This window comes from Streptomyces sp. NPDC006207, assembly GCF_040613835.1.
In the GTDB taxonomy this organism is placed as follows: Bacteria; Actinomycetota; Actinomycetes; order Streptomycetales; family Streptomycetaceae; genus Actinacidiphila.
In genome coordinates, this window is the sequence record NZ_JBEXSX010000007.1 from 55614 (window position 1) to 109924 (window position 54311).

56 protein-coding genes (2 of these 56 cut by a window edge) are annotated in these 54311 nt (G+C 73.0%); 25 read left to right on the plus strand and 31 right to left on the minus strand.

Going from position 1 to position 54311, the window contains the following annotated elements:
- The 6 genes from ABZ312_RS07335 to ABZ312_RS07360 form a co-directional block, all read right to left on the minus strand.
- Positions 1–825, minus strand: the 5' portion of a protein-coding gene (locus ABZ312_RS07335; protein ID WP_500324814.1) for a LysR family transcriptional regulator. The gene continues 93 nt to the left of window position 1, outside the view; only the first 825 of its 918 coding nucleotides appear in the window; its start codon is at positions 823–825; its stop codon lies off the left edge, out of view.
- Positions 826–1081: 256 nt separating this feature from the next.
- Positions 1082–1921: a formate dehydrogenase accessory sulfurtransferase FdhD gene (fdhD, locus tag ABZ312_RS07340; RefSeq protein ID WP_500436738.1), complete on the minus strand. Its 840-nt coding sequence runs from the start codon at positions 1919–1921 to the stop codon at positions 1082–1084.
- Positions 1909–4203 (minus strand): FdhF/YdeP family oxidoreductase, encoded by a 2295-nt coding sequence (locus ABZ312_RS07345; protein WP_500436740.1) that lies wholly within the window; start codon positions 4201–4203, stop codon positions 1909–1911. The genes fdhD and ABZ312_RS07345 overlap by 13 nt, the downstream gene beginning before the upstream one ends.
- Before the next feature lie 287 nt (positions 4204–4490).
- A complete protein-coding gene (locus tag ABZ312_RS07350; RefSeq protein ID WP_500436742.1) occupies positions 4491–6878 on the minus strand; it encodes a SpoIIE family protein phosphatase in 2388 nt (795 codons plus the stop codon).
- Positions 6879–6952: 74 nt separating this feature from the next.
- Positions 6953–7930, minus strand: coding sequence for a WGR domain-containing protein (locus tag ABZ312_RS07355; RefSeq protein WP_500324808.1), 978 nt, complete (start codon positions 7928–7930; stop codon positions 6953–6955).
- Positions 7931–7994: 64 nt separating this feature from the next.
- On the minus strand, positions 7995–8543 hold the full coding sequence (locus tag ABZ312_RS07360) for a GNAT family N-acetyltransferase (RefSeq protein ID WP_500324806.1): 549 nt from the start codon (positions 8541–8543) through the stop codon (positions 7995–7997).
- A gap of 122 nt (positions 8544–8665) precedes the next feature.
- On the opposite strand from ABZ312_RS07360, the gene ABZ312_RS07365 reads away from it, so the two are divergent.
- Positions 8666–9385, plus strand: a complete 720-nt coding sequence (locus ABZ312_RS07365) for an SDR family oxidoreductase (RefSeq protein WP_500436744.1) — start codon at positions 8666–8668, stop codon at positions 9383–9385.
- Positions 9386–9445: 60 nt separating this feature from the next.
- A complete protein-coding gene (locus ABZ312_RS07370) occupies positions 9446–9928 on the plus strand; it encodes a winged helix-turn-helix transcriptional regulator (RefSeq protein ID WP_500324802.1) in 483 nt (160 codons plus the stop codon).
- A gap of 15 nt (positions 9929–9943) precedes the next feature.
- Here ABZ312_RS07370 and ABZ312_RS07375 read toward each other — a convergent pair whose 3' ends face one another.
- Entirely contained in the window at positions 9944–10354 is a 411-nt protein-coding gene (locus ABZ312_RS07375) for a DUF3662 domain-containing protein (RefSeq protein ID WP_500436746.1), read from the minus strand.
- 229 nt (positions 10355–10583) lie between these two features.
- Between ABZ312_RS07375 and ABZ312_RS07380 the strand changes: the two genes are divergently transcribed.
- Positions 10584–11747, plus strand: a complete 1164-nt coding sequence (locus ABZ312_RS07380; RefSeq protein WP_500356615.1) for a right-handed parallel beta-helix repeat-containing protein — start codon at positions 10584–10586, stop codon at positions 11745–11747.
- A 3-nt stretch (positions 11748–11750) separates the two neighbouring features.
- On the opposite strand, the gene ABZ312_RS07385 is transcribed toward ABZ312_RS07380, so the two are convergent.
- Positions 11751–12791, minus strand: a complete 1041-nt coding sequence (locus ABZ312_RS07385; RefSeq protein ID WP_500324797.1) for a serine/threonine-protein kinase — start codon at positions 12789–12791, stop codon at positions 11751–11753.
- Between the two features lie 377 nt (positions 12792–13168).
- Between ABZ312_RS07385 and ABZ312_RS07390 the strand changes: the two genes are divergently transcribed.
- Positions 13169–14836, plus strand: coding sequence for an ABC-F family ATP-binding cassette domain-containing protein (locus tag ABZ312_RS07390; RefSeq protein WP_500436748.1), 1668 nt, complete (start codon positions 13169–13171; stop codon positions 14834–14836).
- Positions 14837–14890: 54 nt separating this feature from the next.
- Here ABZ312_RS07390 and ABZ312_RS07395 read toward each other — a convergent pair whose 3' ends face one another.
- The 4 genes from ABZ312_RS07395 to ABZ312_RS07410 form a co-directional block, all read right to left on the minus strand.
- Complete coding sequence (locus ABZ312_RS07395) at positions 14891–16354, minus strand: amidase family protein (protein WP_500324794.1); 1464 nt, start codon at positions 16352–16354, stop codon at positions 14891–14893.
- 211 nt (positions 16355–16565) lie between these two features.
- Positions 16566–17783 carry a phospholipase D-like domain-containing protein gene (locus tag ABZ312_RS07400; RefSeq protein WP_500324792.1) on the minus strand — a complete coding sequence of 406 codons (1218 nt, stop codon included), beginning with the start codon at positions 17781–17783 and terminating at the stop codon, positions 16566–16568.
- A 106-nt stretch (positions 17784–17889) separates the two neighbouring features.
- A complete protein-coding gene (locus tag ABZ312_RS07405) occupies positions 17890–18417 on the minus strand; it encodes a DoxX family protein (protein WP_500324790.1) in 528 nt (175 codons plus the stop codon).
- Positions 18418–18472: 55 nt separating this feature from the next.
- Entirely contained in the window at positions 18473–19921 is a 1449-nt protein-coding gene (locus tag ABZ312_RS07410; protein ID WP_500324788.1) for an amidohydrolase family protein, read from the minus strand.
- A gap of 259 nt (positions 19922–20180) precedes the next feature.
- Here ABZ312_RS07410 and ABZ312_RS07415 point away from each other — a divergent pair, with 259 nt between their 5' ends.
- From ABZ312_RS07415 to ABZ312_RS07425, 3 genes are read left to right on the plus strand one after another with little or no spacing between them, the layout of a single operon-like run.
- Positions 20181–21371 (plus strand): CaiB/BaiF CoA transferase family protein, encoded by a 1191-nt coding sequence (locus ABZ312_RS07415; RefSeq protein WP_500436750.1) that lies wholly within the window; start codon positions 20181–20183, stop codon positions 21369–21371.
- Positions 21364–22194 carry a citryl-CoA lyase gene (locus ABZ312_RS07420; protein ID WP_500324784.1) on the plus strand — a complete coding sequence of 277 codons (831 nt, stop codon included), beginning with the start codon at positions 21364–21366 and terminating at the stop codon, positions 22192–22194. The genes ABZ312_RS07415 and ABZ312_RS07420 overlap by 8 nt, the downstream gene beginning before the upstream one ends.
- A 2-nt stretch (positions 22195–22196) precedes the next feature.
- A complete protein-coding gene (locus ABZ312_RS07425; RefSeq protein WP_500324782.1) occupies positions 22197–23054 on the plus strand; it encodes a dioxygenase family protein in 858 nt (285 codons plus the stop codon).
- Positions 23055–23125: 71 nt separating this feature from the next.
- On the opposite strand, the gene ABZ312_RS07430 is transcribed toward ABZ312_RS07425, so the two are convergent.
- Positions 23126–23938, minus strand: a complete 813-nt coding sequence (locus ABZ312_RS07430; protein ID WP_500324780.1) for an IclR family transcriptional regulator domain-containing protein — start codon at positions 23936–23938, stop codon at positions 23126–23128.
- 530 nt (positions 23939–24468) lie between these two features.
- Here ABZ312_RS07430 and ABZ312_RS07435 point away from each other — a divergent pair.
- Complete coding sequence (locus ABZ312_RS07435; protein WP_500324778.1) at positions 24469–25320, plus strand: formate/nitrite transporter family protein; 852 nt, start codon at positions 24469–24471, stop codon at positions 25318–25320.
- Positions 25321–25374: 54 nt separating this feature from the next.
- Here the strand turns inward: ABZ312_RS07435 and ABZ312_RS07440 are convergent, their stop codons facing one another.
- Positions 25375–26301, minus strand: a complete 927-nt coding sequence (locus tag ABZ312_RS07440) for a pirin family protein (protein ID WP_500324776.1) — start codon at positions 26299–26301, stop codon at positions 25375–25377.
- 125 nt (positions 26302–26426) lie between these two features.
- Here ABZ312_RS07440 and ABZ312_RS07445 point away from each other — a divergent pair, with 125 nt between their 5' ends.
- Positions 26427–26915 carry a carboxymuconolactone decarboxylase family protein gene (locus ABZ312_RS07445; protein ID WP_500324774.1) on the plus strand — a complete coding sequence of 163 codons (489 nt, stop codon included), beginning with the start codon at positions 26427–26429 and terminating at the stop codon, positions 26913–26915.
- A 94-nt stretch (positions 26916–27009) separates the two neighbouring features.
- On the opposite strand, the gene ABZ312_RS07450 is transcribed toward ABZ312_RS07445, so the two are convergent.
- On the minus strand, positions 27010–28032 hold the full coding sequence (locus ABZ312_RS07450) for an aldo/keto reductase (RefSeq protein ID WP_500436753.1): 1023 nt from the start codon (positions 28030–28032) through the stop codon (positions 27010–27012).
- A gap of 175 nt (positions 28033–28207) precedes the next feature.
- On the opposite strand from ABZ312_RS07450, the gene ABZ312_RS07455 reads away from it, so the two are divergent.
- The 4 genes from ABZ312_RS07455 (at position 28208) to ABZ312_RS07470 (ending at position 30334) form a co-directional block, all read left to right on the plus strand.
- Positions 28208–28834 (plus strand): TetR/AcrR family transcriptional regulator, encoded by a 627-nt coding sequence (locus tag ABZ312_RS07455; RefSeq protein ID WP_500324770.1) that lies wholly within the window; start codon positions 28208–28210, stop codon positions 28832–28834.
- A gap of 120 nt (positions 28835–28954) precedes the next feature.
- Positions 28955–29164, plus strand: a complete 210-nt coding sequence (locus ABZ312_RS07460; protein WP_500436755.1) for a DUF2180 family protein — start codon at positions 28955–28957, stop codon at positions 29162–29164.
- A gap of 72 nt (positions 29165–29236) precedes the next feature.
- A complete protein-coding gene (locus ABZ312_RS07465) occupies positions 29237–29674 on the plus strand; it encodes a Fur family transcriptional regulator (RefSeq protein ID WP_500436757.1) in 438 nt (145 codons plus the stop codon).
- 150 nt (positions 29675–29824) lie between these two features.
- Positions 29825–30334, plus strand: a complete 510-nt coding sequence (locus ABZ312_RS07470) for a Dps family protein (RefSeq protein WP_500324765.1) — start codon at positions 29825–29827, stop codon at positions 30332–30334.
- A 60-nt stretch (positions 30335–30394) separates the two neighbouring features.
- Here the strand turns inward: ABZ312_RS07470 and ABZ312_RS07475 are convergent, their stop codons facing one another.
- Positions 30395–31153 carry a DeoR/GlpR family DNA-binding transcription regulator gene (locus tag ABZ312_RS07475; RefSeq protein WP_500356621.1) on the minus strand — a complete coding sequence of 253 codons (759 nt, stop codon included), beginning with the start codon at positions 31151–31153 and terminating at the stop codon, positions 30395–30397.
- 99 nt (positions 31154–31252) lie between these two features.
- On the opposite strand from ABZ312_RS07475, the gene ABZ312_RS07480 reads away from it, so the two are divergent.
- Positions 31253–32413 (plus strand): MFS transporter, encoded by a 1161-nt coding sequence (locus ABZ312_RS07480; RefSeq protein WP_500436836.1) that lies wholly within the window; start codon positions 31253–31255, stop codon positions 32411–32413.
- Complete coding sequence (locus ABZ312_RS07485) at positions 32410–33171, plus strand: alpha/beta hydrolase (RefSeq protein WP_500324762.1); 762 nt, start codon at positions 32410–32412, stop codon at positions 33169–33171. The genes ABZ312_RS07480 and ABZ312_RS07485 overlap by 4 nt, the downstream gene beginning before the upstream one ends.
- 13 nt (positions 33172–33184) lie before the next feature.
- Here ABZ312_RS07485 and ABZ312_RS07490 read toward each other — a convergent pair whose 3' ends face one another.
- On the minus strand, positions 33185–34165 hold the full coding sequence (locus ABZ312_RS07490) for a D-cysteine desulfhydrase family protein (RefSeq protein ID WP_500356623.1): 981 nt from the start codon (positions 34163–34165) through the stop codon (positions 33185–33187).
- Between the two features lie 174 nt (positions 34166–34339).
- On the opposite strand from ABZ312_RS07490, the gene ABZ312_RS07495 reads away from it, so the two are divergent.
- Both ABZ312_RS07495 and ABZ312_RS07500 read left to right on the plus strand, forming a co-directional pair.
- Complete coding sequence (locus ABZ312_RS07495; protein ID WP_500324758.1) at positions 34340–34732, plus strand: SRPBCC family protein; 393 nt, start codon at positions 34340–34342, stop codon at positions 34730–34732.
- Positions 34733–34986: 254 nt separating this feature from the next.
- Positions 34987–35826 carry a helix-turn-helix transcriptional regulator gene (locus tag ABZ312_RS07500; protein ID WP_500324756.1) on the plus strand — a complete coding sequence of 280 codons (840 nt, stop codon included), beginning with the start codon at positions 34987–34989 and terminating at the stop codon, positions 35824–35826.
- On the opposite strand, the gene ABZ312_RS07505 is transcribed toward ABZ312_RS07500, so the two are convergent.
- The 4 genes from ABZ312_RS07505 to ABZ312_RS07520 all read right to left on the minus strand — a co-directional run bounded on the left by ABZ312_RS07505 (position 35816) and on the right by ABZ312_RS07520 (position 37857).
- Entirely contained in the window at positions 35816–36412 is a 597-nt protein-coding gene (locus ABZ312_RS07505) for a chloramphenicol phosphotransferase CPT family protein (RefSeq protein WP_500436759.1), read from the minus strand. The two genes, ABZ312_RS07500 and ABZ312_RS07505, sit on opposite strands and share 11 nt — an antisense overlap.
- Before the next feature lie 50 nt (positions 36413–36462).
- Positions 36463–36606 (minus strand): hypothetical protein, encoded by a 144-nt coding sequence (locus ABZ312_RS07510; RefSeq protein ID WP_500324752.1) that lies wholly within the window; start codon positions 36604–36606, stop codon positions 36463–36465.
- 218 nt (positions 36607–36824) lie between these two features.
- A complete protein-coding gene (locus tag ABZ312_RS07515; protein ID WP_500356626.1) occupies positions 36825–37094 on the minus strand; it encodes a hypothetical protein in 270 nt (89 codons plus the stop codon).
- Between the two features lie 148 nt (positions 37095–37242).
- Positions 37243–37857, minus strand: coding sequence for a TetR/AcrR family transcriptional regulator (locus ABZ312_RS07520; protein ID WP_500356628.1), 615 nt, complete (start codon positions 37855–37857; stop codon positions 37243–37245).
- A 127-nt stretch (positions 37858–37984) separates the two neighbouring features.
- Here ABZ312_RS07520 and ABZ312_RS07525 point away from each other — a divergent pair, with 127 nt between their 5' ends.
- Positions 37985–38545: an ester cyclase gene (locus tag ABZ312_RS07525; RefSeq protein WP_500436761.1), complete on the plus strand. Its 561-nt coding sequence runs from the start codon at positions 37985–37987 to the stop codon at positions 38543–38545.
- Positions 38546–38560: 15 nt separating this feature from the next.
- On the opposite strand, the gene ABZ312_RS07530 is transcribed toward ABZ312_RS07525, so the two are convergent.
- Positions 38561–39130 carry a TetR/AcrR family transcriptional regulator gene (locus ABZ312_RS07530; RefSeq protein ID WP_500324745.1) on the minus strand — a complete coding sequence of 190 codons (570 nt, stop codon included), beginning with the start codon at positions 39128–39130 and terminating at the stop codon, positions 38561–38563.
- Positions 39131–39135: 5 nt separating this feature from the next.
- Positions 39136–40542: an amidase gene (locus ABZ312_RS07535; protein WP_500436763.1), complete on the minus strand. Its 1407-nt coding sequence runs from the start codon at positions 40540–40542 to the stop codon at positions 39136–39138.
- 55 nt (positions 40543–40597) lie between these two features.
- Here ABZ312_RS07535 and ABZ312_RS07540 point away from each other — a divergent pair, with 55 nt between their 5' ends.
- Positions 40598–41392: an SDR family NAD(P)-dependent oxidoreductase gene (locus ABZ312_RS07540; RefSeq protein ID WP_500436765.1), complete on the plus strand. Its 795-nt coding sequence runs from the start codon at positions 40598–40600 to the stop codon at positions 41390–41392.
- A gap of 46 nt (positions 41393–41438) precedes the next feature.
- Here the strand turns inward: ABZ312_RS07540 and ABZ312_RS07545 are convergent, their stop codons facing one another.
- The 5 genes from ABZ312_RS07545 to ABZ312_RS07565 all read right to left on the minus strand — a co-directional run bounded on the left by ABZ312_RS07545 (position 41439) and on the right by ABZ312_RS07565 (position 46489).
- On the minus strand, positions 41439–42416 hold the full coding sequence (locus ABZ312_RS07545) for an ABC transporter permease (protein WP_500356632.1): 978 nt from the start codon (positions 42414–42416) through the stop codon (positions 41439–41441).
- Positions 42417–42590: 174 nt separating this feature from the next.
- A complete protein-coding gene (locus tag ABZ312_RS07550) occupies positions 42591–43535 on the minus strand; it encodes a MerR family transcriptional regulator (protein WP_500436767.1) in 945 nt (314 codons plus the stop codon).
- Positions 43536–43568: 33 nt separating this feature from the next.
- Positions 43569–45218 (minus strand): FAD-dependent oxidoreductase, encoded by a 1650-nt coding sequence (locus ABZ312_RS07555; protein WP_500324735.1) that lies wholly within the window; start codon positions 45216–45218, stop codon positions 43569–43571.
- The gene (locus ABZ312_RS07560; protein WP_500436769.1) at positions 45215–45904 is read right to left on the minus strand and encodes a DUF5987 family protein; all 690 of its coding nucleotides are present in this window, start codon (positions 45902–45904) and stop codon (positions 45215–45217) included. Before ABZ312_RS07560 ends, ABZ312_RS07555 begins: the two co-directional genes overlap by 4 nt.
- Positions 45905–45907: 3 nt before the next feature.
- The gene (locus ABZ312_RS07565) at positions 45908–46489 is read right to left on the minus strand and encodes a hypothetical protein (RefSeq protein ID WP_500436771.1); all 582 of its coding nucleotides are present in this window, start codon (positions 46487–46489) and stop codon (positions 45908–45910) included.
- A 194-nt stretch (positions 46490–46683) separates the two neighbouring features.
- Between ABZ312_RS07565 and ABZ312_RS07570 the strand changes: the two genes are divergently transcribed.
- Positions 46684–47376, plus strand: a complete 693-nt coding sequence (locus tag ABZ312_RS07570) for a FadR/GntR family transcriptional regulator (RefSeq protein ID WP_500324731.1) — start codon at positions 46684–46686, stop codon at positions 47374–47376.
- 51 nt (positions 47377–47427) lie between these two features.
- On the opposite strand, the gene ABZ312_RS07575 is transcribed toward ABZ312_RS07570, so the two are convergent.
- Positions 47428–48165 (minus strand): SDR family NAD(P)-dependent oxidoreductase, encoded by a 738-nt coding sequence (locus ABZ312_RS07575; protein ID WP_500324729.1) that lies wholly within the window; start codon positions 48163–48165, stop codon positions 47428–47430.
- Positions 48166–48300: 135 nt separating this feature from the next.
- On the opposite strand from ABZ312_RS07575, the gene ABZ312_RS07580 reads away from it, so the two are divergent.
- The 5 genes from ABZ312_RS07580 to ABZ312_RS07600 all read left to right on the plus strand — a co-directional run bounded on the left by ABZ312_RS07580 (position 48301) and on the right by ABZ312_RS07600 (position 53524).
- Positions 48301–48942 (plus strand): TetR/AcrR family transcriptional regulator, encoded by a 642-nt coding sequence (locus ABZ312_RS07580; protein WP_500324727.1) that lies wholly within the window; start codon positions 48301–48303, stop codon positions 48940–48942.
- 139 nt (positions 48943–49081) lie between these two features.
- A complete protein-coding gene (locus ABZ312_RS07585; protein ID WP_500436773.1) occupies positions 49082–49609 on the plus strand; it encodes an SRPBCC family protein in 528 nt (175 codons plus the stop codon).
- A gap of 49 nt (positions 49610–49658) precedes the next feature.
- On the plus strand, positions 49659–50210 hold the full coding sequence (locus ABZ312_RS07590) for a YrhB domain-containing protein (RefSeq protein ID WP_500436775.1): 552 nt from the start codon (positions 49659–49661) through the stop codon (positions 50208–50210).
- 234 nt (positions 50211–50444) lie between these two features.
- Positions 50445–51188, plus strand: a complete 744-nt coding sequence (locus tag ABZ312_RS07595) for an HAD family hydrolase (protein ID WP_500436777.1) — start codon at positions 50445–50447, stop codon at positions 51186–51188.
- The gene (locus ABZ312_RS07600; protein WP_500324720.1) at positions 51185–53524 is read left to right on the plus strand and encodes a glycoside hydrolase family 65 protein; all 2340 of its coding nucleotides are present in this window, start codon (positions 51185–51187) and stop codon (positions 53522–53524) included. The genes ABZ312_RS07595 and ABZ312_RS07600 overlap by 4 nt, the downstream gene beginning before the upstream one ends.
- Before the next feature lie 58 nt (positions 53525–53582).
- Here the strand turns inward: ABZ312_RS07600 and ABZ312_RS07605 are convergent, their stop codons facing one another.
- Both ABZ312_RS07605 and ABZ312_RS07610 read right to left on the minus strand, forming a co-directional pair.
- Entirely contained in the window at positions 53583–53951 is a 369-nt protein-coding gene (locus ABZ312_RS07605; RefSeq protein ID WP_500436779.1) for a hypothetical protein, read from the minus strand.
- Positions 53952–54019: 68 nt separating this feature from the next.
- Positions 54020–54311: the 3' end of an MFS transporter gene (locus ABZ312_RS07610; protein ID WP_499515882.1), read on the minus strand. Its footprint extends 923 nt past the window's final position; only the last 292 of its 1215 coding nucleotides appear in the window; the start codon falls outside the window, past its right edge — the gene reads right to left on this strand; the stop codon is at positions 54020–54022.

Genomic DNA, 54311 nt, shown 5'->3' on the forward strand with positions numbered 1-54311 from the left:
GCGGAAGGCGACCAGCCCTATCTCGGCAGCCCGGGCGGGCTCCACCATCGGGACCGCCCGCACCCCGGGCGGCACTCCCAGGGCATGGATCCACGCCAGAGGGGCGATCCCGGCCCATCGCCCGGGCACGACGTGGGCGATCAGCGAGGCGAACGAGTCGGTCTCCACCCTCGCCGTCGGTTCGGCCCCGGCCGCGGCGAAGAGGGCGTCCATGGTGCGCCGTCCCCGCATGGTCGAGGTGAGCAGGCACAGTGGCAGGGCCGCCGCCTCCGCCCAGGTCGCCGTGGCGCCGCCGGCCGGGGCCCACGAGGCGTCGGTGAGCAGTGCGTACTTCTCCCGGTACAGCGGCACGGTGCGAAAGGCGGCACGCACCTCGTCGTCCAGGTAGGTGACGGCGGCGTCGAGGGTGAAGTCCCTGAGCATCGTGAGGATGTCACTCGACGTCAGGTCGTTCACGATGTGCGCGGTGAGCAGCGGGTGCCGCGTGCACAACGGGTCGACCAGGCGCGGCACGGCGGTGGCCGCGCTGGGCACGACGCCGATGCGGATGCGGCCGCTCAGTCCGGTGCGCATGGCGGCGACCTCGCCCTCCATGGCATCCCGGTCGGCCAGGATCTGCCGCGCCCACACCACGACGCGCTCGCCCTCGGCGGTGAGGCCGTCGAACCGCCGGTCCCGCTGGATCAGCGGGACCCGCATCTCCTCCTCCAGCTTGCGGATGCCCTCGGACAACGAGGGCTGGGACACCCCGCAGCTCTGCGCGGCACGGGCGAAATGCCCCTCCTGCGCCAGGGCCACCAGGTATTCGAGCTGCCGGAAGAGCACGGCTGAGCACCTCTCAGGATTCCACCGGCCGGGAGACGCGTCGGACCTGTTCCCGGGTTCCGAGCTGTATACCAAGTCGCTCCCGGCGGGCCGACGGCGCCCGCCTCCGCGAAGTGCCCGGAGCGCCCGTGTTCCCAGTGAACCGGTGAGTGCCGTGCGCGGCGAGTCGAGGATGCGGTCACGCCGGCACCGGGCGCGGAACGGGTGCCGCCCGGACGGGCGGCACCCCTCGCGCACGGCCGGGCGACGCTCCGCGTCAGGCGACGGGCTGGGCCACGCGCAGCCGCTCGGCGCCGGTGTACACGTTCGCCGAGCGGCCGCGCAGGAAGCCCACCAGGGTCATCCCCGTCTCTTCGGCCAGGTCCACAGCGAGGGAGGACGGCGCGGACACCGCGGCCAGCACCGGGATGCCCGCCATGGCCGCCTTCTGCACGAGTTCGAAGGACGCCCGCCCGCTGACCATGAGCACGGTGCCCCGCAGCGGCAGCAGCCCCTCCTGCAGCGCGTGGCCGACCACCTTGTCGACGGCGTTGTGACGGCCCACGTCCTCACGCAGGCACAGCATCTCGCCGTCCGTCGTGAACAGCCCGGCGGCGTGCAGCCCGCCCGTGCTGTCGAAGACCCGCTGCGCCGCCCGCAGCCGGTCGGGGAGGGTGAAGAGCACCTCGGAGTCGATCTCCGCGTCGTCGCCCGCCACGCTCCAGCGCTGCGTGGTCCGCACCGCGTCCAGGCTCGCCTTGCCGCACAGACCGCAGGAGGAGGTGGTGTAGAAGTTGCGCTCCAGGGAGAGGTCGGGCAGGCGCACGCCAGGGGCCAGGACGACGTCGACGACGTTGTAGGTGTTGCCGCCGTCGTCCGTGGCACCTGCGCAGTAGCGGATGCCCAGCACGTCGTCCGGACCGTGGATGACGCCCTCGCTGACGAGGAAGCCCACCGCGAGGTCGAAGTCGCTGCCGGGGGTGCGCATGGTGACCGTCAGCGCGCGGCCGCCGACCCGGATCTCCATCGGCTCCTCGGCGGCCAGCGTGTCCGAGCGGTGCCCGGGCACCCCGTCCCTGATCCGCAGCACCCGCCGCCGCGCGGTCACCCGGCCCATGCCGCCGCCTCCAGTCGTACGACGACGGCCTTGGAGGTGGGGCAGTTGCTGACGTCCGCGACGCTGTCCAGCGGGACCAGGACGTTGGTCTCCGGGTAGTAGGCGGCGGCCGACCCCCGGGAGGTGGGGTAGGGCACCAGGCGGAAGGACTCGGCCCGGCGCTCGCTGCCGTCGGTCCAGATGCTCACCAGGTCCACCATCTGCATCTCGGTGAGCCCCAGCGCCGCGATGTCCTCGGGGTTGACCATGACGACCCGGCGTCCGCCCTGGATGCCGCGGTAGCGGTCGTCCATGGCGTACGGGATGGTGTTCCACTGGTCGTGCGACCGCAGGGACTGCAGGATGAGGTGGCCCTTCGGCGCCCGCGGCATCTCGAAGTCGTTGCGGGTGAAGACGGCCTTGCCGCTCGGCGTCCTGAAGGTCATCGCGTTCACCGGGTTCGGCAGCTGGAAGCCGCCCGGTTCGGCGACGCGCCGGTTGAAGTCCGCGAACCCCGGGACGACCCGGGAGATCCGGTCCCGGACGGTGCCGTAGTCGGCCTCGAACTCCTCCCAGCCGATCGCCGGGGAATCGTCGAGGGTGGCCCGGGCCAGCCGGGAGATGATCGCCACCTCGCTCAGCAGGTCGGGGGAGGCGGGCGCCAGCTTGCCGCGGGAGGCGTGCACCATGCTCATGGAGTCCTCGACGGTGACGAACTGCTCGCCGCCCGCCTGGACGTCCCGGTCGCTGCGGCCCAGGGTGGGCAGGATCAGTGCGGTGTCACCGCACACGGTGTGCGAGCGGTTGAGCTTGGTGGAGATGTGCGCCGTCAGCCGGCAGCGGCGCATCGCCCGCTCCGTGACGTCGCTGTCGGGGGTCGCCCGGACGAAGTTCCCCGCCACCCCGAGGAAGAACTTCGCCTCGCCGTCGCGCATGGCACGGATGGCGTCGACGGAGTCGTGGCCGTGCTTGACGGGGGGTGTGAAGCCGAACTCCCGTCCCAGGGAGTCGAGGAAGCTCTGCGGCATCTTCTCCCAGATGCCCATGGTGCGGTCGCCCTGGACGTTGCTGTGGCCACGCACCGGGCACGCCCCGGCGCCGGGCTTGCCCAGGTTGCCGCGCAGCATCAGGAAGTTGACGATCTCGCGGATGGTCGGCACACCGTGCTTCTGCTGCGTGACACCCATGGCCCAGCAGACGATGACGCTCTTGGCGGCCAGGACGCGCTCGTGGACCTGCTCGATCTCCTCACGCGTCAGGCCGGTGGCCGTCAGCACGTCGTCCCACGACGTCTTGCGCGCGTGCTCGGCGAACTCCTGGAAGCCCGTGCTGTGCTCGCGGATGAAGTCGTGGTCCAGGACCGTACCGGGAGCGGCGTCCTCGGCCTCCAGGAGCAGGAGGTTCAGCGCCTGGAAGAGGGCGAGGTCGCCACCCGCGCGGATGTGGAGGAACTGGTCGGCGATGACCGTGCCGCGCCCGATGACGCCGCGCGCCTTCTGCGGGTGCTTGAACCGCATCAGCCCGGCCTCGGGGAGGGTGTTGACGGCGACGACGCTTCCGCCGCCCCGCTTGGTCTCCTCCAGTGCGGACAGCATGCGCGGGTGGTTGGTGCCGGGGTTCTGTCCGACGACGAAGATCAGGTCGGCCTCGTGGATGTCGTCGAGGCTGACGGTGCCCTTGCCGACGCCGAGCGTCTCGTTCATGGCGGCGCCGCTGGACTCGTGGCACATGTTGCTGCAGTCCGGCAGGTTGTTGGTGCCGTAGGCGCGGGCGAAGAGCTGGAGGAGGAAGGCGGCCTCGTTGCCCACCCGCCCGGAGGTGTAGAACAGGGCCTCGTCCGGGGAGTCCAGGGCGCGCAGCTCCTCGGCCATCAGGGCGATGGCCTCGTCCCAGGCGATGGGCTCGTAGTGCTCCGACCCGGGCCGCTTGACCATCGGTTCGGTCAGTCTGCCCTGCTGGTTGAGCCAGTAGTCGGACTTACGTCCCAACTCCTCGACGGTGTACTGCTCGAAGAACTCCCGCCGCACGCGGTGCGACGTCGCCTCGTCGTTGATGTGCTTGGCGCCGTTCTCGCAGTACTCGTTCATGTGCCGCTTGCCGGGCGCCGCCTCGGGCCAGGCACAGCCGGGGCAGTCGATGCCCTTGGCCTGGTTGACGTTCAGCAGGGTCAGCATGGTCCGGCGGGGCGAGGTCTGGCTCAGTGAGTACCGCAGTGCGTGCGTGACCGCGGGGAGACCGGTCGCCCAGGTCTTGGGCGAGGTGATCTCCAGGTGCTCGTCCGTTGGGTCCTCCAGAGCGCTCATGCCTGCCCTGCCTTCCCGGCTTCCGACACCGCGGAAACCGCCGCGAATACCGATCCGCAGAAAAGCTAGACCCGCTTCACCGGCCCGTCAAAGAGGCCGTTCCTTTTGCTTGATAGGCGGCGCCGATCAAGGAAGAGCAGGGCGAACGCCCAGCTCGTCGCGGCACTGTACGTATCCGGGGGAACGCGGCGAAAAAGCGGGCGCAAAAAACGTCTCGCCATCCGGGGATTTCACCGGGGACGTCCGTTCCGCCGCCCACGAGAATTCAGGACCGGCTCCGCACGAGGCTAGACGGCGAGGGTCTGCTCGGTCCAGATGGTCTTGCCGCGCTCCCGGTAGCGGGTGCCCCAGCGCTCGGCGAACTGGGAGACCAGCAGCAGGCCGCGGCCGCCCTCGTCGGTGGTGCGGGCGTGGCGCAGGAAGGGTGCGGCGCTGCTGGTGTCGGAGACCTCGCAGGTCAGCGCCCGGTCGCGGATGAGCCGGAGCTGGATGGGCGGTGTCGCGTACCGGATGGCGTTGGTGACCAGTTCACTGACGATGAGTTCGGTGGCGAAGCACTTCTCGTGCAGGGCCCACGCCGCGAGCTGACGCGTCGTCAGCGTCCGTGCGGTGGCCACGGCGGCGGGGTCGCACGGCAGGTCCCAGGTGGCGACGGAATCGGGGCCGAGCGGCCGGGGGCGGGCCACGAGCACAGAGGCGTCGTGGTCCGGGTCCGCGGGGACCAGGGCGTCCGTGAGCAGCAGGCTCATGTCCTGGGGGGAGTCGCAGGGCGTGGCCAGCAGCCGCTCGAACTCCGCCCGACCGGTCCCCGCCGGGTGGCTCTGCAGGAGCCCGGGGGTGCGGAGCACCAGCATGCATCCCTCGGGCAGTTCCAGGGTGGCCATCTCGAAGGACGGCCCGGGGCGGCCGAGCGGTTCGCCCGCGGGGGCGTCCGGGATCCGAACGGTGTGGTCGGGGTGGACGACCGCCGGCGGCGGATGGCCCGCCGAGGCCATGGTGCTCTGCCGGGTCACGGGGTCGTAGACCATGTACAGGCAGGTGGCCCCGACCGGGGAGGCCGAGCCCGCGCCCTCGTGCTCCTGGGCGAGGTTGCGCACCAGGTCGTCCAGGCGGGCCAGGACCTCGTCGGGGGCCTGGTCCAGGTTGGCAAGGGTGTGCACGGCCGCCCGGAGCCGGCCCATGGTGGCGGCGGTGCGCATGCCACGGCCGGGGGTGCTGCCGCTGACGAGGGCCACGCGTGCGCCGGGCAGCGGGATGACCTCCGTCCAGTCGCCGCCGGCACCGGAACGCACCAGGTGGTGGGCCCACTCCACGGCGCTGGGCGCGGGCAGCCGCTGGGGCAGCATGCCGCGCTGCAGGGCGAGGACGGCGTTGCGTTCGCGCACGTAGCGGTGGGCGTTGTCCAGCGCCATCGCGCCGCGGCCGGCGAGGTCGACGGCGAGCGTGAGGTCGTCGTCGTCGAAGGGGCCCAGCTCCGGGTCCCACCGGTGGAAGGTGACGAGGCCCAGCACGCAGTCGCGGACCAGCAGCGGCACCACCATCAGGGAGTGCACCCGCTCCTCCAGCATCCTGCCGCCCCGTACGGGGTCGTCACCGATCCACGTGCTGTCCTGGCTGAGCCGGGGAACGAGGCGCGGCTCGTGGTCGGCGAGCACCTGCAGGGCGGGCGAGCCCACCAGGTGGGTGCTGACCGCACCCGTGGTGTACGCCCCGGTCTGGCCGCAGCGGGCGGAGGTGGCGGCGCGCCGCAGCCCGGTGTCGTCCGCGACCGGCCCCGCCGCCATCTCCTCGCCGCCGAGGAGGGGGGCCAGCAGGTCGACGTTCACGCAGTCGGCGAGTACCGGGACACCCACCTCGGCCAGTTCCTGCGCCGTGCGGATCGGGTCCAGGGTGGTGCCGATCCTCCGTCCCGCCTCGGCCATCAGGGCCAGGCGCGCCTCGGCGAGGTGGCGTTCCGTGACGTCGACGACGGCGTCGGCCACGCCGAGGATGCGGCCGTCCTCCGACTCGAGCCGGAAGGCGGACGCCGAGTAGACGTGCTCCCTGGCGGGATCGCCGGGCGGACGGCCGCGCTTCTCGAACGAGATCGCGGCCTCTCCGGTCCTGAGCACCCTGTTCATCACGCGCTCGGCGAGCTCCGCGCTGAAGTCGGGCCACGCCTCGGTGGGCCGCCGCCCCAGGGCGAGCTGCGAGCGGTGGTCCTGCATCCCCTCCGCCGCCGGGTTGAACCGCATCAGCCTGAGCTGCGGGTCCAGCACGAACAGCCCGATGGGCGAGCGGGTGAACAGTGCCTCCAGGAGGGCGCGGTCGACGTCCGGGGAGAGGCCCGACACCCCGGTCAGCAGGTCGAAGGTCAGGCGCGGGCCCGTCCCGTCGTCGCGCACGGCCCGCAGGCTCGGCCGGCAGGCCACCGTCCGCCCGTCACGGTGCCGGAGGAGGACGCATCCGGGCCCGGCGCACGCGCCGGATCCGGCGTCGGCGGTGCCGGGGGCGGGGGCGAGCAGGTCCAGCGCGGGCCGGCCGAGCACGTCGCCCGCCGGGCGGCCGAGGAGGCGTTCCGCCTCCGGGCTCCATGCAACGACCGTGCCATGGGCGTCGATCACCATCCGCGCCGCCGTGCGCCCCGCCGGCTCCTCGCGCTCTTCGCCGCGTTCCCGCGATGCCCAAGTGCCCATGACCGTCCCATCACGTTCCGGTCCTCAGGTTCCCAGTCTTGCGCAGGCGGGCGAGGTCACCACTCGGGGCCGCCTCAGCCGTGCAGGAAGGCCGTCACCTCCGCGAGGGACGGGACCTCGGCGGGTGTGAAGCGCCGGATCTCGCCGCGGAAGGAGCGCACTTCCAGCCAGCTGCCGGGGTCCGCACCCGGCAGTGCCGCCAGGAGGGCCTCGAGATCGGCGGCGCCGAACACCTTGAACGTCCGTGTCCGCCGGTAGTGGGACGGCTGGACGTCGAAGCGGAGGTCCACGACCGGTTGTGGCCGGCGGGCCCAGTCGGCGTACGGCAGCGAGCCGTGCCCGTGGATCCGCGCGTCGACCAGGACCTCGGGATCCGCGTCACCGATCTCGCAGTCGAAGACCGGGAAGGCCGCGGCGACGCGGTCGGCGATGGCGGGGTAGGCGACGCAGCCCCGTCCGAGGGCCGGTGCGCACAACAGCGCGTGGCTGAACGCCCCGACCGGCTCCGGCAGCGGCACCTTGTGGTGGGAGCGCCCGTCGAAGGGCAGGTCGCGACGGGTACGGACGAAGTCCAGGAAGGCGGACACGGCTGCGGCGTCACTCCGGTCGGACCGCACGGCGAAGCGGACGGCGCTGCGTCCGTCGTCGCGCAGGACCACGTACTCGTGGAAACCCGCCGGCCGCCCCGGCGCGAGCACATGGCGGTACACCTGCTCGAAGCCCTCGACCGGCAGGTACTCCAGGGCCGGGGCGTGCGGCCGGGCGTGCGGGCGGGCGCCCGCCCTCAGCACGTCGAGGACCTTCGCCTCCGGGTCGGGTCCGGCGTCGTCCTCCGGCGGGTCGACCTCCACGAAACCCTTCCGCAGCCACTCGCCGGCCTTGCGCGCGGCGTGGCGCCGGGCGTGCTCCTCGTCGTCGAGCGTCGAGGTGCTCCCCTTGCCGTTCGCACCGACGGAGCCCCAGCGCAGGAAGCAGCGGATCCCCTCCTGACGGATCTCCCGGTACTCGGTCCTCCCGGCCCCCGGGGCCTCGAACCGCCGCCACCTCGTCATCCGTATCCGTCCTCCGGCGTCCGCGGCGCCGCCCGTGCGCTGCGCGCCGCCTCCGGCGGTCATGTCAGGGCGCCTGGACCGGGGCGCCCGCCGTGATCCGGTACAGCACGTTGGGGCGCAGCGGCCCTTCGGGGGCGGTGGGGTCCTCGAAGTCGCCGGCGGGGTCGCGGGTCATGCCGATGCGGCGCATGACGGCCTGGGAGCGGAGGTTCCCGGCCGTCGTCACCGCGAGGATCTCATCGAGCCCGAGGGTGCCGAAGCCGAAGGCCAGGACGGCCAGGGCGGCCTCGGTGGCGTAGCCCTTGCCCCAGGCCGCACGCGCGAGGCGCCAGCCGATCTCCACTCCCGTGAACGGCAGGCCGTCGTCCACCCGGTCCAGGCCCGCGAAGCCGGCGAACCCGCCGGTCGCCCGGATCTCGACCGCCCACCAGCCGTAGCCGCGCTCGTCGAATTCGGCCAGGAACCGGGCCACGGACGCGTCGCTCTGCTCCCGGGTCAGCGGCTCCCCCAGATGCTCCCGCACCTCGGGGTCGGCGTTCATCGCCGCCCAGGGCGCGAGGTCGCGGTCCTGCCAGCGGCGGAGGATCAGGCGTTCGGTGCTCAGTTCGGTCACACCGCCCAGCCAACGGCAACCGCGGCTCCGGGGCAAGGCCATTTCCCATCTGAGTTGCTTTTCAGAATCCAGCTGACCTAGATTGGATATACCTACTCAGCCCAACGGAACGAGCGCTCCTCATGGACATCAAGAACTCCGTCGCCGTCGTGACCGGCGCCAACCGCGGCCTCGGCCGTCACCTGGCGACCCAGCTGCTCGACCGGGGCGCCGCCAAGGTCTACGCCGGCGTCCGCAACCCCGACGCCCTCGACCTGCCGGGCGTGGAGCCGCTCCGGCTGGACATCACCGACCCCGAGTCGGTCGCCCGGGCGGCCCGGACCGCCTCCGACGCCACTCTCGTGATCAACAACGCGGGCGTCAGCACCCACGTGGGGCTCGCCGAGGGGAACATGGCCGACATCCGCCTGGAGATGGAGACCCACTTCTTCGGCTCCCTGGGCGTCACGCGGGCCTTCGCGCCGGTGATCGCCGCGAACGGCGGCGGAGCCGTCCTCAACGTCCTGTCCATCCTGTCCTGGATCCACCTCCCGGCATACGGCGGCTACAGCGCGGCCAAGGCCGCCGAACTGGCGATGACCAACGTCCTCCGGCAGGAGCTCGCCCCGTCCGGCATCGACGTCACCGCGCTCCACGTGGGCTACATGGACACCGAGATGGCCGCCTACGTCGACCCCTCCGACAAGGTGGACCCCGCATGGGTGGCGGGCCTGGCTCTGGACGGCATCGAGCAGCGGGCGCTGGAGGTCGTCGTCGACGACCGGAGCCGCGGCGTCCGGGCCGCCCTGTCCGGCGGACTCGAACTGCTCTACCCGGGCCTGCCCGCACCGGCTGCCCGCTGACCGGCACACGCCGCACCAGCAGCTGAATTGGAAATGTCAATCCAGAGGTACATTGGTGGCATGTCCAGCGCCAAGGCCACCGGCAACGCCACCGGCAAGGAGGAGACCGTCTGCTCGATCGCCCGGACCCTCGAGGTCGTCGGCGACAAGTGGACGCTGCTCGTCCTGCGTGAGGCGGCGATCCGGGGCGTGACGCGCTTCGCGGACTTCCGCCGGGAGCTCGGCATCGCGCCCGATCTGCTGACCGGGCGCCTGGGCTCGCTCGTGGACGAGGGGATCATGGAGAAGCGGCCGTACCGGGAGCCGGGCAGCCGGACCCGGTACAGCTACCACCTGACACCGGCGGGCGAGGAGCTGCGGCTGATCCTCGCGGCGCTCCAGCAGTGGGGCGACACGCACCGGACCCCCGCGCGGGGGCCGAGCCACCTGCGGCGCTCGGCGGACGAGGGCCGCCCGGTCAGCGTCGCCTTCGTCGACGACGCCGGCACCGTGCTCCCGCCGGAGGGCGTGGAGTTCACCCCCTCGGAGGGCGTCGCCCGCTGACCGCGCCACCGTGGCTCACGACCACCGGGGCGCGATCCGGGCGAGCGCGTCCGCGCGGATCCGGTTCATGGGCCTGCTGCTCACCCGGTAGCGCCCGTTGGGCACCTCGGCGGACCGGACGATGCGCACGGTGACCGGGCCGGCCCACTCGTAGCCGCGCCGGTCGGCGTGGCGCAGCAGCGAATCCGTCAGGGCCTCCCCCACGCGGGCCCGATGCGGGATCAGCTCCCGGTGCGGAGCGTCGGCCAGCTCCACCGTGTACACGTTCGGCACCACCACGCGGCTCGAACTGCACACCACCGCCCGTTCGTCGCACTCCCGGCGCAGGGCGTCCACCAGTTCCACCGGCTCACGGTGGATCAGCTTCGCCACCAGCACCTGTTCCCAGCGCTCGATCACCCGTTCCCATCGTTTCAGTGTTCCCATGACGATGCGCCTGCCCGGGGCCCGGGCCCTGATGCGGCCGCGGCCACCCCATCAGCCGTACCGGGTCGATTCCGGCCACCGGACCCGGCACCCCCGTGAGCCCGGGGGCCACCGGCCGATCAGGGCCCCGTCGCCCGCATGCCGCAGGCTCTGGAGTGGCGAGGTGTCAGATCCGTCCATAGCGTCTGTTTTCGGCTGATCACATGTCACGGAAAGCAGGTGCACACACATGAAGCTCTGTCGGTCCCGCAGGGCCGTCGTCGCGGCGGCCGCCACGGCGACCATCGTGGGGGGCGCGGTCGCGTGCGGCGGCGAGTCGCAGCCCACGGCCTCGCAGTCCGCGGACGCGCAGAAGAAGATCTCCGTCCGCGCGGGGGAGTCCATCCAGTCGGCGGTGGACCGCGCCAAGCCCGGCCAGGTCATCGACATCGCGGCCGGTACCTACCACGAGAGCGTCCAGATCAGCACGCCGCGGCTGACGCTGCGCGGAGCGGGCACGGGCACCGTCATCTCCCCGAGCACGAAGGGCAAGGAGAACGCCTGCGCCAAGGCGGGCGAGGGCATCTGCGTCACCGGTACGGCGCAGAAGAAGGCGTCCGACGTGACGCTGGAGTCGCTGACGGTCGCCGGGTTCAAGAAGGCCGGCATCCACGCGACGCAGGCCGACGGCCTGCAGGTCGTCCGCGTCACGGCACGGGACAACAAGGTGCAGGGCATCCTCGCGGAGAAGTCCGTCCGCACCGTCTTCCGCGACAACACCGCCCGCAACAACGGCGATTCCGGCATCTTCCTCGCCAACTCCATGGACACCGAGGGCGGTGCGCTCGACACCCAGGGCGCCGTCATCGACGGCAACGAACTGACGGAGAACCGGATCGGCATCGGACTGCGCCGCGTGCGGGGCGTCACGGTCGAGAGCAACCAGGTCACCGGCAACTGCGGCGGTGTCTTCGTCGTCGGCGACGAGGGCGTCCCGCGCGGCGGTGCGCTGACCGTCACCCGCAACACGGTGACCGGCAACAACAAGTACTGTGCGCCCAGCGCCCGCCTCCCGTTCATCCAGGGCACGGGCATCCTGCTCACGGGCGTCGAGAAGACCGTCGTGACCGACAACGACGTGCGCGACAACAGCGGCAAGTCCCCGATGTCCGGCGGCATCGTGCTCTTCGGCAGCGTCGTGGGGACGTCCAACTCCGAGAACACCATCCGCGACAACGTCGCCCGCGGCAACAAGCCCGCCGACCTCGCCAACCGCGACCTCAAGGGCAAGGGGAACACGTTCGTCAACAACACCTCGGAGACCACCGAGCCCAAGCAGCTGCCCAACAGCTCGCCCAGCGGCGCGTCGAGCACCGCGCCCAGCACCGCACCCAGCACCGCACCCAGCAGCTGACGTTCACAGACCCGGCAGACGACGGAAGACCGCCCGGGCCCACATCGGCGGGTCCGGCGGCGGTCCCGGGGGCGTGGGGAGCACGGGCGCCCGGGGCGTCACCCGCGTCGCCTGGTGGTCGGGGGAACCGCCCCGCGCGGAACCCTCCTCCGGCGCGGTCGCGGCAGCGGCCGCCCGCAGGGCACCCACGAACTCCAGGCAGGAGTCGTAACGGTCCTCGGGGACCTTCGCGAGCGCTTTGGCCATGACGTCGTCCATGGCCGGCGGGATGTCCGGCCGCCGCTCGCTGAGGGGTGGCGGCTGGTCGTACTGGTGCGCCCACAGCAGGGCCATGTCCTCCTCGCGCTCGAAGGGCAGGCCACCGGTCAGGCTCTCGTAGACGACGCAGGCCAGGCTGTACAGATCGCAGCGGCCGTCCACCGGGCGCCCGGAGATCTGCTCGGGCGCCACGTAGTCCAGGGTGCCGACGAACTCGCCGACGGTGGTGAACCCGGTCAGCGACAGCGACTTCTTCGTCAGGCCGAAATCCGTGAGGTAGACGTGCTCGGGGTGCTCGCTGTCGGTGCCCTTGGCGACGAGCACGTTCCCCGGTTTCACGTCGCGGTGCACCAGGTCGTGGTCGTGCGCCGCGTCCAGTGCGGAGGCCACCTGGGTGGCGATGCGCAGGGCGGTGGGAACGGGGAGCGGACCGTCCCGGTCGAAGAGCGCCCGCAGGTCGAGGCCCGAGACGTAACGCATCGCGATGTAGAGGACACCGTCGGTCTCCCCGGCCTCGAATATCGGCACGATGTGGGGGTGGTCGATCGCGGCCGCCACCCGTGACTCGTGGGTGAAACGGCGGCGGAAGGTGTCGTTGCGGGCCAGCTCGGGGGCGAGCAGCTTCAGGGCCACCGTACGGTCGAGCCGCAGGTCCCGGGCGCAGTAGACCACGGCCATGCCGCCGCGGCCGATCTCCCGCTCCACGCGGTAGCCGGCGATCTGGGCCCCGATGAGCCCGGAGGACCGCCCGGCGTACACGCTCACGTCATGCGGAATCGAATTCATCGCGCACCACCGCCACGCGGCCCGACATCGGAGACCTTTCCGCGCTCCCTTTGTGAATTGTATCGACCGGGCCCCGGCAATTCGCGGTCGCGCCTTTCCCTCGAAGCCTGAGGTACAGTTCCTGGGTCCTGTCGTCTCCGATAGAGGTGGACGTTGCTCATCTGAGGTCCGCGATCATCGCGCGCACGGCCCCACCGCCGTCCGCCGGTCACGCAGCAGTCGGCCTTCCCGCCGCCCGTGACCCCGCGCGCATGCGACCTCGGTGCACGAGCCGTCCCCGTTCCCCGGAGGACCGCACCCCCCGTCCCCGCACGGTCGCCGCGTGGTGCTCGCACCCGAAGCCCGCCACCCCTGCGCTTGCGACTGCGAGGACCATCATGTCCACTCACACCCCCACCGCCACCGGCTCGTCCCTGGGCTGCTCCGGCCTCTCCTTCCGGTGGCCGGACGGCACACCCGTGGTCGACGGGCTCTCCCTCACCATCGGCAGGGGCCGCACCGGGCTCGTCGGAGCCAACGGCACCGGAAAGTCCACCCTGTTGAAGCTGCTGGCCGGCCGGCTGCCCCCCACCCGGGGGTCGGTGACCGTCGGCGGCAGCCTCGCTTACCTGCCCCAGGACGTCACCCTCGACACCGCGCTCCGCGTCGACCAGGCCCTCGGCATCGCCGAACGGCGCGCCGCCCTGCGGGCCATCGAGGCGGGGGACGCCGGGGAGGAGCACTTCGAGACCGTCGGCGACGACTGGGACGTGGAGGAACGCGCCCTGGCGACCCTGGGCTCCCTCGGGCTCGGCGGCCTCGAACTGGACCGTACCGTCGGCCGGATGTCCGGCGGCGAGACCGTGCTGCTGCGCCTGGCCGCCCTGCTGCTGGGCCGCCCCGACGTCCTCCTGCTCGACGAACCCACCAACAACCTCGACCTCTTCGCGCGCCGCCGGCTCCACGAGACCGTCGGATCCTGGCGTTCCGGCGTCCTCGTCGTGGTCAGTCACGACCGCGAGCTGCTGGAACGCGTGGACCGCGTCGCCGAACTGCGCGCGGGCTCCGTCACCTGGTACGGCGGGGCGTGGTCCGACTACGAGGGGACCGTGGCCGCCCAGCAGGAGACTGCCGGGCGCGCGCTCCGCGCCGCCGAGGCCGACGTGCGCCGCCAGCGCCGCGAACTGGAGGAGGCGCGGATCGCGTCGGACCGCCGACGGCGGCACAGCCGGAAGATGGACGCCCAGCGGCGCGCCCCGCGGATCGTCGCCGGCGAACGCAAGCGTTCCGCGCAGGAGTCCGCCGACCGGCTCCGGGGCGTGCAGGAGGAACGGCTCGCCCAGGCGCGCGAACGCCGCGAGGCCGCCGCGGACGCGCTCCGCGACGACGCGGAGATCCGGGTCGACCTGCCGCGCACCGCGGTCCCGGCGGGCCGCACCGTGCTCACCCTGCGGGGGCTGCGGCCACGCTTCGGCAGGCTGCGCCAGGGCGACCTCCACGTCCACGGACCGGAACGCGTCGCGCTGGTCGGCCGCAACGGGGCCGGCAAGACGACGCTGCTGCGCACCCTCACCGGCGAACTCACCCCGCTGTCGGGCGAGGCGAGGACGCACGTTCCGCTGCGGTACCTGCCGCAGCGCCTCGACGTCCTGGACGAGGAGCTGAGCGTGGCGGCGAACGTCACCCGCGTGGCTCCCGGGGTCGGCGAGAACGAGATCCGCGCCCGGCTCGCGCGGTTCCTGTTCCGGGGCGCCCGCGCCGAACAGCCCGCGGGCACCCTCTCCGGCGGGGAGCGCTTCCGCGCCGCCCTGGCGGCGTCGATGCTCGCCACGCCGGCCCCGCAGCTGCTGATGCTCGACGAGCCCACCAACAACCTCGACGTGGACGGCGTCCGTCAGCTGACGACCGCCCTCGCGTCCTTCCGGGGCGCACTCGTCATCGCCGGCCACGACCTGCCGTTCCTGGAGTCGGTCGGGATCACACGCTGGCTGCTCGTGGCCGAGGAGCTCCACGAGACCACCGCCGAGGAGGTGCGCGGCCTGCGGGAGGACGCCGGGGACGACTGAGCGTGGGACCGGGACCGCCCCGCTCGTGCGGGGCGGTCCCGGGCGCCGACGCCGTCAGCGCTCCGGGTCCGCCGCCCTCGGCGCCGGTACGGCGAGCGGACGGCGGCGCAGCAGGGTGGGGTTGACGGCGGACGGCGGCCTGCGCAGCCGGGTCGCCTGCTCGTAGTCGTGCGCGTAGCCGAGGAGCAGCGGTTCGCTCCACGCCCGTCCCAGGAAGGTGATGTTGAACGGGCGGCGGTTGGCCGCGAGGTAGCCCGCGGGCACGGTGACCGAGGGGTAGCCCGCCTTGGCGCCGATGGACGAGCTGCCGCTGTTCGCGAACAGCAGGGCGGTGACGGCGTGTTCGGCCATCAGGGCGTCGATGCGGTCCTTGCTCTCCTCCAGGTCCCGGGCGCGGGCCGCCTTGTACTCGACGGTGTCCGCGCTGTCCGGACCGAGGTCCCTGGCCTGTGCGGCGAGCGCGAGCGTCTGCCCGAACTTCAGGGCGACGTCCGCGTGGGCCTCGTTGTGGGCGATCACGTCGGCGAGGGTGCGCACCGGTGCACCCTCGGGCAGCCGCGCGAGATAGGCGTTCAGGTCGCGCTTGAACTCGTGGCTCAGCACCGGGGAGGCGACGTCGTACCGGCGGCGCGCCTCGATGCCGACGTCGACGAGTGCGGCGCCGCGTCGCGCCAGTGCGTCCAGGGCCGCGTCCCACAGGGCCCGTTCGTCCGTGCCGTCCTCGGGCGTCTGTTCCGCGACGACGCCGATGCGCACGCCGCGCAGGGCGTCGGGGGACAGGTCGGCGGTGAAGTCGTGGCCTTCGAGCGGGTTGCCGGCGGTGGCCGGGTCCGCGGGATCGGTGCCGGCGAGGACGGTCAGCAGGGCGGCGGCGTCCGCGACCGTCCGGGTCATCGGGCCCGCGGTGTCCTGGCTGGAGGCGATGGGCACGATGCCGGTGCGGCTGACGAGGCCCAGGGTGGGCTTCACCCCGACCCCCGACGTCGCGGACGCCGGGCTGAGGATGGACCCGTCCGTCTCGGTGCCGATGGTGACGGCGGCCAGTCCGGCCGCGGCGGCGACCCCCGAACCGGCGCTCGAACCACTCGGCGTCTCGCTCAGGTCGTACGGGTTGAGCACCTGACCGGCCAGCGAGCTGTAGCCGCTGGGCATGCCGACGGTGAGGTAGTTGGCGAACTCCGTGAGGTTCGCCTTGCCGAGGATCACCGCACCCGCCTCGCGCAGCCGGGTCACCAGCGGGGCGTCCTGCGCGGGGTGGGAGTCGGCGAGCACCACCGAGCAGGCGGTGGTCGGCATGCCGAGGACGTCGACGTTGTCCTTCACGAGCACCGGTATGCCCAGCAGCGGGCCGCCGGGGTCGCCGCCGGCCCTGCGCGCGTCGGCCGCGGCGGCCTCCTCCAGGGCGGCGGGATTGACGCAGCGCACCGCGTTCAGGGCCGGTCCGCCGACGTCCAGGTCCTCGATGCGCCGCAGGTAGGCGCGGGTGAGGGAGACGCTCGTGATGCGGCCCGAGGCCATCAGGGCGGTCAGCTCGGCGACCGTCGCGACCTCCAGGTCGGCGGGGAACGGTTCGTGCGGCGCCGCGTCGTTGGCGTCGGTCCGGCTGCCTGTCGATGCCGGTTCTGGGCCGGTGTTGACGTCGATGTCGCCCTCCAGGGTGAGCGGTGCGCTGACGCGCCCCGGTGTCCGTACGCCCCCGCGGCCGTCTCGTGGGGCGACACCATGATGCTCACAGGAAGCGGCGGATGGGCGCGGTCGCCACCTCCTGGGCCCGCTCCAGTGAGGAGCGGGTGCGCCAGCGCGTGCCGTCGACGGGGTCGCTGCGCAGCAGGTCCTCGTCGAAGTGGGCGTCGAGGACGGACGTGAAGTTCTCGTCGAGCACCGCCAGCATCACCTCCTCGTCGTGGTCGAGGGAGCGGCGGTTGAAGTTGGTCGAGCCGATCAGGGTGGCGACCCCGTCCATGGTGATCACCTTGGCGTGCATCATGGTCGGCAGGTAGTGCCAGATCCGCACGCCGCAGTCGAGGAGCCGCTGGTAGTAGCGCTGCCCGGCCAACTGGCAGACGCGCTTGTCGGTGTAGGGGCCGGGCAGCAGGATCTCGACCTCCACCCCGCGGGCCGCCGCGTGGCAGAGCAGGCCGACGAAGTACGGGTCGGGCGCGAAGTACGCGGTCGCGAGCCGGATGCGCTGCTCCGCGGAGGCGATCACCACCCGGAGCAGGGTGCGCATGTCCTGCCAGCCGACGCTCGCCGAGCCCCGGACGACCTGGACGATCGCGCCTCCGCTCTGCTCGTGCTCGCCGAAGCGGTCGCGGTCGTCGAAGAGCCCGTTGCGCCGGCACTCCGCCCAGTTCTGCGCGAACGCGGCGGCCAGGCCGTCCACGGCCGGCCCGGTGACCCGGACGTGGGTGTCCCGCCATTCGCCGGGGTGCCGGGCGTCGCCGCACCACTCCTCGGCGATGCCGACGCCGCCGGTGAAGGCCACCTCGGCGTCGACCACCAGGACCTTGCGGTGGCAGCGGTGGTTCTGCTTGAACGGCGACAGCCGCACGGGCTTGCGGAACCAGGCGACGTCCACGCCGGCCCGGTCCATGCCGTCCAGCAGTTCCTGCTCGATCAGCCGCCCGCCGAAGCCGTCCAGCAGCAGCCGTACCCGTACCCCCTCCGCCGCCTTGGCGGCCAGCGCGTGCGCGAAGTCACGCGCGATCTGGCCGCGCCAGTAGACGAAGGTGGTCATGTCGACGGTGTGCTTCGCCGCGCGGATCGCGTCCAGCATCGCGGGGAAGATCTCGTCCCCGTTCCGCAGGGCCTGCAGGCAGTTGCCCTCGGTCGCGGCGATGCCGATGAGCCGTTCCAGGCGGCGGCGCAGTTCCTGCTTGCGGTCGGCGACGGAACGCTCCGGCCGGTCTCCGTCGGTGCGGTCGGTCTCCTCCAGCGAAGCGCCCATGCCGTCGTGCCCCCCCGGTTCCGGTGCCGCCGCGGCCCGTCCGGCCGCGGCGTCGCGTGGCGTACTCCAGCCGTATGCCCGGCAGGATGCGGCTTATCCGGAGTGACTACGCGTTCCCGTGGGACCCGGGGGACTCCCTCCTGCTCCTGCGCACCTTGGCGCGGCCGGCGAGCGGCACCGTCGCCGCGAGGAGTCCGGCCGCCAGCGCGGCCGCGCCCCAGGCGGGGGCCGGCCGCCAGCTCAGGCCGAGGACGTGGTCGAGCGACCACTCCCCCGGCCCGGTGAAGCCGAGGCACGCGGCGACCGCGCCGTAGAGGAACGGCACCTCGCAGCCGCCCTTCAGCGCCCAGAAGCCGCCCGGCGCCGTCGAGACGGCGGCCACCGTCATCGTCCCGACGACGACCGCGCACCCGCCGGGCGTCAGCAGTCCGGCCGCGACCGACGCCGCGCCCGTCAGCTCGGCCACCCCGGCGACCAGGGCCATCCGCGGCCCGGGGACGATGCCGTAGCGCTCGAAGACGGCGCCGGTACCCGCCAGCCCCGCCCCGCCGAACCAGCCGCGCAGCTTCTGCGTGGCGTGGCCGAAGAGCAGGGCGGCGAGCAGCAGTCGGAGCAGCAGCAGCCCCACGCTCATCTCTCGGTTTCCCTTCGTGTCGCTGGTGTCACCCGTGCCGCCGCTGTCACCGGTGTCACCGGCCGTGCGTCGAGGCGCTGCGGTAGTCGGTGTAGGTGTAGGGGTTGTCGAGCACCTTCGTCTCGGGGACGTCGGGGTTCATCCCCTTGCGCCACTCCTCCTCGCCCATGGCGGACCGCAGGTGGTCGACGGTCTCCTCGACCTCGCGCCGCACCGCGGCCAGGTCGACGCCGACCAGGCGGTGCTCGTGCTTGACGACCCGTCCGTCGACGAGCACGGTGTGCACGTCGCCGCGCTGCGCCTGGAAGGCGACCTGGCCGTACGGGTTGAGCAGCGGGAAGGAGACCGGCGAGTGGTCGTTCTTCAGCAGGACGATGTCGGCCTTCTTGCCGGCCTCCAGGCTGCCCAGGTCCCGCTCGCGGCCGAGGGCCCGGGCCCCGCCGAGGGTGGCCCACTCCACCACCTGGTCGGCGCGCAGGGCGCAGTGGGTGACGGTGTCGCCCTTGGCGTGCGCCTCCAGGTGCGCGCGGGCGCGGTCGGCGCCGAGGGTGGTGCGCATGGCGGAGAACAGGTCGCCGCTCCACCACACGCTGGTGTCCATCGACAGGGAGACGGGGATGTCGTGCGAGCGGATGGCCCAGGTCGTCGGGTAGCCCTGGCCGGCGCTCTGCTCGCTCTCCGTCGACACCGAGACCGAGCCGCCGGTGGCCGCGATGCGGTGGTAGGAGTCGGCGCTGAGCGTCGAGGCGTGGACGTACACGGTCTGCGGGGTCATGAAGCCGTTCTCGTACATCAGGCGGATGCCGTCGTCGTTGGTGGCGCCCCACACCCCGGCGTGGGTGGTGACGGCGACGCCCAGTTCGCGGGCCACCTCGAAGGCGGGCTTCTCGGGGAAGGCGGGGTCGCCCGTGACGTCGAAGGCGAGCTGGAAGCCGAGCATGTCGTCGCCGTCGATGCGGCGGGCGACGAAGTCGCGGAACTCCGGCGCGGCGGTCCATTCCGCGGGTGCCTGCTGGATGTTGCCGTAGGCCAGGACGAAGCGGCCGGGCACCGACCGCAGGGCGTCCACGGCGGCGTCGGCGTGGTCCACGGTCTGCAGGCCGTGCGACCAGTCGACGACGGTGGTCACGCCCGCGTCGAGGGCCTCCACCGCGGCGAGCCGGTTGCCGGCGTGGACGTCCTCGGGGCGGAACTTCCTGCCGTGTTCCAGGTAGTACCAGACGAAGTACTGGGTGAGGGTCCAGTCGGCGCCGTAGCCGCGCATCGCGGTCTGCCACATGTGGCGGTGCGTGTCGATCATGCCCGGCATCACGATGCCGCCCGTGGCGTCGATCTCCACCGTCCCGTCGGGGACCGCCAGTCGCGGACCGACCGCCGCGATCCGGTCGTCGACGACGAGCACGTCGGTGTCCCCGAGGACCTCGCGCTCACGGTTGACGGGCAGCACGGTCCCGCCCCGCAGGACAATGGGCCGCCCCGGGGTGAATGCCTCGACCTTATCCATCGTTGAACTCCCTTGGCCGCTTGACGGACACAGGTACGCTATTCGGCCAATGGACCGAGCGCTAGCCTCGCGACGCAGTTCGGAGCGCACACGCCCGCGGATGGGCCCCGGCCCTGTCGCAAAACGAGACACCGCAGTGCCGGCAAGCCTCTGACCGGCTACGGCGGCGACGATCACCCTTGACGCCCCCGGCTTTCAGCAACAGAATCACGGTGACGGACGGATGTCCGTCCTGCGGTCAGATGAAAGGTGACACCGGATGTCAGAGAGCACCGCGCCTGCGCGACCGGGCCCGGCGGGCCCGCTGTCCGGGCTGCTGGTGGCCGACTTCTCCCGCATCCTCGCCGGGCCCTACGCCACGATGCTGCTGGCGGACCTCGGTGCGGACGTCGTCAAGGTCGAGGGCCCGCGCGGGGACGACACCCGCAGCTGGACGCCCCCGGTGCGCGGCGAGGTGTCCACCTACTACCTCGGCATCAATCGCGGGAAGCGTTCCATCGCACTCGACCTGCACGACGGGGCCGACCTGGAGGCGGCGCGCGAACTCGCGCGCCGGGCGGACGTCGTCATCGAGAACTTCCGGCCCGGCGGCCTGGTCAAGTACGGGCTGGACTACGCGTCGGTGCGGACCGGGAACCCGGCCGTCGTCTACGCCTCCATCAGCGGTTTCGGTTCCGGCACCGGGCGCAAGGTGCCCGGCTACGACCTGATGGTGCAGGCCGTCTCGGGGCTGATGAGCCTCACCGGGGAGCCCGACGGCCCGCCCTACCGGGCCGGGATCTCGGTCTTCGACGTCATGGCGGGCAACCACGCGGCCATCGGCATCCTCGCCGCGCTGCGCCACCGCGACGCCACCGGCGAGGGCCAGCACGTCGAGGTCAACCTGCTGTCGTCGGCGCTGACCGGACTGGTCAACCACAGCTCGGCCTACGTGGCAGGGGGTGAGGTCCCGTACCGGATGGGCAACGCGCACCCGAGCGTGTTCCCCTACGAGCCCTTCCCCACGGCCGACAACGACCTGATCGTGACCGCCGCCAACGACGGCCAGTTCCGCAAGCTGTGCGAGGTCCTCGGCATCCCCGGGGTCCCCGACGACCCGCGCTTCGCGCGGAACGCCGACCGCACCGCGAACCGGGAGGAGCTGCGGCCGCTGCTCGTGGAGCAACTGGTCAAGCGCGGCGCGAACGAGTGGTTCGAGCTGCTGGTCGAGGCCGGGGTGCCGAGCGGGCCGATCAACACCATCGACGGCGGCTTCGCCATGGCCGAGCGGTTCGGGCTGGACCCGGTCGTCACCGTCGGCGAGGGCGACCGCGCGGTGCCCACCACCCGCCACCCGGTCACCTTCTCCGCCACTCCCGCCGTGTACCGGCTGCCGCCGCCCGAACTCGACGAGCACGGCGCCGAACTGCGCGCGTGGCTGGCCCAGGACCCGGAGGACACCCGTGACTGACCCGTCCGCGTCCGGCGGCTACCCCACCGCGCTGGGCGCCTCGGACCGCAAGAGCATCACCCTGCTCGGCCATGACCTCGCCGAGGACATCATGGGCAGCGTCGGCTTCGGCGAACTCGCCTTCTGGCTGGCGACGCAGCGCCGTCCGAGCCGCGGCGAGACCCGCGTCTTCGAAGCCGTGCTCGCGGCCCTGGCCGACCACGGCTTCACGCCCACGGCCATCGTCACCCGGCTGACGTACCTGTCCGCGCCGGACTCCGTCCAGGGCGCGCTCGCCGCGGGTCTGCTCGGCGGGGGCTCGCGCTTCCTCGGCGTCACCGAGGACACCGGGACGTTCCTGCACGAGGCCCTCGCCGCACACGGCGAACCGCCCCACGACGACTCCGGCTGGGACGAACTGGCGCTGCGCCTGGTGCGCGAGCAGCGGGCGGCCGGTCGCTTCGTCCCGGGCCTCGGCCACCACGTGCACAAGGACGGTGACCCGCGCACGCCCCGGCTGATGGCCATCGCCGCCGAGGAGGGCCTGTTCGGCCCGCACCTGTCACTGTTCGCGGCCATCGGCCGCGTGCACCCCGAGGTCCTCGGCAAGGCCCTGCCGCTCAACGGCGCCGGCGTGTGCGGAGCCGCACTCGCCGACCTCGGGCTGCCGCTGCCGCTGCTGCGCGGCTTCGCCCTGCTCGCGCGCACCGCCGGGCTCATCGGCCAGCTCGCCGAGGAGATGCGCGATCCGGTCGCGAACGACATCTTCCTCTCCGTCGACCTCAACAACCGGCCCGTCCCGCCCCGGCCGGACACCGAATCCGCAGGGAACACCAAGGAGTGACCGTGTTTGTCAACGAGGACAACCTCACCGAACTGGCGGCCCGGCGCTGGGCGACCGCGCACACCCCGCGCCAGGCCGAGCTCCTGTCCGCGCTGGTCCGCCACCTCCACGCGTTCGCGCGCGAGGTGGAACTCACCGAGGACGAGTGGATGGCCGCGATCCAGTGGCTGACCGAGGCGGGCCGGATCAGCGACGACAAACGTCAGGAACTGATCCTCGCCTCCGACGTGTTCGGGCTGAGCACGCTCGTGGTGCAGCTGAACAACAGGTTCGCGCCGCGGGCCACCCCCGCCACCGTCCTCGGCCCCTTCCACATCGACGGGTCCCCCGCCGCCCCGTACGGCTTCGACATGTCCGACGGCATCCCCGGGACGCCGTTGTTCATCACCGGCAAGGTCACCGACCTGGACGGCAAGCCCGTGCCCGGGGCCGTCCTCGACGTGTGGCAGGCGGACGCCGACGGCGCCTACGAGGCGCAGCTCCCCGAGGTCGACGAGGCGCGGCTGCGTGCGAAGTACCGGGCCCGCGAGGACGGCACCTACTGCGTCCGCACCATCGCGCCGCGTGGCTACGCCATCCCGATGGACGGCCCGGTCGGCGACCTGATCAGCACCACCGACATCAGCCACTTCCGCCCCGCGCACGTCCACTTCCTCGTCGACGAGCCGGGGTACGAGAAGCTGATCACCCATCTGTTCCAGGAGGGCAGCGAGTACCTGGACAGCGACGTCGTCTTCGGCACGAAGGAAGCGCTGGTGGTCCGGTTCACCGAACAACCGGCGGGACCCGCCCCCGACGGAACGGCCGTCGACGTGCCGTACCTGCTCGCCGAGTACGACTTCGTGCTGCAGCCCCGCTGACGCGGCGTCGGCCGCAGGTGCGGTGCGTCGCCGCCGCCGCCACGGCGCGGTGCCCTGTTCCGGGCAGGGCGTCAGCCGGCGGCGGGGCGCACCTCGCCGTGCGGCCGGCTCTGCCACAGCGCCCAGTCCGCCGAGACGTCCCCGGCCGCGCGCAGCAGCAGGGGCAGGTACGTGCCGGTGAGCACGTCCACACTGGTCTCGGCGGCGTGCACGGTGACGTTCATCGCCGCCCGGACCACCCCGTCGCCGTCCCGTACGGGCACGGCGACCGACCGTACGCCGGGTGCGAGTTCCTCGTCGGCCAGCGCCCAGCCGCGGGCCCGGACGGTGCGCAGCTCCGCGGCGAACTCCTCGGGCGTCCGCCGCGGGGACTCCGGCAGCCCGGAGCGGCTGGGCTCGGCCAGGACGGCCTCCAGCTCCTGCGGGCCCAGGGCGGCCAGCAGCACCTTGCCCTGGGAGGTCTGCGGGGCGGGGAACCGGGTGCCGATGTCCACCCGCAGCGCGATGATCTTCGGTACGGAGACGCGGGCCACGTAGACGATGTCGGAGCCGTCCAGCTGCGCCATCGAGGACGACTCCCCGGTCCGCGTGACCAGCACCTCCATGTGGGGGCGGGCCACGTCCCACAGGCCGAGCGAGCCCACGTAGGACATGCCCAGGCGCAGCACGCGCGGCGTGAGGGTGAACGCGCCCTGGTCGGCGCGGACGTAGCCGAGCTCCTCCAGCGTCAGCAGCAGTCGGCGCGCCGTCGGCCGCGCCAGCCCCGTCGCGGCGGCGATCTCGCTCAGCGTCCGCCGGCGGTGCCGGGCGTCGAAGCAGCCGAGCACGTCCAGCCCGCGGGCCAGCGCCTCCACGAAGTCCGGACTGCTTCCGCGCCCTGCCATCCGATGCCTCCCGCGTCCACGACCGCGATGCCCCGCCCACCGGTGACCGCAGGGCGGACCGCCCGCAGACGGCGTCGCGCCTGCGTCCGTTCCCCTTCACCGGCTCCCGACCGCACGGGCATCCTCTCGGCGGCCATTATACGGACGATCGTCCGTCGCCGGCGCGGCCTTGGTGGCACCCGGCCACGGCCGCCACGACAGGAAAGGCCCGCATTCCGCCGGCGATGACACCCGGGCGATGATTTCCGGTGCCACGCATCAGGCAGAGCAAGGTCGGACCACATTCGGAAACCCCCGCCGCGGCGAACCGGTGATCGGCTTCTTCCTGCGGCTCCACCCGCCACGCAGCGCGACTTTACCCATGGCCGAATTTCCGTTGACCCGGCCTTGCATTACGGATTGCACGCCGATGACATAGCGCGTCATTTCCCTTGTGACGTGCAACTCCTTTTCCTTCACGACGCCTCGACGGACCTAGCATCGGGAAAACCAGGACGGACATTCCGGTACATCAGTGAAGAGGTGACACCATGCCGATCCCCGTGTCCCAGACCCTCGACGAGCAGGGGCGGACGGCCGCCGAGAAGGTCGCCGGCCTCCGCAGCCCGGGCCGCTACCTGGTCAGCTCCCTGCTGGCCGGGGCGTTCGTCGGGGTCGCGGCGGTGCTGCTGCTCACGGTCACCGGACCACTGGCGGCCGCGGGGTCGCCGTCCACGAAACTCGTCCAGGGCCTGCTGTTCGGCGTGGCGCTCACCCTGGTGGTCTTCGCCGGTGCCGAACTCACCACCGGCAACATGATGACGACGGTCCAGGGCGTCGTCGTCCGCAGCATCAGCGGCGCCAACGCGATGGCCCTGGTCGTCGGTTCGTTCGTGGGCAACCTCATCGGGTCCGCCCTGTTCGCGCTGCTGGTGCACGGCAGCGGGGTCATCACCGCGGGCGCCGCTCCCGGGCACACAGCGCCGGCCCTCGCCCTGCTCTCCACCCTGCTCAAGACGAAGGCGGCGGAGTCCGGCGGGGCGCTGTTCTTCCGCGGTGTGCTCTGCAACTTCCTGGTCTGCCTGGGCGTCTGGATGGCCGCGCGGACCCGTTCGGACGGCGCCAAGATCGCGCTGATCTTCTGGGCCCTGCTGGCGTTCGTCGGCTCCGGCTTCGAGCACGTCGTGGCCAACATGACGTACTACTCGCTCGGGATGCTGGAGCACGTGCCGGACGCCACGGCCGCCGCCTTCGCGCGCAACCTGCTGCTGGTGGGCCTCGGCAACCTCCTCGGCGGCGGACTGCTGGTGGGCGCGGCGTACGCGTTCGTGGGCCGCGGCAGGCCGGGGCGGCCCGCCGGCGGGCCCGCCCCGGTCGAGGCTCCGGAGTCGGTCCAGGTCTGAGCGACGCCGACCGGTCGGCGGCGGACCCGGGTGGCCGCCGCCGGACCGCGCCGGTCAGTGCGTGTTCCCCCGCGACTTCAGGGGCACCCGCGGCAGTTCGGGCGCGGGCAGCGCGTCGCCGTCGTAGCCCTTGACCTCACCGAACCGGGTACCCGTCATCCAGTCGGAGCGGGCCTGTTCGATGTCCTCCTGCGTGCGGCCGATGAAGTTCCACCACATGATGATCCGCTCGCCGAGGGGAGGCCCCCCGAGCAGCACCGCCCGGGCGGGCGCGTCGGCGTGGTTGGTCAGGGTCAGGGTGTCGCCGCCGGGGGCCAGGTAGCCGAGTTCGGCCGGGCTCAGCCGGGTGCCGGCCATCTCCACGTCGCCGGCGTCGACGAGCAGGCCGTGCTCGTAGGCCGGATCGATCGCCAGGGTGACGGTCGCACCGGGATCGAGCGCGAGTTCGGCGCCGAGCAGCGGGGTGAAGGTCGGCACCGGCGAGGTGTCGCCGGCCAGGGACCCCAGGAACACCCGTGCCACACCGCCGGCGAGCGCCACGGGCTCCGGGACGTGGTGCTGGAAGGCGGGGGCGGTGTCACGGTGCCGCTCGGGGAGCACGACCCACAGCTGGACGCCGTGCAGGACCGTGGTGCGCTCGGTGGAGACCTCCGAGTGGCTGATGCCGTGGCCGCCGGTCATGAGGTTGAGTTCGCCGGGCCGTACGTAGGCGTGCGTCCCGAGGCTGTCGCGGTGCTCGATCTCGCCGCTGAAGAGCCAGCTCACGGTCTGCAGCCCGGTGTGCGGGTGGGGCGCGACGTCCATGCCTCCGGTGTCGGAGACGTCGTCCGGCCCGTAGTGGTCGGCGAAGCACCAGGCGCCGATGAGCGAGCGGTTCCGCTGCGGAAGGGTGCGCCGCACCGTCATCGCGCGGGGCCCGCCGAGCGGGACGTCACGGGCGGACAGGATCTCCACGGTGCCCTCGGGCTGGGTCCCGCTCATGTCGCGCTTCTCACACAACGACTGCTTCGAATTTCAACAATCATGGAGTTGATGATACGGCGATGCCCCCGACGGACGACGGCGCATCCCACAGCGGCCGGAGACGGCCCGGCGAAGGAGTACTGGTGAGCGACACCACGGCGGTTCGGCCGAGCAGGCGGATCTTCATCGACAAGCAGAGCCCTCGGGCCTACAAGGCGATGCTGGCGGCCGCCGAGACCGTACGCGCGGTGGCCACCGAGGCCGGGCTAGAACACGACCTCGTGGAGCTGGTGAACATCCGCGTGTCGCAGCTGAACGGCTGCGCCTTCTGCCTCGACCGGCACACCCGGACCGCCCTCAGCGCGGGCGAGACCCCGCAGCGGCTGACCGTGCTGCCGGCCTGGCGCGACACCGAGCTGTTCACCGCACGCGAGCGCGCCGCGCTCGCGGTGGCCGAGGTGACCACGGACCCCACCGACGCCGCCGCCCAGGAAGAGGCCTACCAGGCCGCGCGCGAGGTGTTCGGCGACGACGAGCTCTCGGCCCTGATCTGGGTGGCGATCACCATCAACTCCTTCAACCGGGTCTCCATCCTGAGCAAGCACCCGGTCCGCCCCGGCCCGCGCCGGTGAGCCACGACCGTGACCGAAGGGGCGCGGCCCGCCGTTCGTGACGGCCGGGCCGCGCCCTTCCCGTCACGGCGGGGTCCCGTCCGTCACGGCGGGGTCAGCCGTCCAGGTCCCGCTGGGCTCCCGGGCCGGAGTGCACGCGCTCGATGTACTCCGGGGCGAGCCGGCTGACCTCGTCGAGCGCGGCGAGGTCGTCCTCGGTGAGCGTGAGCCCGGCCGCGGCGAGGTTGCCCTGCAGCTGGTCCATGCGGCTCGCGCCGACCAGCACGCTGCTCACCCCGGGCTGCTGCATCACCCAGGCCAAGGCCACCTGCGCGACCGTCGCGCCGTGCCGCCCGGCGATCTCGTCGAGGCGGTCGACCACGTCGTGTCCGCGTGCCTCGTCGACCGGCGGGTTCGAGCCCTTGCCCCAGCGCGTCGACCGGTCGTGCTCCGCTCCCCGGCGGAACTTGCCGCTCAGGAAACCGCCCGCGAGGGGGCTGTAGACCAGCAGGCCGAGCCCCTGGTCACGCACGGCGGGGAGGATCTCCCGCTCGATGTCCCGGCCGACGAGGGAGTAGTAGGCCTGCAGGGAGGCGAAGCGCTCCAGGTCGTGCAGGGCCGAGACGCCCAGCGCCTTCATCAGCTGCCACGCCGCGAGGTTGGAGGCGCCGATGTAGCGCACCTTGCCCTGGCGGACCGCGTCGTCGAGCGTGCGGAGGGTCTCCTCCAGCGGCGTCAGCGGGTCGAAGCTGTGGATCTGGTAGAGGTCGATCCGGTCCGTGCCCAGCCGCCGCAGGCTGTCCTCCAGCTGGCGCATGACGTGCAGGCGCGACAGGCCCATGTCGTTGGGGCCGGCGCCCATCCGGCCGTAGACCTTGGTGGCGAGGACGACATCGTCGCGCCGTCCGCCGAGTATCCGGCCGAGAACCTCCTCCGACTCCCCGTCGGAGTAGATGTTCGCGGTGTCGATCAGGTTCACGCCGGCGTCGAGCGCGGCGTCCAGCATCTTGCCGGACTCGATGTCGCCGAGGCCCCCGAGCACCTTCCAGAAGTCGTGGTCGCCTCCGCCGAAGGACATGGTGCCCAGGCCGAGCCGGGACACCAGGAGGCCGGTGTTGCCAAGTCGCGTGTAGCGCATGTCGTCGTCTGCCTTGCCTTTGCGTGTCACTGCCTCGCGGACCGGACAGCGGTGCACCGTTCACGGGGCACATCGGACAGTATGCACGACATAGTGTCGGACACAGTGTCCGAGACAGTACGGTGACCTAGGGGACGGAGAGAATGGGCGTCCGGTCAACCAGGGAGCAGCACACATGGCATCGATCACCCGCCCGACCCGCCAGACCAGGCGCCGCGCGGACTCCGAGGCGGCGGTCCTCGCCGCCACCGAGCGGCTCCTCCAGGCCGGCGCCACCTTCACCGAGCTCGGCGTCCAGCGGATCGCCGCGGAGGCGGGCGTGGCCCGGTCGACCTTCTACCTGTGCTTCCGGGACAAGACCGACCTGCTCATCCGGCTGACCGCCCACATGAAGGAGGAGCTGTTCCGGATCGGCGGCGACTGGCGCCCGACCGGGCCGGACGGCGGCCCCGACGGCCTGGCGGCGATCTACGCGGAGCAGCTGCGCTACTACCGCGAGCGCGGGCCCCTGCTCGCCGCCATCGCCGAAGTGGCGGCCTACGACGCCGAGATGCGCGAGGCCAGGGCGCGGGAGATCGACCGGTTCACCCGGCACATGACCCGGCTGATCGAGGAGGAGCAGGAGGCCGGCCGCCTCCACCGGGGGGTGGACGCGACGGCCGCGGCGCAGGTGCTGGCCTGGGGCGGTGAGCAGGTCATCGCACGTCAGGTGGCGATCGGCGACCCGGCCCGGGACGAGGCCGTGGCCCGCGACCTGGCCGGGTCGCAGTGGTACGGCACCTACCGCCGCCCGGAGGTCTGAGTCCTTCCGCACGGCGGAACACGTACGGCCCGAGATTTGACTCGGTCAATTCTCGCCTTTACGTTCGAGGGGCGTGCGACGAGAGCCGCGCCCCTCCCCCACCCCACGGAGCGAACTCGCGTGAAGTGCTACGACTGCGCCCAGGAAGCGCGCCACAACAGCGAAGGCATCGGCGTCTGCACCCGTTGCGGCCTGTTCACCTGCGCGGACCACTCCCGCGTCGTCCGCCTCCCCGTCCACCAGCCCCGCGGGCTCGGCCGGGCGACCAGCCGCCTGCCCGCGCGCCGCGTCGTCTGCACCACCTGCCACACGGCCGAGACCGCCGAGTGAGCACGGCCACGGCGGCACGTGCACTAAAATTGACTGTGTCCAATCTCGTGCGCGAAGGAGCGTGACGCCGCCATGGAGCAGTCAGTGGGCGACCTGCTCAAGAGCAAGGGGCTGCGCAGTACGGCACAGCGCCGCACCCTCCTCAGCGCCCTGCAGGGCCACCCCCACTCCACCGCCTCCGAGCTCGAGGCGAGGATCGGCGTCGGCTCCCCGGGCGCTGGCGGACTGTCCAAGCAGGGCCTCTACAACGTGCTCGACGACCTCACCAGGGTGCAGTTGATCCGCTGCATCGAGCCCGCCGGTTCCGCCGCGCGCTACGAGCTGCGCGTCGGCGACAACCACCACCACCTGGTCTGCCGCAACTGCGGACGGGTCGAGGACGTCGACTGCACGGTCGGCGCGGCCCCCTGCCTGGACCCCGTGGAGGACAAGGGCTTCGTCATCGACGAGGCCGAGATCACCTGGTGGGGCCTGTGCGCCGACTGCCAGAAGGCCGCCACCGGCATCTAGATTTGACCGGGTCCAATCTAGGCGTAGTGTGGGAACCGCACCAGGACGAAGATCGCCACCGGCCCCATCGCACCCCTCCCACCTCGCCGGCCGGACGCGGACCTCGCGGCACGCACCGCACACCGCCCGCCCATGGGAACGGAGTCCATCGTGACCACGACCCTGCACGCCTCCCCCACCAACCGGCGCCGCGCTTTCGACGCCGCCCCGTTCACCGCCTCCGCACCGCTGGCCGCCACCCTCCAGGACGTCCTCGTCGACCTGCTGGAAGTGCACGCACAGACCAAGCAGGCGCACTGGAACCTCGTCGGCCGCGGCTTCCGCAGCCTGCACCTGGAACTGGACGAGATCGCCGCGACCGCCCGTGAAGCGGCGGACGAGATCGCCGAGCGGATGCGCGCCGTCGGCGCCGCCCCCGACGGCCGAAGCGACACCGTGGCACGGACCACGACGCTCCCCGAGTTCCCCGCGGGTCGCATCGAGGACATCCGCGCCGCGACCCTCGTCCTCGGCCGCCTCAACACCGTCGGATGCGTGTTGCGCGCGGCGTCCAGCGCCACGGGCGCCGAGGACCCGGCCACCGGGGACCTGGTCAACACCACGCTGCAGTCCGTCGAGAAGCACGCCTGGATGCTGCGCGACCGCCTCGCCCACGTCTGACCAACCGTCACATTCCGTGCGGACAGAACACCTTGACGACGTCGGACGACGGACGCGTGGTCAGACCTGCCGGACCATGACACCCGCCGCGGTCAGTGCGCCGACCGCGTCCTGCGGCGCGGAGTCGTCCGTGACGACGGCGTGCAACGCAGTGGCCGGGGCGACGAAGGCGAGGGCGGTACGGGAGAGCTTGGCCCCCTCCGTCACCGCGATGACGCGGCGGGCGGAGCCGATGGCGGCCCGCTTCACGGCGGCGTCGTCCAGGTCGTAGGCCGTGAGGCCGTTGGCGGCGTTGAGACCGCAGCAGCCGATCACCGCGGTGTCGAAGCGCAGCGCGGCCAGCGACGCCTCGGTCAGCGGGCCGGTGAGCGCCAGTTCGCCGGGCCGCGGCCGGCCGCCCGGGACGAGCAGGGTCAGGGACGGGGCGCCGGTCAGGGCGTTCACCGAGTGCAGCGACAGGGGCATCACCGTCAGCCGGCGCCCTTCGAGCGCCCGGGCCACCTCCAGGCAGGTCGTACCGCTGTCCAGGACGACAGCCTCGCCGTCGGAGATCAGCCCGGCGACCTCGGCCGCGATGCGCCGCTTGCCCTCCTGCCCCTCCTGGGACCGGAGCCCGAAGGGCGGTTCCTCACCGCGCAGCAGCAGGCTCCGCGCGCCGCCCCGGTAGCGCTCCAGGACACCCTGGGCGGCCAGCACCTCCAGGTCGCGACGGACGGTCATCTCCGAGGCGCCGGTGAGGACGGCCAGTTCGGCGACGCCGACGCGCCCCGCCTCCTGCACGGCCTCGGTGATCTGCCTGAGTCGGTCGGTACCAGCCATGACCGCATTGAACAACAGGCATGTTCAAAAGGCAAGGTTTCGAAAGTAATCGATGTTCGCTATGTTCGAAGTGTGAACACAGCACCTCGGGCCGCCCGGATGGCCACCTTCGCCTACTTCGTGCTGAACGGCTTCGTGCTGGGAATGTGGATCGTGCACATCCCGGAGATCGAGCGCCGCACGGGGATCGGCCATGCCACGCTCGGCTGGCTCCTGCTGCTGCTCGGCGCGGGGGCCTTCGCGGGCATGCAGATCGTCGGCCCGCTCACCGACCGCCTCGGTGCCCGTACGGTCGTACCCGTCAGCGCGGCACTGTGCAGCGCCACCGTCGTCCTGCCGGGCCTGGCCGGCGACGCCTGGACCCTGGGCGCCGCCCTCCTGCTGCTCGGCATCGGCAACGGCAGCCTGGACGTCAGCATGAACGCCCACGCCGTCCAGGTCGAGCACGGCTACGGACGGCCCGTCATGTCGGCCTTCCACGCCACCTTCTCCATCGGCGGCGTCCTGGCCGCGCTCGCGGGCGCGCGCACGCTCAGCAGCGGCTGGAGCCCGGCATGGACGCTCGGGGTCGTCGCGGCGCTGGGCGTCGTCGTCGCGGTCGCGGCGGCACCCGCCCTGCTGCGGCCCGTAACCCACGCCCCTGGTACGGAATATGCGAAGGCTCCGGTCCGCCGGCGGACGCCACGGCGCATCTGGGCACTCGCCGTACTCGCGTTGATGATCATGATGTGCGAAGGGGTGGCCAACGACTGGAGCACGCTCCACCTGAGCACCGTGCTGGACGCGCCGGCCGCCACCGCCGCGCTCGCCTACGGGGCCTTCTCCACCGCCATGACGGCCGGCCGGTTCGTCGTGGACCGCGTGGCCACGCGGCTCGGCCCCCTGGCCGTCCTGCGGGGCGGCGCCACGGTGGCCGCGGCCGGGCTCCTCACGGCGGCCCTCTCACCCTGGGTGCCCCTGGCGGTGGCCGGCTGGGCCGTGTTCGGCGCCGGACTGTCCGGCTGCGTGCCCCAGTTGTTCAGCGCGGCGGGCCACGCCGACCCCGCCGCCGCGGGCGCCAACGTCTCCCGCGTCGCCGGGCTCGGCTACCTCGGCATGCTCGCCGGGCCGGCGGTCATCGGGCCGCTGACCCATCTGATGCCGCTCAACATCACCTTCCTGCTGCCCGTGGCATGCTGTGCCGTCGCGGCCGCGGCGGCCGGCATCCTGCGGCCGCCCGCGCGTACCGCACCGGCGCACCAGGAGGTCTCGGCGGCATGACCGGCACCGAACGCACCGGCGGGAACCCCGCCACGATCGAGTCGTTCACCGTGGACTGCGACGGGGAGACCCTCAGTTGCACGGCGGCGCGCCCGGTCACGGACGACCGGGGAGCGGCCGGGGCGCTGACGGCCGTCGTCCTGCACGGCGCGGGAACCAGCGACAGGCAGCGGCTCACCGGCCTGCTCGGCGACGTCGCCGCCCGGGGTCACCACGCGCTCGCCTTCGACTTCTCGGGGCACGGCGACAGCACCGGCCTGCTCGCGGACTCCAGCCTGAGGCGGCGGTTCCTCCAGGCCCGGGCCGTCATCGACGGACATGTCCCGGCCCGGCACCGCCTGGCCGTGATCGGCTTCAGCATGAGCGGGCAGACCGTCGCCGACCTGGCGCGGCACTACGGCGCACGGGTGGCGTCCGTCGGCCTGTGCGCTCCTGCCGTGTACGCGGCCGACGCGTGGACCGTGCCCTTCGGGGCGGGCTTCACCGAGATCATCCGGAGCCCGGAGAGCTGGCGGAACTCGCCCGCCCTCGACGTCTTCCGCTCCCTGTCCTGCCGGGCGGTCCTGGCGACCCCGGCCGCCGACACGGTGATCCCGCCCGCCGTCACCGAGGCCGTCGCCACCGCGCTCGGGGGCTCCCGCGCGCGCTTCACCCGGCTCACCTACCCGGACGCGGAGCACCGGCTCGCCCTGTGGTTCACCGGCAACCCGGAACCGCGCGGTCGCTTCGTCGACGCCGTCCTGCGCGACGCGGCGTGAACCTCCCGGCCCGTCAGCCCCGTTCGTACGGCCGCAGCGCGGCGACCGAGCGGCGCACGGCCTCGGCGTGCCCGAACAGCCCGGGCAGGCCGCCGGTGTGCAGGAAGACGGTGCGCCGCCCGCGGCGGATGTCGCCGTCGCGCACCGCCGCGGCCAGACCGGCCATGGCGCGGCCGGTGTAGGTGGGGTCCAGGGCGATGCCCTCGGTGGCCGCCGCCGTACGCATCGCCTCCAGGACCGGTTCGTGGAGCGTCGCGTAGCCGGCGCCGACCTGGTCGGTGCGGATGCGCAGCGACTCCGGGGCGACGGCACGGTGGGCGACCTCCCCCACCAGGTCCGCCACGATGGCGGCGGGTCCGGTCACGGCGCCGCAGTGGACGCCCAGGACCCGTTCCTCACCCAGTGCGGCGACGAGACCGGCCATGGTGCCGCCGGAGCCGAGTGCGACCACCACGTGGGCGACGTCCGGCAGTTGGGCGTGGAGCTCCTCACCGGCCTCGACGTACCCGCGGGCACCGGTCGGGCTGGATCCGCCGAAGGGGATGAGGTGGGGCAGTGCGCCCTCGCGGCGCAGTTGCCCGCACACCTCCTCGGCGACGCCCGCGAGGTCGGCGGGCTCGGCGTCGCCGGCCCAGACGACCCTGGCGCCGAAGAGGCCGTCGAGCACGAGGTTGCCGGTGCCGGACCCGGCTTCGGGTTCCTTGCCGGGGAAGACGAGGACGACGTCGAGCCCGAGGCGCGCGCCGGCCGCGGCGGTGAGGCGGGCGTGGTTGCTCTGCGCCGCGCCGACCGTCACCAGGGTGTCCGCGCCCGCGTCGAGCGCCTCGCCGACCGTCCACTCCAGCTTGCGGACCTTGTTGCCGCCGCCGCCCAGCCCGGTGAGGTCGTCCCGCTTGATCCACAGGTCGTCCGCGCCCAGGCCGAGGGTGGCGGCCAGGCGCGGCATGGGCTCGACGGGGGTGGGCCAGGTGGACAGCGTGATCTTGCCGGGCATCGGCTGCGCTCCAGGGTCAGACGACGGTGGTGACCGGCGTTCCGGACGCCGGTGGAGTCCATTGTGGGCGCTGCCGGGCGGCCCGCCGCTCCGGAAGGGCGGAAGGGGGCCCGGTGGCTGCCTCGTCGCGGCGAAGGGACACTTGAAGTCTCCCCCTGAGGAGGTGGGATCGCCGTGAGCGAGTTCGAGCGCTCCATGAACATGACGGCCTCCGCGGACCGCGTCTTCGACCGGGCGGAGGACCTCGGCCGCATCGAGTCCTGGCTCCCCGACGAGCTGCACGTCCACGCCGCCGAACCGCCCGCCGTCACCGTGCACGACGACGACACCGGACGGGACGCGGCCGCGCTCTTCCGGGCCGACCGCGCGCACAAACGGCTGGAGTGGGGTACCAGCGAGGACGACCGCTACGCGGGCTGGCTGCAGGTGGACCGGACCGACGAGCGGACCAGCGAGGTGACCATCCACCTGTCGTTCTCCGACGAGAGCATCGCGCCGCCGGAGGACGTCGTGGACCAGGCCTTGGACGACAGCCTGCACCGTCTGTCGCGCATGGTCACCGCCTGAGTCCGGCGGCGCGTCCGGGCGCCGGGGCCAACTGTCGGCGCCGGCCGCACCGCCGGGGCGAGAGGACGGCTCCCGGGATGACGCACGTCCCAGCGGACCCGGACTCCGTTCCCTCGTACATCCCAACGTAAATCTCAGTTTGGACTGAGTCAAATGTCGGCGGTCGCCCCGGGCCGGCCCCGTACCACCGTCGCCGGACCTCCTGGGACTGCGGGTACCAGGCAGCCACGCGGCCCGCGCAGCACACTGGGGGCATGGCGGCGACGGAATTCGGCAGAGCGGTGCGGCGGTGGCGGGAGCGGGTGGCCCCCGAGGCCGCCGGGCTGCCGGTCGGCGGGCACCGGCGTGCCCCGGGACTGCGCCGGGAGGAACTGGCCCAGCTGGCGGGGATCTCCGTCGACTACGTCACCCGGCTCGAACAGGGCCGGGCCTCCCATCCGTCGGCGCAGGTCGTGGAAGCCCTGGCCAGGGCGCTGCGGCTGTCCCCGGACGAGCGCGGGCACCTGTTCCAGCTGGCCGGTCTGGCGCCCCCGGGACCGGACACCGTCCCCGCCTACATCACGCCCAGCGTCCAGCGTCTGCTCGACCGGCTGACCGGCACCCCGGTCGCCGTCTACGACGCGTCCTGGACGCTGCTGGTGGCCAATCCCCCGTACGCGGCGCTCATGGGCGATCCGTCCGGGTGGCGCGGCAACCAGCGCAACGGGGTCTGGAACCACTTCGTCGGCGGGGGCGAGCGGATCCGGCGCACCCCGGAGTACCTGGCCGCCTTCGAGTCGGCGCTCGTCGCCGACCTCCGCGCGGCCGCCGACCGCTACCCGGCCGACCCGCAGGTGCGCCGGCTCGTCTCCGACCTCCGCGCGAACAGCGACCGCTTCGCCGAGCTGTGGGACGCCGGCGCGGTCGGCCGCCACGAGGCGGCCCGCAAGACGTTCGACCACCCGCGCGTGGGCCCGCTGACCCTCGACTGCGACGTGCTCACCGTGACGGGCAGCGACCTGCGCATCATGGTCTACACCGCAGAACCCGGCACCGAGGACGCCGACCGCCTGGCGCTGCTCACCGTGCTCGGCACCCAGGAACTCACCGGGTGACGGCCGCCAGTCGCTCGAACGCGGTCGGGAACGGCCTGCGGGGCAGGAAGTCACGGATGCGGCGGGCACACTCCGCCGCGGAGGCCTCGGTCGTGTCGCACTCGACGTCGTAGAGGCCGTGGGCGTGGACGAGTCCGGACTGACGGGCCGCCAGGCCTTCGGGGCGGTCCCCGCGATCGCGTTCGCGCCGCCGGAGTTCCCCGGGCGAGCAGTGCACCCCCACCAGGACGACGTCCCTCGGGGGGAACAGCCCGAGGCAGTCCCGCAGGCGCCAGGGCTCGCTGAGGACGTGGTCGACCACCACGTTGTTGCCCCCGGCGGCCATGCCGGCGACCGCGCGGTGGAATCCCCGCCAGGTGCGCCGCAGTACGCCCGGCAATTCCTCCGGGCCGACCTCGCGACGGGACCGCATGGCGTGGAACGCGTCCACCGGCATGTGGAAGTAGGTCCCGTCCAGGGTGAGCAGCAGTTCCCTGGCGATGCTCGACTTCCCCGAACTGGACGTCCCGTTGAGGAAGACGATGAGGCCGCCTGGCCCGGCATCGGGGGTTGCGTCGGTATCGGTGGTTGCGCCGGCTTCGGGCAACGTGCCTCCTCCGCCGCCGGACCGCCGGGGGGCCGTGGTGGGCGGTCGCCCTACGGCGCGTGCGTGCCGGGCGCGTTGGGGCCTGCCGACGGCTGGGTGGGGGGAGGACTCACGATCCGGTCCTCCACTGCGGACAGGACGAGCATCAGCCCGAGCAGGAACACCGGCAGCCCGAGCACCAATGCGGCGATCATCGCAGATCCTCCGCGTGCGGCGGGGACGTTCGCCGACTGCGGGCGAGGGCGTCGGACGGGTGGCGGGGGTCGTGGACACGGTGGGACACGGGCGACATGGGCACCTCCACTGTGGCGTCGGATGCCCGCCTTCCCCGCTTCGGGCGTTGTATGGGGGCGCCCGGGAAGCCGGCGCTCCCGCGTCCCGGTTCCGGTCCCGGGCGCCGCGCCCCGTCGGGTCAGTAGCGGAAGGCGTCGGGGCCGTCGAGCCGCCCGAACCGCCGCGGGTGCGGGATCTGCTCCGGCCGCTGGGCCCACCGGGCACGGCGGCGCCGGGCGCCTCCGTGCTCGCCCCAGTAGAGGACCGCGACGACACCGGCCGTCGCGCACAGCAACGCGCCGACGACGACGCTGTAGACCGTGCCCGCCGAGAGCACCCCGACCACGGTGCCCAGCACGACTCCCAGCATTCCCGCACCGAAAACGAGCCTGCGAATCTTCAAATCCATGAAGAATCACTCCCTTTCGCCAGAACGCATTCCCCGGTGAACGCCCGTCAATCCACGGATCGCCTTAACGAGTGACACCCGGACCGGGTTTGTGACACATCATCACGCGATTTCCCCCGCATTCCTCCACGCTCGGGAAGCCGCGGTTTCACACGAGGGCGTCCATCGCCGTGCGGTACAGGACCTCCTCGGCCCGGTCCCACGACCAGCCGTTCTCCACCACGAGCGTGCGCCAGCCGGTCGGGCCGAACCAGAACCAGAGCAGGTCGGCGGTCTCCTCCGGCGAGTAGCGCGGGGCGGGTGCGCTCACCGCCAGGAAATGCCGGGCGACCGCGCGCAGCGCCTCCCGGTAGTCCGCCGTCGCCCTTTCCCACAGCGCCTCGCCGTTCTCGTGCACGGGCAACGCCTTCTGAATCGCCTCGTGCGCCTTGAACTGGCTCTCGTTGCCCGCCCGGGTGCCGCCGGCGAGCGCCCGGAGGACGCCCTCGGGCGTCCGTACGGCCAGGATGCGCGCGACGGCCCCCTCGTAACCGGACCCCACGACGGCCTTGTCGACGATCCGGTCCAGGACCTCCGATTTGCTGCCGACGCTCGCGAAGACCGTCTTCGACGCGACCCCGGCCGCCGCCGCGATGTCCGCGACGGTCACCCGCCCGTAGCCGCGTTCGGCGAAGAGCTGCTCCGCCTGTTCGAGGATCACCGCACGCGTCCGCGCCGCGGCCTGTTCACGGAGCGGGGAGACGTATGCGCGCTTGGTGACCATGCCGTCATCCTACTATCAGTGCCGCTTTGACCTATCCAATCGGTCCTCTATAACCTCAATATCGGATGCGCGGCTCGCGCATCCGGTGAGACCGGCCCGCAGGACGGGCGGGCGAAAGGTGGGAACGATGGCGATGGACGCCAAGGACCTGGCCGAAGGGCTCTTCCGGATCCTGGAGACGGGCGACGCGGCGCTGGCCGCCGAGGTCGTGGGCGCCGACAACCACAACCGGGAGGCGGCCGTCTCGCCCGCGGCCTGTTCGACACCCGGCCCGGCGGGAACGTTGGCCTCTGGCGCGTGGCTCCGCTCGGCCTTCAGCGACCTGCGCTTCCCCGTGCTGGGCATCGCGCGCAACGACGATCAGGTCTGGATCCGGCTGCGCATGCAGGGACGGCACACCGGTCCGTTCGTGCGCTTCCGGGACGGCGTCCTCGACCAGGCGATCCCTCCCACGGGGCGCGAGGTCGACTTCGAGCAGGTGCACCTGCTCGACCTCCGCGACGGCAAGGTCGTCCGGCACGAGGCGCTGCGTGACGACGTCACGATGCTGGGCCAGCTCGGCGTCTTCCCCCCGTCGCCGGCCGTGGCGATGCGCATGGTCGCCTGGAAGGTCTCCGGACGCGCCAAGCGGGCCGCGGACGAGGTCACGAAGCTCGCCGCCGAGGCGGCCGGGCAGGCGCGCGCGTAGTCCGGCGGGCCCGGGTCAGCGGGCGCCCGAGGCGCCCCGTGCCAGCAGGAGCAGCGCGTCGACCAGGCTCTCGGCCGAGCTGCCGGTGGCCAGGCGGCGCAGCTGCATCCCGAACACCAGGGCCACGACCGTCGAGGCGGCCTCCTCGGCGTCCGGCACGCCGAGGGCGGTCAGCACGGACGCGGCGAGCCGGTCGTAGGCGGCGAAGCACTCCGCCGCGGCGTCCCGCAGCGCGGGGTCGCGGCCGGCCTGGACGTACAGCTCGAAGGGCGCGAGGTGGGTGCTGTCGAAGCCCGTCCCCTCGGCGACCTGCCCCACCAGCGCGGCGGCACCCTTGAGGTCGATGCCCTCCTCCTGCCCCCGGGCGGCCAGTTCGGTGAAGCGGCCGGTCTCCTCCTCCACGAAGTGCAGCAGGCTCTCCCGCAGCAGGTCGTGCTGCGTGGCGAAGTGGTAGGTCACCGAGCCGAGGGACACCCCGGCCTCCTGGGCGATGCGCCGGTTGGTGACCGCGGCGACACCGTCCTGACCGATGATCCGCAGGACGGCACTGATGATGTTCTGGCGGGTGCCGGCGGGGTTGGGCATGCCTGTCATTGTGTCACCGCGGCGGGGGCGCGCTGCTCGTACCAGCGCTGATCGCTCTCCAGCTGTGCGGCGAGCGAGATCAGCAGGGGCTCGCTGTGGGCCGGCCCGAGGAGCTGGGCGCCCACCGGCAGGCCGTCGCCGAAGCCCGCCGGGACGCTGATGCCGGGCCAGCCGAGCACGTTCCAGGGCCAGGCGTACGGGCAGGCCGCGATCACCGCCTGGTCGGTGCGCCGCCCGGACAGCTCGGTCATGGCGCCCACGGCCGGGGGCGGGGTGGCGGTGGCGGGGGTGAGGAGCACGTCGAAGCGGGAGAAGATCTCGCCGATCCGGCGGTGCTGGCCGCCCTCCGCGCGGCGGGCGCGGCGCAGGGCGGCCCCGGCGAGCAAGCGCCCGTTCCGGGAGGCGGTCAGGGTGCGGGGGTCGAGGAGCGTGCGGTCCGGGACGCGGTCGCTCCACTGGCTGATGCCGGCGAACGCGCGGGGCAGGAAGCTCAGTCCGATCAGGCCGTAGCGCGGCTCGGCCTCCTCCACCTCGTGGCCCAGCCGGGCGAAGGCGTCGGCCAGGTCCCCGAGCGCGCGGCGCACGGACGGGTGGAGCGGGGCACGGGCGGCGACGAACGGGGGCCGCCAGGACACTGCGATCCGCAGCCGGCCCGGTTCGCGTCCGGCCGCCTCGACGGCGGCGATGCCCGGGGGCCGGTGGAGGTCGCCCGGGTGCTGTCCGGCGGCTGCATCCAGCAGCAGCGCCGCGTCGCCAACGGTGCGGGCGAGCGGGCCGTTGACGGTCAGGCCGTGGAAGGACTCGGCGTCGGGCCAGGTGGAGACCCGGCCACGCTGCGGCTTGATGCCCACCAGACGCGTCCACGCCGCGGGGATGCGGACCGAACCCGCCCCGTCCGAGCCCAGCGCCGCGGCCACCACCCCGGCGGCCACCGCTGCCGCGGCGCCGCCGGAGGAACCCCCGGGAGTGTGCCCCAGGTCCCACGGGTTGCGGGTGGCACCGAAGGCGGGGCCCTCGGTGAACGGCCACTGCCCCAGCTCACAGGTGTTGGTCTTGCCGACGACGATCGCGCCGGCCGCGCGCAGCCGCCGTACCGCCTCGCCGTCCTCGGACTTGGCCGGGAAGGCCCCGGCGCAACCGAACGCGGTCGGTTCGCCCGCCAGGTCCGTGTCGTCCTTGATCGCGACGGGGACGCCCAGCAGCGGCAGCCGCTCGCCGCGCTCCAGCCGCCGGTCGGCCTCCTCGGCCTCCGCCAGGGCGGCCTCGGCACGCACGCGGCGGAAGGCGTTGACGGTCGGCTGGGTGGCGTCGATGCGGCCGAGCGTCACGCGCACCAGCTCCGCCGCGGTGACATCGCCTTCACGCAACGCCCGGGCCTGCGCCGCAAGCCCCTCGGTACGGGCAGTGGACACGGCCGCCCCCTCTCCCTATTGTTCGTTCGAACGAACGAGACGGGAGGTTAGACGGATGCGCATCGCCGGTGCAACTGTTCTGCTCACCGGTGCCACGGGTGGGCTCGGCCAGGACATGGCGCGCGAACTCGCCGCCAGGGGCGCGCGGTTGACCCTCAGCGGGCGCCGCGCCGACGTCCTCGAACCCTTGGCCAAGAGCCTGGACGCGAGGGCCGTCCCCGCCGACCTCGCGGATCGCGCCGACGTGGAGCGGCTGGCCGCCGAGTGCGCCGGCGTCGACGTCCTCGTGGCCAACGCCGCCCTGCCGAGCAGCGGCGAGCTGCTGGACTACTCCCCCGACCAGCTCGACCGCGCCCTGATGGTGAACCTGCGGGCACCGGTCCTGCTCGCGCGGCTGCTGGCGCCGGCCATGGTCGGGTCCGGGCGGGGCCACATCGTCCTCATCGGCTCACTGTCCGGCAAGGCCGCCTCGCGGTCCACCTCCCTGTACAGCGCGACCAAGTTCGGCCTCCGCGGCTTCGCCCACGGCTTCCGCGAGGACCTGCACGGGACCGGTGTCGGGGTGTCCTTGGTCCAGCCCGGATTCGTCCGGGACGCGGGCATGTTCGCCGACACGGGCGCCAAGGCGCCCGCCGGGGCGCGTACCGTGACGCCCCGACAGGTCACGGCGGGGGTCGTCCGGGCCGTCGAACGCAACCTCGGCGAGGTGAACGTGGCCCCGCCCGAGCTGCGCCTGCTCAGCGCCGTCGCCGGGCAGTTCCCGGTCTTCGCCGCCCGCGTCCAGCGGCTCAGCGGATCCGCCGAGCGTGCGACGCGGGACATCGTGACCGCGCAGCGGCACCGCCGCTGAGCGGCCGCCGTACGGGTGTGACGCCGTCCGGTACGACCGTACGGGGTCACATGTGCGGGTACCGGCGCCGCCGCCAGGTCCACGCCACCGCGGCGGCCGCCGCCGCCCAGCCGAAGAGCACCAGGTACGGGAAGGCGTACTGGTTCTCGGCGAAGTAGATCGCGTTGTGCTGGGCGTTGACCGAGGCCCCGGGCGGCAGCCAGCGGCCGACGGCCCCCAGCGGCTCGGGCAGGAGCAGCCAGGACACCGCCCCGCCCGAGGACGGGTTGCCGAGCAGCACCATGAGCAACCAGGTCGGCAGGATGGCCCACTTGCCGAACAGCATGTAGAACGCCGTGAACACCAGCCCCGAGGTCACCATCGTGAGGGTCAGGATCGCCCAGGACTGGAGGAAGGGCAGCCGCAGCACGTGCAGCCCCCAGTCCACCACCGCGACGATGGACAGGCTTCCGAGCGCGGAGTACGCGACGATCGTCAGGAAGCGCTCCAGCGGTCTGAGCTCCGACGCGTGCACGGTCAGCTGCACCGCGCCCAGGAAGCCCACGATGACCGCGGCGAGCGTGATGTAGAAGATCGCGAGCCCCTGCGGGTCGCCGGGCTGCAGCGGTCTGAGGTCGCCGAGGGTCAGCCGCACCCCTGCCTGCGCGGCCGCCACCGGGGCCGCCGCCGCCAGCACACGCGCCACCGAGGCCCCCGCGGCCGGCACCAGGTCGAACGAGACGGCGCCGCCCCCGGCCCTGGTCTGCGCCACGGCGAACACATGCTGCCGGTCAACGGCGTCGACGGCGGCCGCCCGCGTGGCGAAGCGGCGCTGCAGCAGTTCGGTGCTCAGACCCGAGTCCATGCCCGCCACGAACTTCTGCAGCTGGGGGGAGTCGTCCACGACGCCGATCGGGATGTGATGCGGTGTCGGATGTGCCATGGCGAAGCTGTACGAACCGGCGAACAGCCCCGCCCCCACCGCCAGGAGCAGGACGATGACCACGGCCGGCCGGAAACGTGACAGCCCGGAGGGGGCAGTCATCGGCTTACCCTCATCGCACCCTCCGAAAGGCCGAGCTCCGTCCCCGGCGGCCTCGCGGCACGGCCGGCGGTGCGGGGCGAACCCGCCGCCCAAGTTACTGCCGGTGATCCGCCCCCGCTACCTGACGGGACCTGGGTCCGGCGCACCGGCGTGAGGGCCCGGCGAGCCGTCCGGTCACGCTGCGGCGGCCTCCAGGGCGCGGACGGCCCAGTCGAGGGCGGGCCCGCGGCTCTCCAGGACGGGCCAGCCGTTGACCGCCGCGAGCAGCCGGGCGTACCGCTCCCGGCGTGGGTCGGACGCGGTCCGCAGACGGGTCAGCAGTCGTCGCCGGAGCTCGGCGCCGTCCGCGGCGCCGAGGAGGTCCGCGTACTCCGCGGCGACGGCCGCGACGACCGTACGCGCCCGGTCGGAGGCGGGGTCGACGCCGGCGGCCACGGCGGGGCCCACCCGCTCGCCGACCGACGCGACGACGTCGCGGCGCGGCGACGTGGTCCCGGCCCGGGCACGGTCGGCCGCGTGCTCCCCGGCCATCCGGCGCATCGTGGCCCGGAAGCCGGGGTCCCGTGACAGTTCGGCGAGCTCCACCCACGCCTGGACCTGGTCCGGCTCGGGGTCCTCGGGCAGCTCCGGGGTGAGGGAGCGGCGCAGGCCCGCGAGCGTGGGGGCGTCCGCGAGGTCACCGGGTCCGCCGAGGACGGCGTCGAGGAAGTCGTCGATGAGCCGTCCGCGTTCCACCGCGGACAGCCCGGCCAGTTCGTGCATGAGCTCGGTCTCCTCCGGGGTGGACCCGCGCCGGGCCACGGCCGTCAGCACCGCGCGCCGCAGCCGCAAGGTGCGGATCTGCGCCTCCAGGGCCGCGGCATGGGCCGCCGCGACCTCGGGCAGGGACAGCTCCCGGTCCACGACCCGCCGGATCGTGGCCAGGTCGAGTCCCAGCTCGCGCAGGGTCCGCACGAGTTCCAGCCGGGCTGGGGCCTCGTCGCCGTAGCGGCGGTAGCCGGCCGGACTACGGCCGGCCGGCGTCACGATCCCCCGGTCGGAGTAGGAGCGGATGGTCTTGACCGTCAGCCCGGTGCGCCGGGCCAGGTCGCCGATCGAGTAGCGCGCGTCGCCGTTCACACCTCCACTCTTCCGTCTCCCCCCGGGGGAGACTCAAGCCCCCGCGCGGGCCGCGACGGCACGGGCCGCCGCCGCGATGTCGCCCCCGCGGGTCGCGCCGGTGAGCGGATCGCTCGGTGCGTAGCGCACGGCGACGCCGTACTGGGCGCAGCGGGCGGCGATGGCGGGGCAGGCACGCTCCGCGAGGGCCGCGATGGTCAGGGAGGGATTGACGGTGAGGGAGGTGGGGACGGCCGCACCGTCCGTCACGAAGAGGCCGGGGTGGGTGCGCAGCTCGTTGAGCTCGGTCAGCGCGGAGATCGCGGCGGAGTCGCCGAGCCGGCAGGAGGCGAGGGGATGGGCGGTCACCGTGCCCGCCACGTCCTCGCTCCACGGGCGGACGGTGGCGAGGCCGTCCCGTTCCAGTACCGCCCGTGCGTGGGTGTCGGCCTCGGACCAGCCGCGCCGCGTGCCGGCCGTCGGTGCGAACCGCATGGTGCCCAGGCCCAGCCCGTTGGCCAGGCGGGTGAAACTGCCGGTGAGGGGCGGCACGCCGAAGCTGCCCTCGGCCTCGTCCTCGGTCATGGCGAGCACGGTGAGCCAGGAGCGCCAGCGGGCCCGCATCTGCTTCTTGGCGACGCCCGACCAACGCCCCCCGGCGGTCTGGGCGAGGGAGTTGGTCACGGTCGGGAAGTAGATCTGCTGGAGGGTGAAGCGGGAGAACTCCGGCGCCCGGGCGTCGAGTCGGTCGAAGGACGCCGCGGTGATCGGCATCCCGATGTGCAGCGCCTCGTACGCCACCGTCGCGCTGCGCGCCAGCCCGAGCAGGGAGCGGACCTTGCCCTCGTCCATCTCCGCGACGCTGACCCGGTCGCCGTTGCCGGAGAAGTAGCCGCCGACGGCCGGCGGGACTCCCCCCAGGGCGAGCGCCGAACGCTGCAGCAGGACCGGTGTGCCGACCGCGCCCGCGGCCAGCACCAGGACCTTGGTGTGGACGGTGCCCGCGCCGGTGGGGCAGGTGTAGTCCGCCGGGTCCACGGTGGTGTAGTCGACGGCGTAGCGGTATCCGGGCACCGTGGACGGGCGGATCAGCTGCACCTCGTGCAGGGGGCGGATCTCGGCCCCGTGGGCCTCCGCGGCGGGCAGGTAGTTGAGCAGCATGGAGCGCTTGGCGCCGAATCGGCAGCCCGAGAGCATCCAGTTGCAGTCGGTGCAGCGGGCCCGGTCGACGGCGACGGGCACCGGGTTACAGGTGTGCCCGGCGCGGTCGCAGGCGGCGGCCAGCACGCCGCCCGCGTACGAGACGTCGGGCCAGTCGAGCTTCGTCACGGGCAGGGCCTGCTCGACCTGCTCGTACCAGGGGTCGAGGGCGGCGCGGGTGAGGGAGGCGGGCCACAGCCGCCGTCCCGAGGCGTCGCGCCGGTCGAAGACGAAGGACGGCGCGCGCAGCGACGCGGCGAAGTAGACGACGCTGCCGCCGCCCACGCAGTTGCCCGCGACGACCGAGATGCCGTCTCCCTTGATCACGTCGACGATGCGGGGGTACGCGCCCAGGTCGAGGTCGTGGGTGAAGTCCTCGGTGGCCAGGCGCGGTCCGCGTTCGAGGACGGTGACCCGGGCTCCCGCGGCGGCGAGGTGGTAGGCGGGTATCGCACCGCCGAAGCCGCTGCCGATGACGAGGACATCGGTGGTCTGGGGGCTCATGCGGGGCTCCCGGAGGGGGTGGTGGCGGGGTGCGGCTCGGCGAGGGCCGTGCCGTAGGAGTGGGACGGGTAGCGCCACAGGCCGTCGGCGTCGGGCGGGGGGAAGCCGGTCCAGACCAGACCGGGGTGGCCTTCGGCGAGGGCCTGCGCGGTGTGGCGGTGGGCGGCGGTGTCGAAGGCCAGACCGACGAGGAAGGCGAGCAGTTGCCAGATCGGGCGGTCGAGGTCGTCGGCCCGGAAGAGCCCGGTGACCAGGGTGGTGCGGTGGTCGAAGGAGAGGCCGACGAAAGGCGGGCGGTCGAGCGGGAGCAGGATGAGCCGGCTGATCGCGTAGGCGGTGGCGCGGGCGTCCAGCAGCGCCGCGATGCCCGGCAGGAGCGGGTTCAGCGGGAGGTCGGGCGAGGCGAGCAGGGTGATGACGCCGGCCTGTACGGCGCCCGGGCCGGGGGCGGCACCGGCGATGGCGCGGTCGGAGGGGGAACGTCGCTCCCCCGGCACGAGGGTGTCGGCGAAGGCTTCCAGGGTGGAGACCGGCCAGGAGCCGAGCGCGGCGGGAGCGGCGGGAGCGGCCGCGGCGGGAGCGGCCGCGGCGGGAGCCGCCGCCGTGCCCAGCGCGGGCAGGGCGGCGACGGCGGCGGCCAGACCGCGCAGCACGGCGCGCCGGTCGATGCCGGGGAGCGGCTCCATCGGCTACCACCCCGCGCACAGGAGGCTGAAGGGCAGCGTCACGGAGAGCCCGCTCTCGCCGGCCTCGTCCCCGTAGGCGTCCAGGACGTCCGCCACCTCGGGCAGTTGCGGACGCAGCGCGGCCACCAGGTCGCCGATGCCCACGGTGACCCCGTTGAGCCGGAAGTTCGTCAGGAGCATCGCCGCACGCCGGTTGCGCTTGTCGAACCAGTAGCGGCCGTCCCAGGAGACGTACGGGACCGCGCCGGTGGTGGACTGCACGCTCCAGTGGTCGCGCTGGTAGTAGCGGCACACGGGGAGGGCGAGCGCGAAGCGGGCGGGTTCGGCGAGCAGGAAGCGGACGGCGCCGCCGTTGTCGAGGGTGATGTCGCGCTTGGAGTACTCCACGCACACCGGGTCGGACAGCCAGAGCCACGGGGCGGGGGTCTCGCCCTCCCCGTACGCGTGCCAGTCGCAGGCGGCGGCGAACGGCGGCTCGGAGTACGGGTCGGGAGCGTTGGCCGAGGCGGGGGCGGTGGCGGTCACCGCGAACAGGGCGGCCGCGGCCAGGGTCAGCAGGCGTGAGGAACGGCGGAAACGGGGCATGGGCAGACTCCGGCGGTCGTGGGGACGGGGCATACGGGGCCTGGGCACCACGCAGGATGCCGCTGACGCGACGTCAGGGCAAGAGGTTGCACACAGACTCATTGAATGAGTGGCTCATCCACTGCCTGAGTGTGTTGACGCGGTCCCCGTTGCTCAGTGGGCTTGGACCGGACCGCTTCGAGAGGACGACCACGGTGGAGCCACTGCCCCGCGAGACCATCGTCGACGTGCTGGAACGCCGCCTGCAGGAGGACATCCTGGGCGGCACCCACCCCGCCGGCACCCTGCTGCCCCCGGAACAACGCCTCGCCGAGGGCTACGGCGTCACCCGCACCACGGTGAAGCACGCCTTCGGCCGGCTCACCCAGGCCGGTCTCCTGGAGACCCGCCACGGCGTCGGCACCCGGGTCCGCGACTACCTGCGCCTCGGCGGTGCGGACCTGTTGCCCATGCTCGTACGGCACAACCCCGGGTGGCTGGCCGACATCTTCGAAGTCCGTGCCGGTGTCGGCACGTTGATCGCCGAACGCGCCGCCGTCAAGGCCACTCCCCCGCAACGCGCCCGGCTGCGCACCCTCCTGGACGCCGTCGGCACCGCCGCCGACCCCGACGCCGTCCAACTGGCCGACGCCGAGGTCCACCGCGCCCTCGCCCAGGCCACCGGCAACCGCGTCTACGTGCTCCTCACCAACACCCTCTTCGCCGCCTACCTGCCGTTGCGCGCCCGCCTGGTCGCCCCCTTCCGCGACCCGGCGGAGGCGGCCGCCCGCCTGGAACCCCTCGTCACCGCCGTCATCGACGGTGCCGCGACCACGGCCCGCACGGCGGCCCAGGCGTACCTCGCCGAGACGCAGCGCATCATGCTGGAGTCGCTGGAGCCGTCCTGAGCCGAGCGGACCGCCGCGGAAGGGTTCCCCGGTCCGCGGCGGCCGGCCTCGTCAGCGGGCCTGGTCGGTGGGCCGGATCAGGATCTCGTTCACCGCGACGTGGTCGGGCTGGGTGACCGCGTACAGGACGGCGGCGGCGATGTCCTCGGGCTGCAGGGTCCGCATGGACTCGGCCATGCTCTTGGCCATGGCCTGGATCGCCGGGTCGGTGATGTGGCTGGTCAGCTCGGTCGAGACGAAGCCGGGTTCGACCAGGACGACCCGGACGCCCTGTTCGGTGACCTCCTGACGGAGCGACTCCGCGAAGGCGGTGACGCCGAACTTGGTGGCCGAGTACACGCCGCTCGCGGCCGTCGCCGTGCGCCCCGAGGTCGAGGAGACCTGGACCACGGCCCCCTTGCGCTCCAGCAGGTGGGGCAGGGCGGCGTGGACCGCGTACATCGAGCCCAGCAGGTTGGTCTCGACCATGCGCGTCCACTCGGTGGTGTCCGCACCGAGGATCGGGCCGCTGAGCATGACGCCCGCGTTGTTGACCAGGATGTCGAGACCTCCGAAGCGCTCGACGGCCGCCGCGACCGCGTCGCGCACCGATGCGTGGTCGGTGACGTCCAGATCGATGGCAAGCATCTCGCCGGGGGCGTCCTGCACGAGGTCCTTCAGCCGGTCGGCCCGCCGGGCCCCGACCGCGACCAGGGCGCCGGCCTTCGACAGGGCGATGGCCGTGGCCCGGCCGATGCCCGAGGACGCGCCGGTGACGAGGACGACCTTGCCTTCCAGGGTGCCGCTCACGTTGTTCTCCCAGGGGTTCGTGTTCGTGGTTCGCGACCCGGGCAGAAGGTGACCGCCGGGTCATGTTGAGCGTAACAGCTAACCTGACCCTCCGGTCACGTTGGTGATAGGCTCCACACCTGGGAGGAGGCGCGGATGAGCGGGACGACAGCCACTCCGGGCCAGCGGGCGGACATGGTGCGCAACCGACGCCTGCTGCTCGAGGCGGCGACGGCGGCGTTCGCCGAGCGCGGGGTCGACGTGCCGATCGGTGAGATCGCCCAGCGGGCCGGCCTCGCCAAGGGCACCGTCTTCCGGCACTTCGCCTCGAAGGAGGACCTCCTCGCGGCGATCATGCTCCAGTTGCTCGACCAGCTCGTCGGCTCGGCCGGCCGCCTCCTGGAGGCCGACGACTCGGGGGCGGCGCTGCGCGAGTTCATGACCGACGGCGTCGAGGCGCTCGCCACCGACCGCGCGTTCTGCGAGGTGATCGGCCGCCCGTCACTGCAGCACGCCGAGGTCCGCGACCGCATCGCCCTGCTCTGCGACGCCGCCGAGGCGCTCACGGCCCGGGCGCGCGAGCAAGGCGCCGTGCGCGGCGACATCACGGGGACCGACGTCGTCCTGCTGCTCGGCGGGATCCACCAGACGGCGGCACCGCTGCTCCCCATCCAGCCGCAGGCGTGGCGCCGCTACCTCGCGCTGGCCTTCGACGGGCTGCGCGCCGCCGACTCCGGGCCCTTGCCGGAACCGCCACCCGCGCGCCTGGAGATCGCCGACCCCGCGACGTCGCCGTAGGGCACACGCACCCACCCCTCCCCCGACCAGCGGAACATCGGGCCCGCCGGCGCATGCCGCCGGCGGGTCTTGACCGCATCCATGCCCATGGGAGAGCATTGCTCTCATTAAGAAGCACTGCTCTCGACGGGGGATGGGGATGAAGCTGTTCTACGCGGGCCCGCCGCTCGGGGAACTGCACGAGGAGTACGCGAAGAAGGGCCGGCTGGACGAGCGCGCCCCGGTCAGGTCGACCAGTTCGGTCACCGTTGACGCACCGGTCGCCACGGTGTGGCGGCTCGTCAGCGACCTGCGGGCCTGGGACACCTGGCGCTCCGACGCCCGCGTCGTCGAGCTCGGGGCCGTGGAACCGGACGCACGCTTTCGCTGGAAGCTGCGGGGGACGCGCATCACGTCCTCCTTCGCCGTGGTGGCGCCCGAGCGGGAGCTGTCGTGGACCGGGCTGGCGATGGGCTGGATGAAGGCGGTCGACCGGATGCGGATGGCACCCACGGACGACGGCCGGACGGTCGTCACGATCGAGGAGTCGCTCTCCGGGCCGCTCCTCACGCTGTTCTACGACAGCACACGGCTCCGCAGGGGCCACGAGGAGATACTCCGCATGCTCAAGGCCGCCACGGAGGAGAGCGCGGAGGAGAGCAGGGCCTCGTGCCGGCCGGGGACCTAGGACCAAGGACCACTGGCCCGGTCCGCGCCGGTTGCGGGATGCTCCCCGCATGATCGAGCGCGAGGACGCGGTCCGGAGGGTCCAGGAGCACCTGGACCGGTGCTTCCCGGGGCGCATGGCGGTGGTGGAGGCCGAGGACCACGAACTGGTGTGGGTCGTCGTCTACCAGTCCGCGGAGTACGTCAGGACCGGCGACGCGGAGCATCTCCTGGCCGGCAACGGACCGTACCTGGTGGACCGTGCCGACGGCCGCATGCACGCGATCGGACCTGTGGACTACCTCATGGGCGGATGGGAGGACGAGTACCGGGCGCGTGTCCGCCGACTGCCGGTGCGGACCGCGGTGGACGATCTGGACGACGGGATACGCACGTCGGTGGCCGCCCGCGGCCGCGTGTTCGCCATGGTCGAGCTGCGGGAACGGATACCGGCGCTCACCCCCGCCGACGCCTTGGCCTACGTGACGGCCGTTCAGGCCGCCCGCCCCGCGCCGCGGCGTCCGCTCGCCGTCGTCAGCGAGGCCCTGGTGCCGTACCGGGAGCCCGTGATCAAGCCCGTCCCCCAGAGACGCGAAGACGCCGGTCAGGACGGGGGAACCTGACCGGCGCCGGTCTGCGTTGCGGGGCCGCGGTGGCGGTCGCCCCCGGCGAGGGGCTCCGTGGGGCTTCAGCCGAACGATCGTCCCCACGGGCGAAGGGATGAGGCCCGGGGTCACTGGCCCACTCACGGCACCCGCATTATGTCGAACCGTGCCCCGGCCCGGATTGTTCCCGCGTCCCGGTGGTCCGCGGCCGCGGAAGGCATGCCCGGGGCCCGCTGCGGGGAAGCGCGTTGCATGACGAAGACCGGTCTCCCGGAGGGCATCCGGGCCTGCCTGTTCGATCTCGACGGAGTGCTGACCAAGACCGCGGTCGTGCACGCCGCCGCCTGGAAGGAGGTGTTCGACGACTTCCTGCGGCACCGGGAGGGTGCGGACTTCCGCCCCTTCGACAAGGTGACCGACTACGACGAGTACGTCGACGGCCGCCCACGCGCGGACGGCGTGCGGGCCTTCCTGGCCTCGCGCGGCATCGAACTGCCCGAGGGCTCCGCGGACGACCCGCCCGAGCGCGACACGGTGCACGGGGTGGGCAACCGCAAGAACGTGATCCTGCTGGAGAAGATCCGCAGCGAGGGCGTCGAGGCCTACCCGGGCTCGGTCCGCTACGTGAAGGCCGTACGGGCCGCCGGCCTGCGGACGGCCGTGGTGTCCTCCAGCGCCAACTGCCGCGACGTGCTGGTCGCGGTCGGCATCGAGGACCTCTTCGACGTGCGCATCGACGGTGTGGTGGCCGCCGAGCGCAAGCTCCCCGGGAAACCGCACCCCGACACCTTCCTTGAGGCGGCGCGCAAGTTCGGGGTGGAGGCGAAGGCGGCGGTGGTCTTCGAGGACGCGCTGGCCGGCATGGACGCCGGCCGCTCCGGCCACTTCGGGTACGTCGTGGGGGTGGACCGGGTGGGCCAGGCCGACGCCCTGCGCGCGCACGGCGCCGACATCGTCGTACGGGACCTCGCCGAGCTGCTGGAGGCGGACGCGTGATCAGCCACTCCTCCTACGTGGTCGAGCCGTGGTGCCTGCGTGAGACGGAGCTGGACCTCGACGTGCTCGCCCAGAGCGAGTCCGTGTTCGCCCTCTCCAACGGCCACGTCGGCTGGCGCGGCAACCTCGACGAGGGCGAGCCGCACGGACTGCCCGGCTCCTATCTGAACGGTGTCCACGAACGGCACCCGCTGCCCTACGCGGAGGCGGGTTACGGCTACCCGGAGGCCGGCCAGACCGTCATCAACGTCACCAACGGCAAGATCATCCGGCTGCTCGTCAACGACGAGCCGTTCGACGTGCGCTACGGGCGGCTCGTCTCGCATGAACGCGTCCTCGACCTGCGCGCGGGGCATCTGCGCCGCACCTGCGAATGGACCTCCCCCGCCGGCTGCACCATCCGGGTGACCTCGACCCGCCTGATCTCGCTCACCCAGCGGTCCATCGCCGCGGTGGTGTACGAGGTCGAGGCCGTGGACGACGTGCGCCTGGTCGTCCAGTCCGAGCTGGTGGCCAACGAGCAGCTGCCGACGACCTCGGGCGACCCCCGGGTCTCGGCCGTGCTGGACTCCCCCTTGCAGCCGGAGGAGAACCTGGCACTGGACAACCGTCTGCGCCTGGTGCACTCGACCTCGGTCACCGGACTGCGGGTCGCGGTGGCGGCCGACCACGCCGTGGAGGGGCCGCCGTCCACCCGGAGCTTCAGCGAGAGCAACGACGACACCAGCCGGCTCACCGTCACCTCGTCCCTGGCGGCCGGGGAGAAGCTGCGCCTGGAGAAGATGGTCTCCTACGGCTGGTCCCAGGTCCGTTCGCTGCCCGCCGTGCGCGACCAGGTGGAGGCGGCGCTCGCGGGCGCCCGCAGCACGGGCTGGCAGGGGCTGTGCGACGAGCAGCGCGACTACCTCGACGCGTTCTGGGCGCGGGCGGACGTGGAGATCGACGGCGACGCCGAGATCCAGCAGGCGGTCCGTTTCGCCATGTTCCACGTCCTGCAGGCGGGTGCGCGCGCCGAGCAGCGTGCGATCCCGTCGAAGGGCCTGACGGGCTCGGGCTACGACGGGCACTCCTTCTGGGACACGGAGACCTTCGTCCTTCCGCTGCTCACCCTGACCTCGCCGGAGTCCGTCGCGGAGGCCCTGCGCTGGCGCCGTGCCACCCTGCCCGCCGCCCGGGAGCGCGCCCACCAGCTCGGCCTCGAGGGCGCCGCCTTCCCGTGGCGCACGATCGACGGCTCGGAGGGCTCGGGCTACTGGCCGGCGGGAACGGCCGCGTTCCACATCAACGCGGACATCGCCGACGCCGTCGTCCGCTACGTCTCCCTCACCGGCGACGAGGACTTCGAGCGCGAAACGGGTGTGGAGCTCCTGGTGGAGACCGCGCGCATGTGGCACTCCCTCGGTCACCACGACCCCCACGGGAACTTCCACATCGACGGGGTCACCGGGCCCGACGAGTACAGCGCCATCGCGGACGACAACGTCTACACCAACCTGATGGCCCAGGCGAACCTGCGCGCCGCCGCCGACGTCGTCGAACGCCACACCAAGGAGGGCGCGGCCCTCGGCGTCGACGACGAGGAGACGGCCGCCTGGCGGGACGCGGCCGCGGCCATGACCGTCCCCTACGACAGCGCGCTCGGCGTCCACGAGCAGTCGGCGGGCTTCACCCGGCACCAGATGTGGGACTTCTCCACCACGCAGCCCGACCAGTACCCGCTGATGCTGCACTTCCCCTACTTCGACCTGTACCGCAGGCAGGTGGTCAAGCAGGCGGACCTGGTACTGGCCATGGTCAAGCAACCGGAGGCCTTCGACGACGAGCAGAAGGCACGGAACTTCGCCTACTACGAGCCGATGACGGTGCGGGACTCGTCCCTTTCGGCGTCGACGCAGGCGATCATGGCCGCCGAGGTCGGTCATCTGCGCCTCGCCTACGACTACCTGGGCGAGGCGGCGCTGATGGACCTGCACGACCTGGAGAACAACACCCGTGACGGCCTGCACATCGCCTCCCTCGCCGGCACCTGGGCCGCGCTGGTCGGCGGCTTCGGCGGGATGCGGTACCGGGACGGCTGCGCCGCCTTCGCACCGCGGCTGCCGGAGAAGCTGCGGCGGCTCGCCTTCACCCTGCAGGTGCGGGGGCGGCGGCTGAGGGTGGAGATCACCGGCGCGGCGGCGACGTACACCCTGCTGGACGGGGAGCCGCTCGAGCTCTACCACTACGACGACGGGTTCACGCTCACCGTCGACCGCCCGCAGACGCGCAAGGTGCCGACCCTGCGCACGCGTCAGGCGCCGGAACAGCCGCCGGGCCGCAGTCCCCGGCACCGCTGACCTCCCCGCGTGCGCGGCGGGTGCGCGGCGCCGGTCCCCGAGGGGGCCCGGCGCCGGGTCAGCGCCCGGGGAAGTGGGGCAGGACCTCCTCGGCGAGTTCGTGCAGTACCTCCGCGACCGGGCGGTCCCCCGGACGGAGGTTGAGGGAGACGTGGGCGACGCCCAGGTCCGCCATCGCGCCCAGGTGTTCGACGAGGGCGGTGCGCCCGGTACGCAGGCCGAGGCGGATCAGGGCGCTGAAGCCGAGGCGGTCGGCGAGCCGGGCGAGGTCGGCGTGACCGCTCAGGTCCGGCACCCCGAAGGGGCGCCCGGCCTGCTGGTCGGCGGCACGGCGGCCGGCTCCCCAGTCGTTGTCCAGGGGCAGTTCGAGTCCGAGGGTGAGCCGCTGGTGCGCGCCGGTGAGGCGGGTGAGGGCGGTGCTGGTCATGGTGCGGGCCTTCGTCGGTGCGGTGTCGGGGCCGGGACCGGCGGTGCCTGTGGTCCCGGCCCCCGCGGTCAGTGCCGGGAGGTGAGGGCCGGCTGCTCGGCGGGCGCGGCCCCGGTGACGACCCGGCTGGTCCGGCCGCCGCGGCCCTTCTCCAGTGCAGCGGAGACGACCGCGAGCACGAGGGCGGAGGCGGTGAGGACGGCCCCGACGAGGTTCGGCGCGGTGTAGCCGAAGCCCGCGGCGATGACGACCCCGCCGAGCCAGGCGGACAGCGCGTTGCCGAGGTTGAAGGCGCCGATGTTGACGGCCGAGGCCAGGGTGGGTGCGCCGGACGCCTGGTCCAGGACCCGCTTCTGCAGC

What these genes read in the sequence shown, in the direction of transcription:
- ABZ312_RS07515 (WP_500356626.1), bottom strand. Translation starts at nt 37,094, where the DNA reads ATGGATTTGAAGATTCGCAGGCTCGTTTTCGGTGCGGGAATGCTGGGA.
- ABZ312_RS07480 (WP_500436836.1), top strand. Translation starts at nt 31,253, where the DNA reads ATGGCCACCTTCGCCTACTTCGTGCTGAACGGCTTCGTGCTGGGAATG.
- ABZ312_RS07485 (WP_500324762.1), top strand. Translation starts at nt 32,410, where the DNA reads ATGACCGGCACCGAACGCACCGGCGGGAACCCCGCCACGATCGAGTCG.
- ABZ312_RS07590 (WP_500436775.1), top strand. Translation starts at nt 49,659, where the DNA reads ATGATCGAGCGCGAGGACGCGGTCCGGAGGGTCCAGGAGCACCTGGAC.
- ABZ312_RS07595 (WP_500436777.1), top strand. Translation starts at nt 50,445, where the DNA reads ATGACGAAGACCGGTCTCCCGGAGGGCATCCGGGCCTGCCTGTTCGAT.
- ABZ312_RS07390 (WP_500436748.1), top strand. Translation starts at nt 13,169, where the DNA reads ATGTCCACTCACACCCCCACCGCCACCGGCTCGTCCCTGGGCTGCTCC.
- ABZ312_RS07370 (WP_500324802.1), top strand. Translation starts at nt 9,446, where the DNA reads ATGTCCAGCGCCAAGGCCACCGGCAACGCCACCGGCAAGGAGGAGACC.
- ABZ312_RS07540 (WP_500436765.1), top strand. Translation starts at nt 40,598, where the DNA reads ATGCGCATCGCCGGTGCAACTGTTCTGCTCACCGGTGCCACGGGTGGG.
- ABZ312_RS07410 (WP_500324788.1), bottom strand. Translation starts at nt 19,921, where the DNA reads ATGGATAAGGTCGAGGCATTCACCCCGGGGCGGCCCATTGTCCTGCGG.
- ABZ312_RS07475 (WP_500356621.1), bottom strand. Translation starts at nt 31,153, where the DNA reads ATGGCTGGTACCGACCGACTCAGGCAGATCACCGAGGCCGTGCAGGAG.
- ABZ312_RS07605 (WP_500436779.1), bottom strand. Translation starts at nt 53,951, where the DNA reads ATGACCAGCACCGCCCTCACCCGCCTCACCGGCGCGCACCAGCGGCTC.
- ABZ312_RS07520 (WP_500356628.1), bottom strand. Translation starts at nt 37,857, where the DNA reads ATGGTCACCAAGCGCGCATACGTCTCCCCGCTCCGTGAACAGGCCGCG.
- ABZ312_RS07385 (WP_500324797.1), bottom strand. Translation starts at nt 12,791, where the DNA reads ATGAATTCGATTCCGCATGACGTGAGCGTGTACGCCGGGCGGTCCTCC.
- fdhD (WP_500436738.1), bottom strand. Translation starts at nt 1,921, where the DNA reads ATGGGCCGGGTGACCGCGCGGCGGCGGGTGCTGCGGATCAGGGACGGG.
- ABZ312_RS07500 (WP_500324756.1), top strand. Translation starts at nt 34,987, where the DNA reads ATGGCGGCGACGGAATTCGGCAGAGCGGTGCGGCGGTGGCGGGAGCGG.
- ABZ312_RS07355 (WP_500324808.1), bottom strand. Translation starts at nt 7,930, where the DNA reads ATGACGAGGTGGCGGCGGTTCGAGGCCCCGGGGGCCGGGAGGACCGAG.
- ABZ312_RS07430 (WP_500324780.1), bottom strand. Translation starts at nt 23,938, where the DNA reads ATGGCAGGGCGCGGAAGCAGTCCGGACTTCGTGGAGGCGCTGGCCCGC.
- ABZ312_RS07525 (WP_500436761.1), top strand. Translation starts at nt 37,985, where the DNA reads ATGGCGATGGACGCCAAGGACCTGGCCGAAGGGCTCTTCCGGATCCTG.
- ABZ312_RS07455 (WP_500324770.1), top strand. Translation starts at nt 28,208, where the DNA reads ATGGCATCGATCACCCGCCCGACCCGCCAGACCAGGCGCCGCGCGGAC.
- ABZ312_RS07530 (WP_500324745.1), bottom strand. Translation starts at nt 39,130, where the DNA reads ATGCCCAACCCCGCCGGCACCCGCCAGAACATCATCAGTGCCGTCCTG.
- ABZ312_RS07375 (WP_500436746.1), bottom strand. Translation starts at nt 10,354, where the DNA reads ATGGGAACACTGAAACGATGGGAACGGGTGATCGAGCGCTGGGAACAG.
- ABZ312_RS07560 (WP_500436769.1), bottom strand. Translation starts at nt 45,904, where the DNA reads ATGGAGCCGCTCCCCGGCATCGACCGGCGCGCCGTGCTGCGCGGTCTG.
- ABZ312_RS07365 (WP_500436744.1), top strand. Translation starts at nt 8,666, where the DNA reads ATGGACATCAAGAACTCCGTCGCCGTCGTGACCGGCGCCAACCGCGGC.
- ABZ312_RS07465 (WP_500436757.1), top strand. Translation starts at nt 29,237, where the DNA reads ATGGAGCAGTCAGTGGGCGACCTGCTCAAGAGCAAGGGGCTGCGCAGT.
- ABZ312_RS07405 (WP_500324790.1), bottom strand. Translation starts at nt 18,417, where the DNA reads ATGAGCGTGGGGCTGCTGCTGCTCCGACTGCTGCTCGCCGCCCTGCTC.
- ABZ312_RS07345 (WP_500436740.1), bottom strand. Translation starts at nt 4,203, where the DNA reads ATGAGCGCTCTGGAGGACCCAACGGACGAGCACCTGGAGATCACCTCG.
- ABZ312_RS07440 (WP_500324776.1), bottom strand. Translation starts at nt 26,301, where the DNA reads ATGAGCGGGACCCAGCCCGAGGGCACCGTGGAGATCCTGTCCGCCCGT.
- ABZ312_RS07565 (WP_500436771.1), bottom strand. Translation starts at nt 46,489, where the DNA reads ATGCCCCGTTTCCGCCGTTCCTCACGCCTGCTGACCCTGGCCGCGGCC.
- ABZ312_RS07545 (WP_500356632.1), bottom strand. Translation starts at nt 42,416, where the DNA reads ATGACTGCCCCCTCCGGGCTGTCACGTTTCCGGCCGGCCGTGGTCATC.
- ABZ312_RS07450 (WP_500436753.1), bottom strand. Translation starts at nt 28,032, where the DNA reads ATGCGCTACACGCGACTTGGCAACACCGGCCTCCTGGTGTCCCGGCTC.
- ABZ312_RS07395 (WP_500324794.1), bottom strand. Translation starts at nt 16,354, where the DNA reads ATGGCCTCGGGCCGCATCACGAGCGTCTCCCTCACCCGCGCCTACCTG.
- ABZ312_RS07585 (WP_500436773.1), top strand. Translation starts at nt 49,082, where the DNA reads ATGAAGCTGTTCTACGCGGGCCCGCCGCTCGGGGAACTGCACGAGGAG.
- ABZ312_RS07415 (WP_500436750.1), top strand. Translation starts at nt 20,181, where the DNA reads ATGTCAGAGAGCACCGCGCCTGCGCGACCGGGCCCGGCGGGCCCGCTG.
- ABZ312_RS07510 (WP_500324752.1), bottom strand. Translation starts at nt 36,606, where the DNA reads ATGATCGCCGCATTGGTGCTCGGGCTGCCGGTGTTCCTGCTCGGGCTG.
- ABZ312_RS07490 (WP_500356623.1), bottom strand. Translation starts at nt 34,165, where the DNA reads ATGCCCGGCAAGATCACGCTGTCCACCTGGCCCACCCCCGTCGAGCCC.
- ABZ312_RS07380 (WP_500356615.1), top strand. Translation starts at nt 10,584, where the DNA reads ATGAAGCTCTGTCGGTCCCGCAGGGCCGTCGTCGCGGCGGCCGCCACG.
- ABZ312_RS07435 (WP_500324778.1), top strand. Translation starts at nt 24,469, where the DNA reads ATGCCGATCCCCGTGTCCCAGACCCTCGACGAGCAGGGGCGGACGGCC.
- ABZ312_RS07580 (WP_500324727.1), top strand. Translation starts at nt 48,301, where the DNA reads ATGAGCGGGACGACAGCCACTCCGGGCCAGCGGGCGGACATGGTGCGC.
- ABZ312_RS07400 (WP_500324792.1), bottom strand. Translation starts at nt 17,783, where the DNA reads ATGGGCGCTTCGCTGGAGGAGACCGACCGCACCGACGGAGACCGGCCG.
- ABZ312_RS07555 (WP_500324735.1), bottom strand. Translation starts at nt 45,218, where the DNA reads ATGAGCCCCCAGACCACCGATGTCCTCGTCATCGGCAGCGGCTTCGGC.
- ABZ312_RS07350 (WP_500436742.1), bottom strand. Translation starts at nt 6,878, where the DNA reads ATGGGCACTTGGGCATCGCGGGAACGCGGCGAAGAGCGCGAGGAGCCG.